Annotated in this window: 57 protein-coding genes, 1 tRNA gene, 1 pseudogene and 1 riboswitch (2 of these 60 running past the window's edge); of the genes and pseudogenes, 23 read left to right on the forward strand and 36 right to left on the reverse strand. The window is 71.6% G+C overall.

Going from position 1 to position 54,818, the window contains the following annotated elements; genetic code table 11:
* Positions 1-212, reverse strand: partial view of a hypothetical protein gene (locus AB0L74_RS04050; RefSeq protein ID WP_365645320.1) — the 5' end (the start) only. The gene continues 478 nt to the left of window position 1, outside the view; only the first 212 of its 690 coding nucleotides appear in the window; the start codon lies at positions 210-212; its stop codon lies beyond the left edge, outside the window.
* Positions 213-479: 267 nt separating this feature from the next.
* On the opposite strand from AB0L74_RS04050, the gene AB0L74_RS04055 reads away from it, so the two are divergent.
* Positions 480-1,421, forward strand: coding sequence for a hypothetical protein (locus tag AB0L74_RS04055; RefSeq protein WP_365645322.1), 942 nt, complete (start codon positions 480-482; stop codon positions 1,419-1,421).
* Between the two features lie 25 nt (positions 1,422-1,446).
* Here AB0L74_RS04055 and AB0L74_RS04060 read toward each other — a convergent pair whose 3' ends face one another.
* Positions 1,447-2,073 carry an ATP-binding protein gene (locus tag AB0L74_RS04060; protein ID WP_365645324.1) on the reverse strand — a complete coding sequence of 209 codons (627 nt, stop codon included), beginning with the start codon at positions 2,071-2,073 and terminating at the stop codon, positions 1,447-1,449.
* A 216-nt stretch (positions 2,074-2,289) separates the two neighbouring features.
* Here AB0L74_RS04060 and AB0L74_RS04065 point away from each other — a divergent pair, with 216 nt between their 5' ends.
* The 5 genes from AB0L74_RS04065 (at position 2,290) to AB0L74_RS04085 (ending at position 6,292) form a co-directional block, all read left to right on the forward strand.
* A complete protein-coding gene (locus AB0L74_RS04065) occupies positions 2,290-3,135 on the forward strand; it encodes a helix-turn-helix transcriptional regulator (RefSeq protein ID WP_365645326.1) in 846 nt (281 codons plus the stop codon).
* Positions 3,136-3,333 carry a DUF397 domain-containing protein gene (locus AB0L74_RS04070; protein WP_365645328.1) on the forward strand — a complete coding sequence of 66 codons (198 nt, stop codon included), beginning with the start codon at positions 3,136-3,138 and terminating at the stop codon, positions 3,331-3,333.
* Positions 3,334-3,521: 188 nt separating this feature from the next.
* On the forward strand, positions 3,522-5,198 hold the full coding sequence (locus AB0L74_RS04075) for a hypothetical protein (RefSeq protein WP_365645330.1): 1,677 nt from the start codon (positions 3,522-3,524) through the stop codon (positions 5,196-5,198).
* A 17-nt stretch (positions 5,199-5,215) separates the two neighbouring features.
* Positions 5,216-5,740, forward strand: a complete 525-nt coding sequence (locus AB0L74_RS04080) for a hypothetical protein (protein ID WP_365645332.1) — start codon at positions 5,216-5,218, stop codon at positions 5,738-5,740.
* 39 nt (positions 5,741-5,779) lie between these two features.
* Positions 5,780-6,292, forward strand: coding sequence for a nucleoside deaminase (locus AB0L74_RS04085; protein ID WP_365645334.1), 513 nt, complete (start codon positions 5,780-5,782; stop codon positions 6,290-6,292).
* A 126-nt stretch (positions 6,293-6,418) separates the two neighbouring features.
* Here the strand turns inward: AB0L74_RS04085 and AB0L74_RS04090 are convergent, their stop codons facing one another.
* The 3 genes from AB0L74_RS04090 to AB0L74_RS04100 form a co-directional block, all read right to left on the reverse strand.
* On the reverse strand, positions 6,419-7,219 hold the full coding sequence (locus tag AB0L74_RS04090; protein WP_365645336.1) for an alpha/beta hydrolase: 801 nt from the start codon (positions 7,217-7,219) through the stop codon (positions 6,419-6,421).
* Positions 7,220-7,370: 151 nt separating this feature from the next.
* On the reverse strand, positions 7,371-7,802 hold the full coding sequence (locus AB0L74_RS04095) for a DUF2267 domain-containing protein (RefSeq protein ID WP_365645548.1): 432 nt from the start codon (positions 7,800-7,802) through the stop codon (positions 7,371-7,373).
* Positions 7,803-8,168: 366 nt separating this feature from the next.
* The gene (locus AB0L74_RS04100; RefSeq protein ID WP_365645338.1) at positions 8,169-8,588 is read right to left on the reverse strand and encodes an Hsp20/alpha crystallin family protein; all 420 of its coding nucleotides are present in this window, start codon (positions 8,586-8,588) and stop codon (positions 8,169-8,171) included.
* 167 nt (positions 8,589-8,755) lie between these two features.
* On the opposite strand from AB0L74_RS04100, the gene AB0L74_RS04105 reads away from it, so the two are divergent.
* Complete coding sequence (locus AB0L74_RS04105) at positions 8,756-9,058, forward strand: hypothetical protein (protein ID WP_365645340.1); 303 nt, start codon at positions 8,756-8,758, stop codon at positions 9,056-9,058.
* 158 nt (positions 9,059-9,216) lie between these two features.
* On the opposite strand, the gene AB0L74_RS04110 is transcribed toward AB0L74_RS04105, so the two are convergent.
* On the reverse strand, positions 9,217-10,773 hold the full coding sequence (locus AB0L74_RS04110; RefSeq protein WP_365645342.1) for an MFS transporter: 1,557 nt from the start codon (positions 10,771-10,773) through the stop codon (positions 9,217-9,219).
* Positions 10,774-10,844: 71 nt separating this feature from the next.
* Entirely contained in the window at positions 10,845-12,209 is a 1,365-nt protein-coding gene (locus tag AB0L74_RS04115; RefSeq protein WP_365645344.1) for a DUF445 domain-containing protein, read from the reverse strand.
* Between the two features lie 196 nt (positions 12,210-12,405).
* On the opposite strand from AB0L74_RS04115, the gene AB0L74_RS04120 reads away from it, so the two are divergent.
* Positions 12,406-13,740, forward strand: coding sequence for an SGNH/GDSL hydrolase family protein (locus tag AB0L74_RS04120; protein WP_365645346.1), 1,335 nt, complete (start codon positions 12,406-12,408; stop codon positions 13,738-13,740).
* Between the two features lie 64 nt (positions 13,741-13,804).
* Here the strand turns inward: AB0L74_RS04120 and AB0L74_RS04125 are convergent.
* The 4 genes and pseudogenes from AB0L74_RS04125 to AB0L74_RS04140 form a co-directional block, all read right to left on the reverse strand.
* A pseudogene (locus tag AB0L74_RS04125) lies at positions 13,805-14,642 on the reverse strand (DUF1707 domain-containing protein).
* A gap of 32 nt (positions 14,643-14,674) precedes the next feature.
* Entirely contained in the window at positions 14,675-15,643 is a 969-nt protein-coding gene (locus AB0L74_RS04130) for an ATP-binding cassette domain-containing protein (RefSeq protein WP_365645348.1), read from the reverse strand.
* Between the two features lie 5 nt (positions 15,644-15,648).
* Complete coding sequence (locus AB0L74_RS04135; RefSeq protein WP_365645550.1) at positions 15,649-16,512, reverse strand: ABC transporter permease; 864 nt, start codon at positions 16,510-16,512, stop codon at positions 15,649-15,651.
* A 7-nt stretch (positions 16,513-16,519) separates the two neighbouring features.
* On the reverse strand, positions 16,520-17,320 hold the full coding sequence (locus AB0L74_RS04140) for an ABC-2 family transporter protein (protein ID WP_365645552.1): 801 nt from the start codon (positions 17,318-17,320) through the stop codon (positions 16,520-16,522).
* Between the two features lie 198 nt (positions 17,321-17,518).
* Between AB0L74_RS04140 and AB0L74_RS04145 the strand changes: the two genes are divergently transcribed.
* The gene (locus tag AB0L74_RS04145) at positions 17,519-19,882 is read left to right on the forward strand and encodes a transglycosylase domain-containing protein (RefSeq protein WP_365645350.1); all 2,364 of its coding nucleotides are present in this window, start codon (positions 17,519-17,521) and stop codon (positions 19,880-19,882) included.
* Between the two features lie 10 nt (positions 19,883-19,892).
* Here AB0L74_RS04145 and AB0L74_RS04150 read toward each other — a convergent pair whose 3' ends face one another.
* The 3 genes from AB0L74_RS04150 to AB0L74_RS04160 all read right to left on the reverse strand — a co-directional run bounded on the left by AB0L74_RS04150 (position 19,893) and on the right by AB0L74_RS04160 (position 21,185).
* Positions 19,893-20,213, reverse strand: a complete 321-nt coding sequence (locus tag AB0L74_RS04150) for a multidrug efflux SMR transporter (protein ID WP_029381646.1) — start codon at positions 20,211-20,213, stop codon at positions 19,893-19,895.
* 40 nt (positions 20,214-20,253) lie between these two features.
* Positions 20,254-20,327: riboswitch (guanidine-III (ykkC-III) riboswitch) on the reverse strand.
* Between the two features lie 107 nt (positions 20,328-20,434).
* A complete protein-coding gene (locus AB0L74_RS04155; protein WP_029381647.1) occupies positions 20,435-20,791 on the reverse strand; it encodes a co-chaperone GroES in 357 nt (118 codons plus the stop codon).
* A 64-nt stretch (positions 20,792-20,855) separates the two neighbouring features.
* The gene (locus tag AB0L74_RS04160; RefSeq protein ID WP_365645353.1) at positions 20,856-21,185 is read right to left on the reverse strand and encodes a DUF3618 domain-containing protein; all 330 of its coding nucleotides are present in this window, start codon (positions 21,183-21,185) and stop codon (positions 20,856-20,858) included.
* 94 nt (positions 21,186-21,279) lie between these two features.
* Between AB0L74_RS04160 and bcp the strand changes: the two genes are divergently transcribed.
* The gene (gene bcp / locus AB0L74_RS04165) at positions 21,280-21,747 is read left to right on the forward strand and encodes a thioredoxin-dependent thiol peroxidase (RefSeq protein WP_365645355.1); all 468 of its coding nucleotides are present in this window, start codon (positions 21,280-21,282) and stop codon (positions 21,745-21,747) included.
* A gap of 60 nt (positions 21,748-21,807) precedes the next feature.
* Positions 21,808-21,882, forward strand: a tRNA-Leu gene (locus tag AB0L74_RS04170).
* Positions 21,883-21,957: 75 nt separating this feature from the next.
* Here the strand turns inward: AB0L74_RS04170 and rdgB are convergent.
* From rdgB to AB0L74_RS04190, 4 genes are all read right to left on the reverse strand, one after another.
* Entirely contained in the window at positions 21,958-22,560 is a 603-nt protein-coding gene (rdgB, locus tag AB0L74_RS04175) for an RdgB/HAM1 family non-canonical purine NTP pyrophosphatase (RefSeq protein WP_164394392.1), read from the reverse strand.
* A 34-nt stretch (positions 22,561-22,594) separates the two neighbouring features.
* A complete protein-coding gene (locus AB0L74_RS04180) occupies positions 22,595-22,996 on the reverse strand; it encodes a hypothetical protein (protein WP_365645357.1) in 402 nt (133 codons plus the stop codon).
* A gap of 122 nt (positions 22,997-23,118) precedes the next feature.
* Positions 23,119-23,856 carry a ribonuclease PH gene (rph, locus tag AB0L74_RS04185; protein WP_365645359.1) on the reverse strand — a complete coding sequence of 246 codons (738 nt, stop codon included), beginning with the start codon at positions 23,854-23,856 and terminating at the stop codon, positions 23,119-23,121.
* A 98-nt stretch (positions 23,857-23,954) separates the two neighbouring features.
* Entirely contained in the window at positions 23,955-24,188 is a 234-nt protein-coding gene (locus AB0L74_RS04190; protein WP_029381653.1) for a glucose PTS transporter subunit EIIB, read from the reverse strand.
* Between the two features lie 186 nt (positions 24,189-24,374).
* On the opposite strand from AB0L74_RS04190, the gene AB0L74_RS04195 reads away from it, so the two are divergent.
* A complete protein-coding gene (locus AB0L74_RS04195) occupies positions 24,375-25,664 on the forward strand; it encodes a PTS transporter subunit EIIC (RefSeq protein ID WP_365645361.1) in 1,290 nt (429 codons plus the stop codon).
* 273 nt (positions 25,665-25,937) lie between these two features.
* Positions 25,938-27,200, forward strand: coding sequence for a PTS transporter subunit EIIC (locus tag AB0L74_RS04200; RefSeq protein ID WP_365645363.1), 1,263 nt, complete (start codon positions 25,938-25,940; stop codon positions 27,198-27,200).
* Between the two features lie 100 nt (positions 27,201-27,300).
* On the opposite strand, the gene AB0L74_RS04205 is transcribed toward AB0L74_RS04200, so the two are convergent.
* Positions 27,301-28,053, reverse strand: coding sequence for an MBL fold metallo-hydrolase (locus AB0L74_RS04205; RefSeq protein WP_365645365.1), 753 nt, complete (start codon positions 28,051-28,053; stop codon positions 27,301-27,303).
* A 204-nt stretch (positions 28,054-28,257) separates the two neighbouring features.
* On the opposite strand from AB0L74_RS04205, the gene AB0L74_RS04210 reads away from it, so the two are divergent.
* The gene (locus tag AB0L74_RS04210) at positions 28,258-28,725 is read left to right on the forward strand and encodes a type II toxin-antitoxin system PemK/MazF family toxin (RefSeq protein ID WP_365645367.1); all 468 of its coding nucleotides are present in this window, start codon (positions 28,258-28,260) and stop codon (positions 28,723-28,725) included.
* A gap of 7 nt (positions 28,726-28,732) precedes the next feature.
* On the opposite strand, the gene AB0L74_RS04215 is transcribed toward AB0L74_RS04210, so the two are convergent.
* The 7 genes from AB0L74_RS04215 to clpS all read right to left on the reverse strand — a co-directional run bounded on the left by AB0L74_RS04215 (position 28,733) and on the right by clpS (position 33,664).
* Positions 28,733-29,683: a cysteine synthase gene (locus tag AB0L74_RS04215; RefSeq protein ID WP_365645369.1), complete on the reverse strand. Its 951-nt coding sequence runs from the start codon at positions 29,681-29,683 to the stop codon at positions 28,733-28,735.
* A gap of 6 nt (positions 29,684-29,689) precedes the next feature.
* Entirely contained in the window at positions 29,690-29,968 is a 279-nt protein-coding gene (locus AB0L74_RS04220) for a MoaD/ThiS family protein (protein WP_029381659.1), read from the reverse strand.
* A 101-nt stretch (positions 29,969-30,069) separates the two neighbouring features.
* The gene (locus AB0L74_RS04225) at positions 30,070-30,165 is read right to left on the reverse strand and encodes a putative leader peptide (protein ID WP_310873142.1); all 96 of its coding nucleotides are present in this window, start codon (positions 30,163-30,165) and stop codon (positions 30,070-30,072) included.
* A 104-nt stretch (positions 30,166-30,269) separates the two neighbouring features.
* Positions 30,270-30,692, reverse strand: coding sequence for a M67 family metallopeptidase (locus AB0L74_RS04230; protein ID WP_365645372.1), 423 nt, complete (start codon positions 30,690-30,692; stop codon positions 30,270-30,272).
* A gap of 136 nt (positions 30,693-30,828) precedes the next feature.
* Positions 30,829-32,265 carry an amino acid permease gene (locus tag AB0L74_RS04235; RefSeq protein WP_365645374.1) on the reverse strand — a complete coding sequence of 479 codons (1,437 nt, stop codon included), beginning with the start codon at positions 32,263-32,265 and terminating at the stop codon, positions 30,829-30,831.
* Positions 32,266-32,749: 484 nt separating this feature from the next.
* Positions 32,750-33,361, reverse strand: coding sequence for a DUF2017 domain-containing protein (locus AB0L74_RS04240; RefSeq protein WP_365645376.1), 612 nt, complete (start codon positions 33,359-33,361; stop codon positions 32,750-32,752).
* Between the two features lie 12 nt (positions 33,362-33,373).
* A complete protein-coding gene (gene clpS, locus AB0L74_RS04245) occupies positions 33,374-33,664 on the reverse strand; it encodes an ATP-dependent Clp protease adapter ClpS (protein ID WP_365645554.1) in 291 nt (96 codons plus the stop codon).
* 105 nt (positions 33,665-33,769) lie between these two features.
* Here clpS and AB0L74_RS04250 point away from each other — a divergent pair, with 105 nt between their 5' ends.
* Together AB0L74_RS04250 and AB0L74_RS04255 are read left to right on the forward strand one after the other, a co-directional pair.
* Positions 33,770-35,116: a nicotinate phosphoribosyltransferase gene (locus AB0L74_RS04250; RefSeq protein ID WP_365645378.1), complete on the forward strand. Its 1,347-nt coding sequence runs from the start codon at positions 33,770-33,772 to the stop codon at positions 35,114-35,116.
* Between the two features lie 196 nt (positions 35,117-35,312).
* Positions 35,313-35,900: a nicotinamidase gene (locus tag AB0L74_RS04255; RefSeq protein ID WP_365645380.1), complete on the forward strand. Its 588-nt coding sequence runs from the start codon at positions 35,313-35,315 to the stop codon at positions 35,898-35,900.
* Positions 35,901-35,935: 35 nt separating this feature from the next.
* Here the strand turns inward: AB0L74_RS04255 and AB0L74_RS04260 are convergent, their stop codons facing one another.
* Complete coding sequence (locus tag AB0L74_RS04260) at positions 35,936-36,280, reverse strand: hypothetical protein (protein ID WP_365645382.1); 345 nt, start codon at positions 36,278-36,280, stop codon at positions 35,936-35,938.
* A gap of 122 nt (positions 36,281-36,402) precedes the next feature.
* Positions 36,403-38,754 (reverse strand): immune inhibitor A domain-containing protein, encoded by a 2,352-nt coding sequence (locus AB0L74_RS04265; protein WP_365645384.1) that lies wholly within the window; start codon positions 38,752-38,754, stop codon positions 36,403-36,405.
* A 359-nt stretch (positions 38,755-39,113) separates the two neighbouring features.
* On the opposite strand from AB0L74_RS04265, the gene AB0L74_RS04270 reads away from it, so the two are divergent.
* Positions 39,114-39,416 carry a hypothetical protein gene (locus tag AB0L74_RS04270; protein WP_365645386.1) on the forward strand — a complete coding sequence of 101 codons (303 nt, stop codon included), beginning with the start codon at positions 39,114-39,116 and terminating at the stop codon, positions 39,414-39,416.
* Between the two features lie 3 nt (positions 39,417-39,419).
* Here AB0L74_RS04270 and AB0L74_RS04275 read toward each other — a convergent pair whose 3' ends face one another.
* The 3 genes from AB0L74_RS04275 to AB0L74_RS04285 form a co-directional block, all read right to left on the reverse strand.
* Complete coding sequence (locus AB0L74_RS04275) at positions 39,420-40,124, reverse strand: RDD family protein (RefSeq protein WP_365645388.1); 705 nt, start codon at positions 40,122-40,124, stop codon at positions 39,420-39,422.
* 114 nt (positions 40,125-40,238) lie between these two features.
* Positions 40,239-41,741, reverse strand: coding sequence for an RDD family protein (locus tag AB0L74_RS04280; RefSeq protein WP_365645390.1), 1,503 nt, complete (start codon positions 41,739-41,741; stop codon positions 40,239-40,241).
* 260 nt (positions 41,742-42,001) lie between these two features.
* A complete protein-coding gene (locus tag AB0L74_RS04285; protein WP_365645392.1) occupies positions 42,002-43,423 on the reverse strand; it encodes an FAD-linked oxidase C-terminal domain-containing protein in 1,422 nt (473 codons plus the stop codon).
* Between the two features lie 98 nt (positions 43,424-43,521).
* On the opposite strand from AB0L74_RS04285, the gene AB0L74_RS04290 reads away from it, so the two are divergent.
* Entirely contained in the window at positions 43,522-44,931 is a 1,410-nt protein-coding gene (locus tag AB0L74_RS04290) for a tetratricopeptide repeat protein (protein ID WP_365645394.1), read from the forward strand.
* Between the two features lie 12 nt (positions 44,932-44,943).
* Here the strand turns inward: AB0L74_RS04290 and hppD are convergent, their stop codons facing one another.
* Positions 44,944-46,089: a 4-hydroxyphenylpyruvate dioxygenase gene (gene hppD / locus AB0L74_RS04295; RefSeq protein ID WP_365645396.1), complete on the reverse strand. Its 1,146-nt coding sequence runs from the start codon at positions 46,087-46,089 to the stop codon at positions 44,944-44,946.
* Between the two features lie 118 nt (positions 46,090-46,207).
* On the opposite strand from hppD, the gene AB0L74_RS04300 reads away from it, so the two are divergent.
* The 5 genes from AB0L74_RS04300 to AB0L74_RS04320 are packed head-to-tail and all read left to right on the forward strand — an operon-like array spanning position 46,208 to position 50,474.
* Complete coding sequence (locus AB0L74_RS04300) at positions 46,208-46,729, forward strand: Lrp/AsnC family transcriptional regulator (RefSeq protein ID WP_365645398.1); 522 nt, start codon at positions 46,208-46,210, stop codon at positions 46,727-46,729.
* Between the two features lie 26 nt (positions 46,730-46,755).
* On the forward strand, positions 46,756-47,403 hold the full coding sequence (locus AB0L74_RS04305) for an ABC transporter permease (protein WP_365645400.1): 648 nt from the start codon (positions 46,756-46,758) through the stop codon (positions 47,401-47,403).
* Positions 47,396-48,646 (forward strand): betaine/proline/choline family ABC transporter ATP-binding protein, encoded by a 1,251-nt coding sequence (locus AB0L74_RS04310; protein ID WP_365645402.1) that lies wholly within the window; start codon positions 47,396-47,398, stop codon positions 48,644-48,646. Before AB0L74_RS04305 ends, AB0L74_RS04310 begins: the two co-directional genes overlap by 8 nt.
* Complete coding sequence (locus AB0L74_RS04315; RefSeq protein WP_365645404.1) at positions 48,643-49,509, forward strand: ABC transporter permease; 867 nt, start codon at positions 48,643-48,645, stop codon at positions 49,507-49,509. The genes AB0L74_RS04310 and AB0L74_RS04315 overlap by 4 nt, the downstream gene beginning before the upstream one ends.
* Positions 49,506-50,474: a glycine betaine ABC transporter substrate-binding protein gene (locus AB0L74_RS04320; RefSeq protein WP_365645406.1), complete on the forward strand. Its 969-nt coding sequence runs from the start codon at positions 49,506-49,508 to the stop codon at positions 50,472-50,474. The genes AB0L74_RS04315 and AB0L74_RS04320 overlap by 4 nt, the downstream gene beginning before the upstream one ends.
* Positions 50,475-50,584: 110 nt before the next feature.
* Here the strand turns inward: AB0L74_RS04320 and AB0L74_RS04325 are convergent, their stop codons facing one another.
* The 4 genes from AB0L74_RS04325 to AB0L74_RS04340 all read right to left on the reverse strand — a co-directional run.
* Positions 50,585-51,376, reverse strand: coding sequence for a hypothetical protein (locus AB0L74_RS04325; RefSeq protein ID WP_365645408.1), 792 nt, complete (start codon positions 51,374-51,376; stop codon positions 50,585-50,587).
* A gap of 124 nt (positions 51,377-51,500) precedes the next feature.
* The gene (locus AB0L74_RS04330) at positions 51,501-52,142 is read right to left on the reverse strand and encodes a helix-turn-helix domain-containing protein (RefSeq protein WP_365645410.1); all 642 of its coding nucleotides are present in this window, start codon (positions 52,140-52,142) and stop codon (positions 51,501-51,503) included.
* A 309-nt stretch (positions 52,143-52,451) separates the two neighbouring features.
* Positions 52,452-54,248: a DEAD/DEAH box helicase gene (locus AB0L74_RS04335; protein ID WP_365645412.1), complete on the reverse strand. Its 1,797-nt coding sequence runs from the start codon at positions 54,246-54,248 to the stop codon at positions 52,452-52,454.
* A 174-nt stretch (positions 54,249-54,422) separates the two neighbouring features.
* A protein-coding gene (locus AB0L74_RS04340) for an MFS transporter (RefSeq protein WP_365645414.1) crosses the window boundary here: on the reverse strand, positions 54,423-54,818 show its final stretch. Its footprint extends 1,083 nt past the window's final position; 396 of the gene's 1,479 nt are visible here — the last part of the coding sequence; the start codon falls outside the window, past its right edge — the gene reads right to left on this strand; its stop codon occupies positions 54,423-54,425.

Below are 54,818 nucleotides of genomic sequence, written 5' to 3' on the forward strand. Positions count from 1 at the left end.
TGCTTCAACGTGGGGTCGTCACGGCTCGTGTCGATCTTCCATTCGTGGTCCCGGAGGTCCCGAAGCCGCCTGTCGATCTGCGCGACGTCAGGAAACGCCGCACGCAAGTCGGCCTTGGTGAAGATTTCCCCCTCCCCTACCTCCTGGAGCAGCCACAGCGCGGCACGCGCCATGCTTCCCAGCTTCTTGTCCTGCCAAGAAGGCAGCGTCATCTGGTCCTCCGGTCTGCTTGAAACGCGACTTTAAGCACCTAGTCACACAAGTTAGGTAAAACACCGCATGTATGACCGACCCCCCACTTCGCGAGTGGCGACTCCAAGTTTTCCACCACACACCGAACGAAAGTCCAGCCCAGGAACCCTTGCTCCGGAAATAGCAAGCTCAACAGCAGCCTCCTGCGGCAGAATTGGCACTCTGACCGGCCGCAGCGCAGGGCCGGACGCGAGGAAGCGACGCGAGGAAGCCAGGGGGGCCAGTACATGGCGCGAGGCAAGGGCAGCAGAGTTAGCTACGGCTGGACAGCCAAGCGATTCAGCAGTGACGTTCCTCCCGGGAAACGCCAGCTAGCCAAGGCTCTTCAGGAGGTGTGCCGCCACCTCTCGCCCGGTGACCGGGCAGGTACTGGGCCAACGCAGGCCGAGGCAGCCTTGCACGTCAACGTCAGCGAGACCTCGTTGTCGAGGTTCCTGAGCGGGCGGTCGGTCCCCCGCCTGGAGACTCTCAAGCACATCTACAAGACGGCCTCCGCCGACGCTGGCGGCGAGGACCGCATAACTATCAGCAAGGCCAGGCTCATGGAACTCCATGAGCGGGCGAACGCTGACCACTGCCATAGCTGCGTCACTCTGCGAGCAGAAACCGAGGCCCTCCGAGAACAGCTCCGGGACGCGGCGGATGAAATCGCGCGGGCGGAAGAGACCGCCCAGGCAGCCAGCCGCGATGCCGACAGACTGCGACGAGAGGTCGCCGCTCTCCAGCAGGCCGTGAGGCGCCTGAAAGAAACCGTCGCCAGCTTGACGGCGAATCCGGCCGGCCTGGAAGTACGTCGCGCGGTCCGCCCGGTGGCTACCAGTCCGCTGCCGGTCCCCCGGCGAGGGGGGGACCGGCAGCGGAGTGCGAGGGATAAGGCGGCGGCACAGAATGTGGCACGGCGAGCCGACGAGTTGCGTTCAGGCAGCCGGCAAGAGAATGCCGTGCCCTTGCTCCGTCACACCACGGAAGCGTTGAGTCATGCAGAGATCGCAGCACTCCTGTGCCTGCTGAGGCAGCAGAGACAAGCGGAGTTGGCGGACAACCTCATCCACATGTACGGCCGGGACAGAAGTCACCAGGACGTGGTCCACGTGGCCATGGAGCTGCACAGGCACGGAGCCCAGGAGGACGCAGGGGCTCTGCTCCGCGTCAGGGCCACACTGGAATGACCCTTGCCGGCCAGCAGGTCCGTCCTTACGCCGCTTCAGCCTCGTAGTGCATCTGGGCACGGTCCAGGATGCCGTCTGGGTCGTGCCCGCGAGCGGCAGTCCAGTGGAGCAGATCGGCGATCAGCTCGACGGCTGACTGCTCAAGCCCCAGCGTCCGCCCTCTCCTCTCCAGAGAAGCGCCGCCCCTTGCCGTCTGATACTGCTCCAGCGCTTCCACAGCGCGCTCGATCCGCCGGCAAGGGTGACCTGCGCTGACGGGGATCTCACACCACACCGCTTTGCCCGCGACGGTCAGGGCCGTGCCCCAGTCTGCCGACAACGCCGCAAGCAGATGGAGACCCCTGCCGCACTCCTCATCGCAGCCGGCTGTTTTGACCGACGGCAGGATCTGGCTCTTGTCGCGGACTTCGAGCCGGAGACGCTGCTCCTTCCATTCGAGGATCAGAGTCGACGACATTCCCTCACCGACGTGCTTGATGACATTGGTCGCCAGTTCCGTGACGAGCAGTTCCGCCTCGTCGGCGGCCGCGGGCATCCCCCAGCGGCTCAGTTGTCCGGCGACTGCCCGGCGAAGCAGGCGGACTTCCGCCGGCGCCGCCGCGAAAGGCAGGACACAACGGAACCGGGGTTCGGTGAGCTCGTGAACAGACATGGACCACTCCTCCCTCCCAGGCCACGCAAGCGCGTCACTGTGTCGGTGCGACTGCGCTGCGTAGCGGTACGCAAGCGAGCATGGCACAGAGAAGTCTCACCATGTAACTTCTCACGAACATCTATCGGGTGAATCGGTTGGTGGGCCGGCTCCCCCGTTGCCTAGCCTGATGAGGTTCTCCGGGGCCGCCGCCCGGGGTCACGGCAAAGGAGTCCCATGTCCGAGCGGACCACAACCCGTCGCCGTCAACTGGGCGCGATGATGCGCAAGTTGCGCGCCCGCAAGGGACTGACCCTTGAGGAAGCGGGGCGCCTTGTCGGTGTGTCCAAGGCAACGGTCAGCAGGTACGAAACTCAGGCCGGCCCGGTCAAGTGGATCGTCGTCGACGCGCTGTGCCGTGAGTACGGGGCAACTGAGGTCGAGCGCGAGGCCGTCGTCCGGCTGGCCAAGGACGCCAAGCGGCAAGGCTGGTGGAGCTCTTTCGCCGACCGCATCCCAGAGAGTATGAACCTGCTGCTCACGCTGGAGGACGAAGCCGTTCGCGAGAGCCACTTTTCATGTGTCTACGTCCCTGGGCTGCTGCAGACACGCGCCTACAGCACCGCGCTGCAGAAGGCGAACGAAGTGCCCCTCACCCCGGCACAGATCGAGCAACTGGTCGACATCCGGATGAAGCGGCAGGAGATCCTCACCCGCAGCAAGCCGCCGCACCTCTGGGCGATCCTCGACGAGTCCGTGATCCGCCGTGTCGTCGGGTCACCGCAGACCATGGGGGAGCAGCTCGACCGGCTGCTCGAAGCGAACGAGTCTCCTCACATAACGCTGCAGGTACTGCCCTTCTCCAAGGGAGCGCACGCGGCGGCGCTCGGGAGTTTCGTCATCATCGGCGGCACCGAGCCGACCCTCGACGTGGTGTACGTCGACTTCCACACGGGCTCTCTGTTCCTGGAGAAGGAAGAGGAACTGGAGCGGTACAGACTTGCGTTCGAGTATCTTCGCGCACAAGCGTTGGACATGGAGGCTTCCTCCGCCATGATCCATCGCGTCCGCAAGGAGCTGTAGATGCCCGACGGTTGCCAGCACCCTTCTGAGCCCGCCTGGTTCAAGTCCTCCTACAGCGGCGGCAACACAACCGAATGTGTCGAAGCCGCGTTCGTGCCGTCCGGTGTGCTCCTGCGTGACTCCAAGCAGCCGGAAGGGCCCTGGATCAGGGTGTCTGCCCGGGCATGGGACCGGTTCGTGACCGCGCGAAGGGCATGAAGCAGCTACGGGGCCCTTCCATACGCCTGCCGACGAGCGGGCCGCCTCTGAAGTGCTGGTCTCTGGCGGGAGATGCACTGTCGTACCCTTCCGCTTCCCTGTAAGAGTGGAACAGCACTGACGGGAAGCGGGCGGCGAACGGGGCGGCGGTGCAGAGGTGGAGACAGGTTGCGCTTCTTCTGTGTGCGTTGGTGCTTGGCGTCCTCGCCTTCGCCTGTCCCCGTGAACACGACGACGTCATAGGCGCGACCCAGTTCAGCATCGCGTTCTTCGCCACGCTGCTGACCGGTGAGGCGGTCATTTTCGCGCTGACCTTCTCCGCAGCCAGCTCCTGGCCGTCGCTCCGGGCGATCGACAGCCACATCGCCTTCCGTGAGTGGGTACTGGTCGGCTGGTTCGCCGCCCTGTTCACCGCCTGCGGTCTGCTGGGCGGCAGCGCCATCAGCGCCACCTACGGCGCGCTGCTCTTCCTGCTGGCCAACGTTTTCGGGATCTTCTCCTTCGTCCGCCTCTTCGGACTGGCGAGCATGGGAGGGCGCAACCGGCTCCTGCGCCGCACCCTGGCGGGAGCTCTGGCCCGGCAGGGCCCAGACGACGGCCGTCGTTCCCCTGGTGACCTCGAAACTGACGCCGTCGTCAACGCATACCTCGGCGCGGTCAGCCAGGCCGCTACCAGCAACGACCCCACCCCGATTCGGCACCTCACCAACCAGTTGGCCGAGGCAGAGGTTCCGGCGAAATCGGCGCAGCAGGCCATCACCGTCCATCTGGACGTCCTGCACCGTCTCTCGCGCGCCACCCTGGTCAGCAACGCCGATCCGATTCAGGTGGTCGCCTGCTCCAGAATCCTGATCGATTCCGTGATCGGGCACGCCCGCCGTCTCACGAACCCGGCTCCGGCACTGGGTGCGCTCAGCCGCTACCTGGCCTGGCTCGCCAACACGGCGTGGCTCATGTCCGTACGCGGTGTTGCGTCGAACAGACCTGCTCGTGAGCTGGTCGCCCTCACCACCGACGCCCGTCTGAAGATTCTGCGCTGTGTCGACCCCGACCCAAAGTCCGCCACCACGCGTGACGAGCTGGGCACCATCTTCACTACCCCGGCCCAAGTGCTGATGTGGTGCGGCGACTTCACCGAGTTCCACGGCGCTCATCAGGCGAGCGCCCTGTACGGTGTGCACGAGATCCTCACCGGTACCAAGTTCATGGGCAATTACTGGGACGGTGCCTCCATCCTCACCCAGTTACGCAGGGCCCTGTACGGACCCGGCACTGTCGCCACCCCCGAGGCCGACCGCACGCGGCAGGCATTCGGTTCGGAAGAGGGGTACGACCACTTCTGGGCGCTGGTATCGGTGACCGCGTTCGCCACGCTGCGTGATGCCCGCCTGCTCCACCCGCCGGAACTGATCCGTCCCGAGTTCACCCCGGACCCCCAGCTGCTGGGCGCTTACCTGCGCACCTTCGCGACCCACCGCTACTTCACCACCGCCGAGCAGGCCCGGGCGGCGCTCCTGAACCTCATGAGCCAGGCCGACACCCCCGGTTCGCTCACCGCGGAGATCAACGAGGCGCGGCGCTCCTACCCCTACCGCGTACCGGCGCCTGTCGTCGAGCCGCACCAGCGACCGGCCGCGATGGTCCTCGCCATCGCTTGCCGCCTTGCTCCGCTCGCTCCCGGCGGGACGACCGCAGAACTGCGCGCGTTTCTCAGCAGCCTCTCTCTGCGCGCGGTCCGGGCAGCCGCGCGGCTCGCCGCTCGCGTGCTGCCGGGAGCGGCGGACGAGTCCGATCCCGTGGAGGCCATCGCCGTGGGACTCGACGTCCTCCAACTGATCGGAGCGCACACCCGGGAGGGAGCCTGACCGGCACAGTCATAGACGTGGCTGCATGGCGTGAGCGCCTGGCCGCGCTGAACACCGAGGATGTGACCGCCGCCTTGGTGGTGCAGTGCGACCAGACGTGGCTTCAGTCCGATTTCACGGCCTTCCGCAACGAGGTCGATCAGGCCCTCATGACCGCTCACCTACGCCGGGGCCCGATCCTCACCATCACACGGATCATCCTGCACAACCTTCCCATCGGTCCTGGGGCCTTCGGCCGGGCCGCCGCTGTCGACCGTGCCTTCGACGAATGGCATCACCGGTTGGCCGCCTCCAGCGTTCTGCTCTCCTCCGCCGGCTCCGCCACTCACCGGATCCACCGTCTGATCCTCCGGGGGAACGAGGCAGCCGCCTCCGTCCCGGATATGGTCGAGTTGCTCGACGGTGGTGAATGGACCGACAACCACCGAGCTGAATCAGCGCTTCGCATGATCAACTCCATCGGCGCCACCACCCCCCTGACAGGTTATGACGTGAATCTGGACGGTCCCTTCGGTGACGCCGACCCCTCTGTTTACATGTGAGTGCACCCGAAACCAGCTCACCGGATACTTGGAGACAAGGTGCCCTACGCCCCGGAGACCACCCAGGACCATGCGTTCCTCGCCCAGGCCATCGAACTGTCCCGGCACGCCCTGGAAGACGAGGGTAAAACCCCGTTCGGGGCACTCGTCGTCATAGACGGTGAAGTCGTCGCCACCGGCACGAGCTCGGTCGTCGAGCTCCACGACCCCACCGCTCACGCCGAAGTCATGGCCTTGCGTGCCGCCGGTGCGAAACTCGGGCGCCACCTCATGGAAGACGCCGTGATGTACTCCAGCAGCGAGCCATGCCCCATGTGCTTGGTCGCCTGCTACTGGGCCCAGGTCCCGCGCCTGGTGTACGCCGCCACGAGCCATGACGTCGCCGTCAACGGATTCGAGGACCTTCAGTTCTACCGTCAGCTGGCCCTGCCCAACGCCGAACGGTCCCTCCTCACGGAAACCGCCGTGGGTGGCGAGTCCCATGAAGTCGCGGTCAAGGCGCTGGCGAGCTGGGCGGACAAGCTGCCGTTCCCCGTGGAACCCAAGCTCTGAGACGCCCGGTGACGCGGCAACCCTCAAGGGGTTATGGCTCATGTGCCGTCTCCCCGCTTACGGGTCCGCCGGTGGTCCCGCCGGACGGCAGTCAGCGTAAAAACTCGACTCCAGGCGGTGACGATGTCACTGTGCCCGCAGAAACATCGTCACCGCCTCGTGAAGTCGCGTCGGCTGGTCCAGGTGGACGTCGTGGCCCGCGTTCGGGATCAGGGTGTGGTGGGTCTGGGGGCGGTGGGTCAGCATCGTGGTCGTCTCCTCGTCGGTCACGGTTCCCCGGTCGCCGCGGATGAGGAGGGTGGGGTGGGGGACGCGGGACCACTGCGGCCAGTACGAGGTCGTCGCCAGTTCCGCCACGCAGGAGACGATCTCGTCGCGGTCGAAGCGGGGGTGCCAGCCGTCCGCTCGCCGCTCCAGGCCCCGCGCCCATGCCTCGTGGCCCAGGAATTCCCGCGCGGCGTCCAGGGACGGGAACGGGATCGGCCAGCTGTCCAGCCAGTTCTCGATGCGGGCCGGGAGCCCGGGGCTGGGACCGCCCGGGCCCGCCTCGACGAGGACGAGGGACGCCACCAGGCCGGGGTGTGCCGCGGCCAGCAACAGGGCCGTGTGGCCGCCCAGGGACTGGCCGATCAGAGTGGCCGGGGCCAGACAGAGGTGGTCGATCAGGGCCGCGGCGTCCTGGACGTGGGCCGCGCGGGTCGTCGCCCGCGGGCGGCGGGTGCTGTCGCCGTGGGCGCGGGCGTCGTACGTGACCACGCGGTAGCCGTCGTCCAGGAGGCGGCCGGTGAGGTCGTCCCATTCGCCCTGGTGTCCTGCCAGGCCGTGGAGGAGCAGGACCGGCGGCGGGGCCGGGGTGGCGGGCCTCGGGGGGTGGTGGTCCCGGTAGGCGATGCGGGTGCCGTCCGGGGTGGTCAGGTGGGTGGGCAACTGCTCAGGCCTTTCCGTCGGCGGCCGCCGTACGTTCCGGTCCCGGTCCGGCGGCCGGCGGCCGGCGCCGCCACCCCGTCGTGTACGAGGGCTGGTGGAGCCGGCCGCGGCCCTCACGGGATGGCCCCGCCGGCGGCCGGACGGCGGAGCGTCACGCTGCCGGGCTCAGGTCCGCCCGGCCGAAGAGGAGAGCGTATCCGGGCGGGAGCTGGGCGAGGATGCGGGTGATCAGGTCGTCGCCGACCAGGGGCGGCAGAACGCTGAGGACCGAGCTGACGTCCCAGCGTGCCGTCGCCGGGGTGGATCCCTCGATGCGGGCCGCGACCGAGTCGACGAACTCGGCGGCGGTCAGCGGGCGGGTCGCCGGGATCTGGGAGGCGATGATCCTGGCCGCCTCCTCGGGCAGGGCCGCCGCCAGGTCGACGCGTTCGTCGCCGATCACGTGCCCGCCGAGGGCCGAGAGGACGATCCGGGTGACGCGTTCCGCCTCCGCCGTCGTCGCGTACTGGCCGGCGTCCCGTACCTCCTCGACCAGATCGGTCCAGCGGGGGCGGGACACCGGCGACGGCGCGGGTACCGGCATGGCCGGCGCGGGTACGGGCATGGCCGGCGCGACCGTCACACTCGGCTCCATCGTCGTGCTCATCTACGGGCTCCTCCTCCAGGTCGGTCCCAGGTCGGGTTCCCGGTGGGAGCCGGAACGGGCCCCGGATCAGGTACCGGATCGGTCACGGATTGGGTGCCGTGGGTTCCATTTCCGATCCCGATCCCGATCCCGGCCCCGGTCCCGGTCGCGGGTCCGGGACGGCGGTCCCGGCCCCGGTCCCGGTCGGCCGATCCCGGTCCCGTCCGGCTCCGGTGGGTTCGTCGTTCCGCCGCTCGGGCGGACAGGTGGCCGCGTCCCGCAGGCGTCGTGCCGTGCCCGCGGGACGCTTCTCATGGGGTGCGGTCAGCTGTTGAGCTGCCTGCGGCCCTCGCCGCCGGTGATCTGGATGCGGCGCGGCTTGGCCTGCTCGGCGACCGGGATCCGCAGGGTCAGGACGCCGGCTTCGTACGAGGCGTCGATCCGGTCCGTGTCGAGGGTCTCGCCGAGGAACAGCTGGCGTGTGAAGGTGCCCGTGGGCCGCTCGGCGACCAGCACCTCGGCTCCCTCGGGGGCGGGGGAACGGCGCTCGGCGCGGACGTTCAGGACGTTGCGCTCGACGTCCAGTTCGATGGTCTCCGGGTCGATGCCCGGCAGGTCGAAGTGGACGAGGAAGTCGTCCCCGGACCGGTAGGCGTCCATCGGCATGGCGCCCGGACGGGCGGACCCGAAGACCTGCTGCGTGAGCCGGTCGAGTTCGCGGAACGGGTCCGTGCGCATGAGCATCACAGGTCACTCCCTTCCTTCAGGCCCTACGTGCGATGCCCTACTGCTGCTTCTTATATAGCTCGCGGAGAGGAAAGTTGACAAGGGCGGACTCAGGTACGGCTTCGGCGGCGGTCCGGGGATTAGCCTCGGTGCCGGTGATGAGCACGCAGGAGGAGGCAGCAGGCATGGCGAGGATTCCCAGCGCGGCGGTGGCCGCGAGCGGGCTGGTCGGCGGGTACGGCGTCGCCCGCTGGACGAAGAAGCGGCAGCTCGGCGGGGCCGTGCTGGCCCTCGCCGGGGCCGCGGCCGCGCGGCAGTGGCGGCAGCGGGCCGGCGGGACGGCCGCGGGGGCGCTCACCGCGGCGTACGTCGCCGCCTTCGCCGGGTCGCATCCGCTGGCCAAGAAGGTCGGCGCCTGGCCGGCGGTGTTCGGGGTCGCGGGGGCCGTGGCCCTTGCCTCCTGGGCGGTGGCCGACCGGCGCGGCTGAGGCACGGTAGCCGGGCGGGCCGGGGCGGGGCGGAACCCCGCCCCCCGGCTCACGCCGGCGCGAGGCCGGTCCCGGCCGGCGCCGTCCCCCTATGCCCCGGCGCCGTACCGCCCCGACCTCTCCCCGGCATCACGCCGGCGCCGCACCCGCCCCCGGCATCACGCCGACGCCGCATTCGCCCCCGGCGTCCCCTTGCCGCCCGCCGTCGGGACCTCGCTCGCCGCGGCCGACGCCGCCTCCGACAGCGGCCGGGCGATGTCCTCCAGCGAACGGCGTTCGGCCTTGACCGCGAGGAACGCGGCGACCAGACCGGCCGCGCACATCAGACCGGCGCCGATCTGGAAGGCGAGGACCGTGTCGCGGACGACGCCGGACTCGGTGAGGTCGGCGAAGATCAGCGGGCCGCTGATACCGCCGGCGGCGGTGCCGAGGGCGTAGAAGAAGGCGATGGCCATGGCGCGGGTCTCCATGGGGAACACCTCGGAGACCGTGAGGTAGGCGCTGGAGGCACCCGCGGAGGCGAAGAACAGCACCACGCACCAGCACGCCGTCAGGGTGGCCGCCGACAGCGAGCCGCGGTCGAAGAGCCAGGCGGTGCCGAACAGCAGCACGCCGGACAGCAGGTACGTGGACGAGATCATGATGCGCCGGCCGACCGTGTCGAACAGCTTGCCGAGCAGCAGCGGGCCGATGAAGTTGCCCGCGGCGATCACGGCGAAGTAGTAGCCGGTGCGGCCCGGCGGCACGTCGAAGAACGTGGTGAGGATGGCGCCGAAGCCGAAGGTGATGGCGTTGTAGAGGAACGCCTGGCCGATGAAGAGGGACAGGCCGAGGACCGCGCGGCGCGGGTAGCGGGCGAAGACGGTCTTGGCGATCAGGCCGAAGCCGATGCTCTTGCGCTGGTGGATGGTGATCTCACCGGCGGGCGGCGGCAGCTTCTCGCCCTTCTCCCGTTCGACCTCCCGCTCGACGTCCGTCAGGAGCCGTTCGGCGTCCTCGCCGCGGCCGTGGATGAACTGCCAGCGCGGACTCTCCGGGACGTGCCGCCGCACCAGCAGGATCACCAGGCCGAGGACGACGCCGAGGGCGAAACTGAGCCGCCAGCCGAGATCCTTGGGGAAGATCGCGGTGTCCAGCATGACGATGGACAGCAGGGCACCGCCGACCGCGCCCAGCCAGTAGCTGCCGTTGATGATCAGGTCGACCCGGCCCCGGTAGAGGGAGGGGATCAGCTCGTCGATGGCGGAGTTGATGGCCGCGTACTCGCCGCCGATGCCGAAGCCCGTCAGGAACCGGAAGAGGAAGAACCACCAGGACTCGAACGACAGCGCGGTCAGCGCGGTCGCGGCGAGATAGACGGCCAGAGTCGCCATGAACAGCTTCTTGCGGCCGTAGCGGTCGGTCAGCCAGCCGAAGAACAGGGCGCCGGAGCAGGCACCCGCCACATACAGGGCGGCGGCCAGACCGGTGACCTGGGCGGAGGTGATCTCCAGGCCGCTGCCTTCCTCGGCGAGGCGGCCGGCGACGTTGCCGACGATGGTGACTTCCAGGCCGTCCAGGATCCACACGGTGCCGAGCCCGATGACGATCATCCAGTGCCACCGCGACCAGGGCAGCCGGTCGAGGCGGGCGGGCACGGACGTGGTGACGGTTCCGGTGGCAGCGGGCACGGAGGCCGGTTCCGGCGACGACGCTGGCGACGATGCTGCTGTCATGGCTCCCTCTCCGTTGAGCGACCCCCTCCCAGGTGCCCGGGAGTTCGGGGATCACGCCCGCCGGACCCGGGCTACGCTCCCAGCATGCGGGAGACGGTGTAGATCAGCAGCCCGGCGAGAGAGCCGACCACCGTGCCGTTGATGCGGATGAACTGAAGGTCGCGGCCGATGTGCGCCTCGATCTTCTTCGTGGTGTGCTCGGCGTCCCAGCCCGCCACCGTGTCGGTGATCAGGGACGTGATCTCCCGCCGGTAGGTGGTGACGACGTACACGGCGGCGCCCTCGAGCCAGGAGTCGACCTTGCCCTGGATCTTCGCGTCGGAGGCCATCCGGGCGCCCAGGGAGAGCAGCGAGGCCCGCACCCGCAGCCGCAGTTCGCTGCGCTCGTCCTCCGCCGCGGAGACGATCATGGATCGTACGGCCGTCCAGGCGGACGCGATCAGGTCCTGCACCTCGCCGCGGCCCAGCACCTCCGACTTCAGCCGTTCCACCCGCGCGCGCGTGTCGGTGTCGGACTGGAGGTCGGAGGCGAAGTCGGCGAGGAAGCGGTCGAGGGCGCCGCGCGCCGGGTGGGCGGGCATGTCGCGCATCTCGGTGACGAACCGCAGCAGCTCCCGGTAGACGCGCTCGCCGACCTTGCGGTCCACGAACCGGGGCGTCCAGCCGGGCGCGCCGCCCTGCACGGCGTCCATCACGGAGTCGCCGTGCACCACCAGCCAGTCATGGGCGCGGGTCACGACGAGGTCGACGGCCCGCTTGTGGCCGCCGTCGGCGACGACCTTCTCCAGCATCTTGCCGATGCCGGGGGCGATCTCCTGGGCGCCCGCGCGGCGCGTGATCGCCTCCCCGACGACCGCCTGCACATCGGAGTCCCGCAGCACGGTCAGGGCGCCGCGCAGGGCGGCCGACAGCTCCGCCGTGACCCGGTCGGCGTGGTCGGGGACGGCGAGCCAGGCCCCGAGCCGGCTGCCTATGCCGACGGCGCGCAGCCGCTGCCGTACGACGTCCTCGGACAGGAAGTTCTCCCCGACGAACTCGCCGAGCGAGACGCCGAGCTGGTCCTTCTTGGTGGGGATGATCGCGGTGTGCGGGATGGGCAGGCCGAGGGGGCGGCGGAAGAGGGCGGTGACGGCGAACCAGTCGGCGAGCGCGCCGACCATGCCGGCCTCGGCGGCGGCGGAGACATAGCCCGCCCAGGCGCCCGCGCCCGCGTGGGAGGCCCACTCCGCCAGGGCGTACACCAGCGCGACGAACAGCAGCAGCCCGGTGGCGGTGAGCTTCATACGGCGCACCCCGCGCCGTTTCTCCTCGTCCGCAGGGCTGAACGTGGCCATCGCGCGGTTCGTCATGGCGCCGGGGCGGGCAGGCTGCCCACCGGCACCGCCCGCGGTGGCGCCCCCGACCTTGTCGGGAAGTTCCGTTTTCGACCGTTCCATCCGCTCCACCCGTCCGGTGATCCCGCACACATTGTCCCTTCCTGACCGACTCCTGGAACGGAACACAAGTTCCCGGCGTCTGTCCGGTCGGGGGAAACGCCGCGGGGTCCCCGCCGGCCGCCCCCGGCCCATGACGCATCATGGGCTCATCGGATCGGAGCCTCGGGCTCCCGTCACCCGAGGAGAACAGCACAGCATGACCCGGGGTCGTGGCTACGCCCTGCTCGCCGCGGTCGTCGCGACGATCGTGGCCCTGTCCGCCGCGCTCTACGCCGGGGTCGCGGCCGACGACGGCACGAGCACGAGCGGCGGCCCGGCCGGGGGCCGGCACCCGCACAACTCCGCCGCACCCGCCTCCACCGGCACCTGGGTCGGCACCTGGTCCACCGCTCCGGCCGCGGCCGAGCCGGGCACCGGGACGGCCGGCCTGGCGGGCCGCTCGGTACGCAACGTGGTGCACACGACCGTCGGCGGTACGAGTGCCCGCGTCACGCTGTCCAATCTCTACGGGCGCACCCCGCTGACCATCACCCACGCCTCCCTCGCCCTGGCGGCCGGCGACGGCTCCGCCGCCGCGGTCCCCGGCACCATGCGGCGGCTGACGTTCACCGGCGGCCCGCGGGTCGTCATCCCGGCCGGCGGCCAGGTGACCAGCGACGCCGCCCGCCTCGCCGTGCCGCACGACGCCGACCTCCTGGTCACCACCTACTCCCCCGTCCCCTCGGGCCCGGTCACCTACCACCCGCACGCGCGGCAGACCAGCTACCTCGCCGACGGCGACCGCACCGAGGACGTCACCCCCGCCGCGTACACCGAGCGGACCTCGTACTGGCGCTATCTGACCGCGCTGGACGTACTGAGCAACGAGGCGGAGGGCACCGTCGTCGTCATCGGCGACTCGATCACCGACGGCGTCTCCTCCACCATGGACGCCAACCGCCGCTGGACCGACGTCCTCGCCGCGCGGCTGCGCGCGGCGGTGGCGGCCGGCCGGGACGTGCCCCGCTACGGCGTCGTCAACGAGGGCATCAGCGGCAACCGGGTGCTGACCCCGGGGCGGGGCCGCCCGGCCGACAACCCCAGCGGCATCGAGCGGTTCCCCCGGGACGTGCTGGGCCGCACCAACGTCAAGGCCGTCGTCATCGCCCTCGGCGTCAACGACATCCTGCGCCACCGGGGCGCCGCCGACCCGGACCGGATCCTGGACGGGCTGCGCACCATGACCGGCCAGGCCCACGCGCGGGGGCTGAAGGTCGTCGGCGCGACCGTGACGCCGTTCGGCGGCCACCGCGGCTACACGGCCGCCCGGGAGGCGGTACGGCAGCGGATCAACGCGGAGATCCGGGCGGGCCGGGTGTTCGACGCCGTCGTCGACTTCGACCAGGCGCTGCGCGACCCGTACGACCCGCGCCGGCTGCGCTCCGACTACGACTGCGGCGACCATCTGCACCCCAGCGACCGGGGGTACGCGCGGATGGGGCAGGTGTTCGACCTGGAGGACCTGAAGGGGGCGGCCCCTGCGGAGCTGTGAGCAGCGCCGCGCACCGGGCCACCGCGGGACCGGCCGCGGGACGAGGGCCCGGCCCGGCCGTCCCTCAGCCCTCCTCGTCCCGGCGCCGCTCCCGCTCGCGCCGGTCGTCCGCGGCGCCCACGCCGTGCGGGCCGCGCGTCGGGTCGCGGTGCTCCTCCAGCATCCGGCGGTGGTCCTCCAGCATCCGGCGGTGGGCCTCCGCCACGTCCTGCCGGACCGAGTCCCGCAGCCGCTTCCTCTCGGCCTTGCGCTCCAGCCGCTCCCGGCGGCGCTCCTCCTTCAGCCGCCGCTCCTCCGCCCGGGCCGGCTTGCGCTCCACGCCCACGCCGCCCCAGAAGGCGAACCCGGTCACGATCACGCGCGGGGCGCCGGGATCGCCGGGCACGCCCTCCTCGCGGTGGTCGAACCCGCCCATGATCCCCAGGCCGCGCACCACCACCTCGACGCCGGGCGGCACGATCACCGTCATCCCGCCCATGACCGCGACGCAGTTGATCACGACCTCGCGGTCCGCGAAGACGGCCTCCCGCAGGTCGATCTCGCCCCCGCCCCAGAAGACGAAGCAGTCGAACCGCTTCGGCACCGTCCAGCGGCCCGTGCGCTGGAACCCGGACATGACGGCGGCGGCCCACGAGGACGTCCCCTCGCCGCCTGATCCGGTCCGCCCACCCCCTGTGCTCAGCGGGCTCCTTCGTCAGCGGCACCCGGTGCGCGGTGCCGGCCGGCAGATCCCGGGTGAGCGGCGCGAGCTCCCCGTACGTCCGGGCCCGGTAGGCGGCCTCCAGCCGCTCTTCGAACTCCGCCATGTCCAGCCGGCCCTCCGCGAGGGCGTCCCCCAGGACCTCGGCGACTCGTTGGCGGTCGGCGTCGGAGGCGCGCAGCTCCGGGGCGTCGTCGGTCATAACAGCAGCCTACGGGGCGGTCGCGCACGGCACTACGCGCTTGCCCGATCCTCGTACATCCGCGCGATCACGGTCTCGATGTCCGGCTCCCGCACCGACAGGTCGACCAGCGGGTACTCCGCCGCGATCCGCGCCACCAGAGCGGCCGCCGGCTGGGACGCCGGGAACGCCAGCCACTGCCGGGGCCCCTCCACCCGCACCACCCGCGCCGGTGCCGGGGCGTCGATCGGGGGCAGCTCCCGCGCCAGGTCCACCACCAGGGTCCGTTCGCTCTCCCCCGCCTCGTGCAGCCCGGCCACCGGGCCGTCGTACATCAGCCGCCCGTGGTCGATGACCATCACCCGCGAGCACAGCTGCTCGATGTCCTGGAGGTCGTGCGTGGTCAGCAGCACCGTGGTGCCGCGCTCGGCGTTCAGGTCCCGCAGGAACTCCCGCACTCTCCCCTTGGAGACCACGTCCAGGCCGATCGTCGGCTCGTCGAGGTAGAGCACCTCCGGATCGTGCAGCAGGGCCGCCGCGATGTCGCCGCGCATCCGCTGGCCCAGCGACAGCTGCCGCACCGGGACGTCCAGCAGACCGCCCAGTCCGAGCAGTTCCACGCACCGGTCGAGGTTCTCCCGGTAGCGGGCGTCCGGGATGCGGTACATGCGGTGCGCGAGCCGGTAGGAGTCGATCAGCGGCAGATCCCACCACAGGGTCGTACGCTGCCCGAACACCACCCCGATGCGGTGCGCCAGCCGGGTCCGCTCCCGGGAGGGGTCGATGCCGGCCACCCGCAGCCGGCCCCCGCTCGGGGTGAGGATGCCGGTGAGCATCTTGATCGTGGTGGACTTCCCGGCGCCGTTCGGCCCGATGTAGCCGACCATCTCCCCCCGCGCCACGGTGAACGACAGCCCGTCCACCGCCCGCACCCGCCGCCGCTCCCGTTTGAGGAAGCCCGTCCTGCGGCGCACGTCGAAGACCTTCTCGACCCCGTCGAGCACGATGAAACCGTCGTCCATGATCCCTAGCTCCCCGTACTCCGGTAGGAACGCAGCCCCGCCCGCCACGCCAGCCCGGCCAGCGCGCAGCACACCCCGGCGGCCACCGGCGAGGCGAACGCCGTCCACGACGGCAGATCCAGCGGATACGGCCGCCCCAGCACATACGACGCCGGCAGCCAGTTGACGAACGCCAGCGGCAGCACGAACGTCACCCCCCGCACCAGCTCCTGCGCGAACAGCACCGGCGGGTACTGGAGCAGCGTCGTCCCGCCGTAGGTGAACGCGTTCGACACCTCGGCCGCGTCCTGGGCCGCGAACTGGAACGCCGCCCCCGCCACGAACACCGCGCAGAAGATCGCCGCCCCGCTCACCACCATCACCGGCATCAGCAGCAGCCTGTCCGGCGTCCAGTCCGCCTCGACCGCCGCCAGCGCCCAGCCCAGCACCAGCGCGCCCTGCGCGAGCCGGCCCACGCGGCGCAGCGCGAACCGGTCCGCCGCCAGCTGCGCCAGCACCGGCGCCGGGCGCACCAGCAGCGTGTCCAGCGTGCCGTCCCGCACCCGGCGCCCCAGCCGCTCCACCGAGCCGATCGCGAGGTCGGCGAGTCCGAAGGCGAGATTGGACAGGCCGTACAGGAAGGCGATCTCCGGCAGCGACCAGCCGCCGAGCGCCTCCACCCGGGAGAACATCAGCAAAATCGCGACGAAGTCCAGCCCGGTCACCACGAAACTCGCCACCGTGGTCATCACGAAGGACGCCCGGTAGGCCATCGTGGAGCGGATCCACATCGCCGCGATCAGCAGGTAGGCCCGCAGCCCCTCGGCCACCCGGCCGCCACCCGGCCCCCGCGCCACACCGCCCGGGCCGCCGCCGTCGCGCGGCCGCACGCCCGCCTCACCCACCCTGCACCACCACCCTCCGGGTCGCCGCCGACTGCACCAGCCGCCCCGCCGCCAGCAGCGCCAGCGCCCACCCGGCCTGGAAGGCGTACGTGCCCAGCGGATCGGCCTCCCCCAGCAGCACATCCGCCGGTCCCTGGAGCAGCGACGACCACGGCAGGGCCCGTACGACCTCCCCGAGCGCCCCCGGGAACACGTTCAGCGGCAGCAGCATCCCCGAGCAGAAGAACGCCGCGATCCACGCCAGTTGCAGCACCCCCGTGCCGTCCAGCAGCCAGAACGCCGACAGCGCCACCAGGAACCGGATCGCGAAGCTCACCACCATCGCCAGCGCCACCGCGACCGCGAACGCCGCCCAGGCCGCCACGTCCCCGGGCAGCCGGGCCGGGAAGAACAGCGCCCCGACGGCGAACGGCACCACCCCGCGCCCCAGCAGCTGGAACAGCGCCCGGCCCAGATCGGCGGCCAGCCACCACAGCTGGAGATCGGCCGGCCGGTACAGGTCGACGGCGATATCACCCGTCCGGATGCGTTCCATCAGTTCGTCCTCGACGCCCCCGCCGCCGATCGCCAGCGTGGACAAGAACGCCTGGCCGAGCCACACATAGGTGACCGCCTGCGCCTGGTCGTACCCCCCGAGCTGCGGATTCCGCGCCCACAGGGCCAGATGGACCTGGACCAGGATCAGTCCGAAGACGGTGTTGGTGAACACCCCGGCCGCAGTGGCCGCCCGATAGGTCGCGTACCGTCGGAAGCCCCCCGCCGCCACGGCCGCGTACAACCGCCCCGCGCCCACACCCACCGCCCTCCTGACCCGCCGGGCACCGAAGCGCAGGAGCCTAGTGCGCCGGCCGTCGGCGAGCCACGGGATTTTTCGCGTGCGCGCCGGTCACCGGGAACGGAACGCGCGGTGCGGGAGTCTTCAGGGGGGACGCATTTGGCGTACGAGGCCGTACGGGAACGTACGACGCGACAACAGGAGTCCGTGCACGACATGAGCGACGAGCCGCAGCAGCCGAACAAGGGCTGGGCACCGGGCACGCCCCAGGCGGCCGACGAACCCGGAGGCGACAAGCCGACCACACGCAGGCGCACCGGCTGGCGCCGGCTGTTCCCCACCTGGCGGATGACGCTGGCCGTCTGCGTCGTCGGCCTGGTGCTGCTGGCCGGCGGCCTCTTCCTCGGCTACTCGCTGGTCAAGATCCCGCCCGCCAACGCGCTCGCCACCAAGCAGAGCAACGTCTTCCTGTACGCCGACGGCAGCCAGCTCGCGCGCGACGGCGAGGTCAACCGGGAGAGCGTCTCGCTCGCCCATATCTCCAAGGACGCCCAGCACGCCGTGCTGGCCGCCGAGGACCGCGACTTCTACACCGAGTCCGCCGTCGACCCCACCGCCATGATCCGCGCCGCCTGGAACACCGCCACCGGCAAGGGGAAGCAGTCCGGCTCGACCATCACCCAGCAGTACGTCAAGAACTACTACCTGGGCCAGGAGCAGACCGTCACCCGCAAGGTGAAGGAGTTCTTCATCGCGATCAAGCTGGACCGCGAGAAGAGCAAGAACGAGATCCTGGAGGGCTACCTCAACACCAGCTACTTCGGCCGCAACGCCTACGGCATCCAGGCCGCCGCCCAGGCGTACTACGGCGTGGACGCCACCGACCTGGACCCGGCCCGCGGCGCCTACCTCGCCGCCCTGCTCAACGCGCCCAGCGAGTACGACGTCATCGCCCACCCGGAGAACAAGGCCGCCGCCCAGAGCCGCTGGAACTACGTCCTGGACGGCATGGTCAAGAAGGGCTGGCTCACCCGGTCCGAGCGGGACGGCATGACGTTCCCCATGCCGAAGGAGACCACCGTCTCCACCGGCCTGTCCGGGCAGCGCGGCTACATCGTCCAGATCGTCACGGACTACCTGATCAAGAACAAGATCGTCGACGAGGAGTCCCTCGACGCGGGCGGCTACCGCATCACCACCACCCTGGAGAAGGACAAGCAGGACGCCTTCGTCAAGGCCGTCGACGACCAGCTGATGTCGAAGCTCGACCCCAACCGCGAGGTCGACACCTACGTCCGCGCGGGCGGTGCCTCCGTCGACCCGAAGACCGGCAAGGTCGTCGCGATGTACAACGGCATCGACTACGTGAAGCAGTACACCCCCAACGCCACCCGCCGCGACTTCCAGGTCGGCTCCACCTTCAAGCCGTTCGTGTTCACCTCGGCCGTCGAGAACGGATCCCGCACCCAGGACGGCCGCGCGATCACCCCGAACACCGTCTACGACGGCACCAACAAGCGGCCCGTGCAGGGCTGGGACGGCGGCTACTACGCCCCCGAGAACGAGGACCAGCACTCCTACGGCGGCATCACCGTCCGCGAGGCCACCGACAAGTCCGTGAACGCGGTCTACGCGCAGATGGCGGTCGACGTCGGCTCCGACAAGGTCAAGCAGACCGCGGTCGACCTCGGGCTGCCGGCCGACACCCCCAACATGTACCCGAGCCCGTCCATCGCCCTGGGCACGGCGACCGCCAGCGTGCTCGACATGGCCGAGGCCTACGCCACGCTCGCCAACCACGGCGAGCACGGCACGTACACGCTGGTCGAGAAGGTCACCAAGGACGGCAAGCAGGAGATCGAGCTGCCCGCCCGGCAGGAGCGGCAGGCCGTCAGCCGCCAGGCCGCCGACACCACCACCTCCGTGCTGCGCGGCGTCGTCCAGAACGGCACCGCCACCGCCGCCCAGAACGCCGGCCGCCCCGCGGCGGGCAAGACCGGCACCGCGGAGGAGGACACGGCGGCCTGGTTCGCGGGCTACACCCCCGACCTCGCCACCGTCGTCGCCGTCATGGGCCAGGACCCGGTGACCGCCCGGCACAAGTCGCTGTACGGCGTGATGGGCCTGCCGCGGATCAACGGCGGCGGCGCGCCCACCGACATCTGGGCCCAGTACACCCGGGACGCGCTGAAGGGCGAGCCGGTCCGCGACTTCGACCTCCGGCTCCAGGCCGGCGCCGACACCGTGCAGCCCCTGCCCGCGAGCCCCTCGGCCGGCGCGGGCTCGGGCGAGCCCACCGACGCCGCCACCCCGTCGGGCCGGCCGGAGGGCGCCAGCCCGTCGCCGGAGCCGAGCCAAAGCACCGGGGACGGCGCCGCGACCGAGGGCAGCGGCGCCGAGGACGGCGGCGCGGCCGCCGTCCCGACCGGCGGGACGGCGCCCGGCAGCGGCACGGGCGCCCCGCAGGACGGCACCGGCGAGGGCGGCGACACCGGCGGCGGCACGCCGGAGGGCGGCACCGGGGACGGCGGCGCCGGGCCGACGGCCGGGGCTCCGCAGCCCCAGTACCGCCGCGAGTGACGGTTCCCGGTCAGTGACCGGAGGTCGCCTTCAGCCCCACCACGGCGACCAGCAGCAGACAGATGAAGAAGATCCGGGCGGCGGTCGCCGGCTCACCCAGCACCACCATGCCGAGCACCGCCGCACCGGCCGCCCCGATGCCGACCCACACGCCGTAGGCGGTGCCGATGGGCAGGGTACGGGCGGCGTACGACAGCAGCACCATGCTGCCGACGATGCCGGCTCCGGTGAGCAGACTGGGGACGAGGCGGGTGAAGCCGTCGGTGTACTTCATCCCGATCGACCAGCCGACCTCGAGCAGACCCGCGACGATCAGCAGAACCCAGGCCATGACGGCACCTCCGAAAGCGAACGGCATAAGAACGGAACGGGGTGCGTCGTCTTTGCCTTCACCCGGTACGGCGCGTCTCGTCGGGGTCCTTCCAACGTAGCAAAGAAAGGCCGAAGGGGCCGGTGACGCTGGTCACCGGCCCCTTCGGGCGCCCACGGCCGACGAACCGCGGGACCACAGATCTGCTGATCTGCCGAGGCGCGCGGCCACGGCCCGGACGCCTACAGGTACAGCCCGGTCGAGTCCTCCGACCCCTCGAACCGGTCCGCGGCCACGGCGTGCAGATCGCGCTCGCGCATCAGCACGTACGCGACTCCCCGCACCTCCACCTCGGCGCGGTCCTCCGGGTCGAACAGGACCCGGTCGCCCGGCTCCACGGTCCGCACGTTCTGGCCCACGGCGACCACCTCGGCCCACGCCAGCCGGCGGCCGACCGCCGCCGTGGCGGGAATCAGGATTCCGCCCCCCGAACGCCGCTCGCCCTCGCTCGTGTCCTGCCGCACGAGTACGCGGTCGTGCAGCATCCGGATGGGCAGCTTGTCGTGCTGGGTGCTGTGCTCGTTTCTGTTGGCGCTCACGCCCCTGAACCTACCTGCCTTCGACGAGTCCGTGGACGGGTGGGTGGCCCGAAACCGGCCTTTGTCAGCTCTTGCGCCGCCGGCCGCCGAGGGCGAGCAGCCCCACCACGCCGACCACGACGAGGGCGACGGGCACGATCCGCTCCATCCGGGGCGCGCCCTCCTCGTCCACGAACCGCGCCCTCACATCGCTGACCGCGCGATTGACGCCGACGTAGGCCCGGCCGAGCGTGTGATCGACGTTGGCGACCACCTTGGCCTTCGCGTCCCCCATGATCGTCTTGGGGTGCACGCGCACCCCGATCTCGTCGAGCGTCTCGGCCAGCACCTCGCGACGGCGCCTGATGTCCGCCTCGATCTGCGCCGGGGTTCTCGTGTCCGACGTGTCCGCCACCGTACGGCCTCCGAAGTGAAGCTGATGCTGTTCTGGACAGTCTGTCAGCTTCCCGCCGCGCCGCACGGTCAGGACCCCCGGTTACGCTAGATCGATGAGCGAGCGACTCCAGCCCGGGGACGTGGCCCCCGCCTTCACCCTCCAGGACGCCGACGGCAACGAGGTGTCCCTCTCCGACTACCAGGGCCGCAAGGTCATCGTCTACTTCTACCCCGCCGCCCTCACCCCGGGCTGCACGAAGCAGGCCTGCGACTTCACGGACAACCTGGACCTCCTGGCCGGTGCCGGCTACGACGTCGTCGGCATCTCGCCCGACAAGCCGGAGAAGCTGGCCAGGTTCCGCGAGGCGGAATCGCTGAAGGTCACGCTCCTCGCCGACCCGGACAAGTCCGTGCTGGAGGCGTACGGCGCCTTCGGCGAGAAGAAGCTGTACGGCAAGACGGTCGTCGGCGTCATCCGCTCCACGGTGATCGTGGACGCGGAGGGCAAGGTCGAGCGGGCCCTGTACAACGTGAAGGCGACCGGGCACGTGGCCAAGGTCATCAAGGATCTGGGGATCTGAGGTCCCGTTCCCAGGCGGCGCAACGCCGCGGCCGCCGCCCAGTAGAGTAGGCGGCGCTGCGGGCCCGTACCCCAGCTGGCCAGAGGGCGCCGGTTTAGGTCCGGTGTGTCGTGGGTTCGAGTCCCACCGGGCCCATGCGGCGAAGGGGCCGTCCGAAACGGACGGCCCCTTCGTTCATCGTTCGGCGTTCGGCGTTCGGCGTTCGGCGTTTCAGCCCAGCAGCTCCCGCACCACCGGTACCAGCGCCCGGAACGCCTTCCCCCGGTGGCTGATGGCGTTCTTCTCCTGCGCCGTCAGCTCCGCGCAGGTGCGCGTCTCGCCCTCCGGCTGGAGGATCGGGTCGTAGCCGAAGCCGCCCGAGCCGGCGGGCTCGTGGCGCAGGACGCCCCGCAGCCGGCCCTCGACGACCCGTTCCGTGCCGTCGGGCAGGGCGAGGGCCGCGGCACAGGCGAAGTGGGCGGCACGGTGTTCGTCGGCGATGTCCGCGAGCTGGGCCAGGAGCAGGTCGAGATTGGCCTTGTCGTCGCCGTGGCGGCCGGCCCAGCGGGCGGAGAAGATGCCGGGGGCGCCGTTCATGACGTCGACGCACAGGCCGGAGTCGTCGGCGACGGCGGGCAGGCCGGTGGCCTGGGCGAGGGCGTGGGCCTTGAGCAGGGCGTTCTCGGCGAAGGTGACGCCCGTTTCCCTCACGTCGGGTACCTCGGGGTAGGCGTCGGCGCCCACCAGCTCGTGCGGCAGGCCGGCCTCGGCCAGGATGGCCTTCAGCTCGGTGATCTTTCCGGCGTTGCGGGTGGCGAGGATCAAGCGGGTCATGGGGTCCAGTATTCCGGTCCCCACGACCGCTCGCTCACGGCGTGCAGACCCGGGTCAGCTCGCCGGCCGCGTCGGTGACCGGGCCGATGTCGGGAGTGGCGTCGCCGTTCTCGACGGCCGTGCGGACGTTGCCGACGGCCTTGCCGAGGTCGTCGACGGCCTGGTTGACGTCGGCGTCGTCGGTCCTGTCGCCGATCTTGTTGAGGTTCTTCTCGATGGAGTCGAGGGACTCCCGGAGCCGGGCGGGGTCGTCGGCGGCGTTCTCCACGGCCTGCTGGAGCTCGGTGACGCTGTCGGCGATGGCGTCGGCGGTCTGGACGCAGTCGAGCGCCTTGTCGACGGCGTCGCAGCCGGTGGCCAGGGCGGCGGTGAGGGCGGTGGCGGCCAGGGCCGCGGCGGCGATGGCGGTGCGGCGGCGGCTGCGGGTCGCGGCCATGGGTGCGGTCCTCCCGTTCGGGCGGTGTGCTGGCGGGTGCGCCTGTGTGCGTAAGGACGCGGTGGCGGGCGGCCGAGTTGCGCGCCCGGCCGCCTCGCGTTCGCCCCCGCTTGGTGTGCTCTTTACCTTTCGAGGACCGTATCAAGCGCCTTGCGCTGGAGGGTGGCCAGTTCGGTGCAGCCGCCGACGGCGAGGTCGAGGAGGGCGTCGAGTTCCTCGCGGGCGAAGGGCTGGGCCTCGGCGGTGCCCTGGACCTCGACGAAGCGTCCGTCGCCGGTGCAGACGACGTTCATGTCGGTCTCGGCGCGCACGTCCTCTTCGTAGCAGAGGTCGAGCATGGGGACGCCGCCGACGATGCCGACGGAGACGGCGCCGACGGTGCCGGTGAGGGGACGGCGTCCGGCCCGGACGATCTTCTTGGCCTGGGCCCAGGCGACGGCGTCGGCGAGGGCGACGTAGGCGCCGGTGATGGCGGCGGTGCGGGTGCCGCCGTCGGCCTGGAGGACGTCGCAGTCGAGGACGATGGTGTTCTCGCCGAGGGCCTTGTAGTCGATGACGGCGCGCAGGGAGCGGCCGATGAGGCGGCTGATCTCGTGGGTGCGGCCGCCGATCTTGCCCTTGACGGACTCGCGGTCGCCGCGGGTGTTGGTGGCGCGGGGCAGCATGGAGTATTCGGCGGTGACCCAGCCTTCGCCGCTGCCCTTGCGCCAGCGGGGGACGCCTTCGGTGACGGAGGCGGTGCACAGGACCTTGGTGTCGCCGAAGGAGACGAGGACGGAGCCTTCGGCGTGCTTGCTCCAGCCGCGTTCGATGGTGACGGGGCGGAGCTGTTCGGGGGTGCGGCCGTCGATGCGTGACATGCGGCGAGCCTAGCCCGACACGCGCGAGGGCCCCGTCCCGCGGGGGGAGGGGGCCCGTACGGCGGTGAGGTCGCGGGCCGGTGCGGGCCCGCGGGCGCTCACATCATGTCTTCGATCTCCGCCGCGATCGGGTCGGCGTCGGTGCCGATGACGACCTGGATGGCGGTGCCCATCTTGACGACGCCGTGGGCGCCGGCGGCCTTGAGCGCGGCCTCGTCGACGAGCGAGGCGTCGGCGACCTCGGTGCGGAGCCGGGTGATGCAGCCCTCGACCTCTTCGATGTTGTCGATGCCGCCGAGCCCGGCAACGATCTTCTCAGCCTTGCTGGCCATGTTCTTTCTCCCTGATCCGAACCGCTTTGTCGCAGTAACCCACAGTTGGCCCATCTTCGCGAGCGGTCATGCGGTCTGTACCGAATGATGGCGTCACGACAGCGGAACCGTCGCCAACTGGTCTACACCACCGGTCGGACGGCCGCCAAACCGCCTCCCCGTTTCAGCGGACCGGATGGAGACCGGATGAGTTCCGACAGCGTGGACAGTCCCGCTCGCGCCCGCTGGAACAGTCTGTTCCAAGGGTTGCAGAAGATGGGCCGCAGCCTTCAGCTGCCGATCGCCGTGCTGCCCGCCGCGGGCATCCTGAACCGGCTCGGGCAGCCGGACGTGTTCGGGAAGGACGGGCTGGGCTGGACGTCGGTCTCCAAGGTGATGACGGGGGCCGGCGGGGCGCTGCTGGACGGCTCCCTGGGACTGCCGCTGCTGTTCTGCGTGGGCGTGGCGATCGGCATGGCGAAGAAGGCCGACGGTTCGACGGCGCTGGCGGCGGTGGCGGGGTTCCTGGTCTATTTCAATGTGCTGCGCCAGTTCCCCGAGGACTGCCCCGGGGGATCGGAGGCGGTACCGAATGTGGGCTGCCGGCTGGCGGACGGGTCGGTGACGGCTTTCACCTACCAGAATCCCGGGGTTTTCGGCGGGATCGTCATGGGGTTGATGGCGGCGTACTTCTGGCGGCGCTTCCACCGTACGAAACTGGTGGACTGGCTGGGATTCTTCAACGGCCGCCGGCTGGTGCCGATCATCATGGCGTTCGTGGCGATCCTCTTCGCGGCGCTGTGCCTGTGGGTGTGGCCGCCGATCGGGAACGCGCTGGAGAGTTTCAGCGACTGGCTGAGCGATCTGGGCGCGTGGGGCGCGGGCGTGTTCGGCCTCGCCAACCGGGCGTTGCTGGTGATCGGTCTGCACCAGTTCCTGAACGTGCCCATCTGGTTCCAGTTCGGCAGTTACACCAAGCCGGACGGGACGACCGTGCACGGCGACATCAACATGTTCCTGGCGGGCGATCCAGGCGCGGGCCAGTTCACCTCGGGCTTCTTCCCGATCATGATGTTCGCGCTGCCGGCGGCGGCGCTGGCGATCACCCACTGCGCCAAGCCGCACCGCCGCAAGGAGGTGGGCGGGCTGATGCTGTCGGTGGCGCTGACGTCGTTCGTCACCGGGATCACGGAGCCGCTGGAGTACTCGTTCCTGTTCATCGCGCCGGCGCTCTACGCGTTCCACGTGGTGCTGACCGGGGTGTCGATGGCGGTGACGTGGGGGCTCGGGGTCAAGGACGGGTTCAGTTTCTCGGCCGGGCTGATCGACTACGTGATCAACTGGAATCTGGCGACGCGGCCCTGGCTGATCATTCCGATCGGTCTGTGTTTCGCGGCCGTCTATTACGTCGTCTTCCGGTTCGCGATCACGAAGTTCGATCTCAAGACCCCGGGGCGGGAACCGGAGGAGGAGGTGGAGGACGTCACGAAGGCGTAGGACCCGCGTACGCTTTTCCCCCGGTCTTCCCAGGCCCCCGGACCCCCGGTCCGGGGGCCTTCGGCATACCGTCCCCGGGCACTGCGCGTGACGCTTTCGTCGCTGGAATCGCGGGTTCCTTATGTACCCTTCATCGTGCTACAACAGGTCTACACCACTACTGGTGTAGACCATGCGGCGCCATCCGGGACCGGGTGCCCCGCCGCTGGTTAGGAGACGCCGCCGTCCCCCCTTCCTTGTTCCCGGGCGGCGCCATGCCCACTGGAGGAAGTTGTGACCACCGCCAGCGCCGCCCCGGCGGCCGGTAAGAAGGGCGCCGGTGTGATGGCCGTGCTGCAGCGCATCGGCCGCAGCCTCATGCTGCCGGTGGCGGTACTGCCCGCCGCCGCCCTGCTGGTGCGCCTCGGCAACCCCGACATGCTGGGCCGCCCGGAGTTCCCCGCCTTCCTGACGAAGATCGCGGGCTTCATGGCGGCCGGCGGCAACGCCATCCTCGACAACATGGCGCTGCTGTTCGCCGTGGGCATCGCGATCGGTTTCGCGAAGAAGTCGGACGGTTCCACGGCGCTCGCCGCGGTCGTCGGTTACCTGGTCTTCAAGAACGTGCTGGCCACCTTCACCGACGAGAACCTGCCCCAGGTCGAGAAGGTCATCGACGGCAAGGTCGCCCTGGTGGACGCTCCGGTGGACGCCAAGGTCCTCGGCGGCGTGGTGATGGGCCTGGTCGTCGCCCTGCTCTACCAGCGCTTCCACCGCACCAAGCTGCCCGACTGGGCCGGCTTCTTCGGCGGCCGTCGTCTGGTGCCGATCCTGTCGGCCTTCGCGGGCCTGGTGCTCGGCATCGTCTTCGGGTACATCTGGCCGGTCCTCGGCACGGGGCTGCACAACTTCGGCGAGTGGCTGGTCGGCTCGGGCGCCGTCGGCGCGGGCATCTTCGGTGTCGCCAACCGTGCGCTGATCGCGATCGGCATGCACCACCTGCTCAACTCCTTCCCGTGGTTCCAGGCGGGCGAGTTCGAGGGCAAGAGCGGTGACATCGCCCGCTTCCTGGCGGGTGACCCGACCGCCGGCCAGTTCATGACCGGCTTCTTCCCGATCATGATGTTCGCCCTGCCGGCCGCCTGCCTGGCCATCGTGCACTGCGCCCGTCCCGAGCGCCGCAAGGTCGTCGGCGGCATGATGTTCTCCCTGGCGCTCACCTCGTTCGTCACGGGTGTCACCGAGCCGATCGAGTTCACGTTCATGTTCATCGCCCCGGTGCTGTACGCCGTCCACGCGGTCCTGACCGGTGTCTCGCTGGCGCTGACCTGGGCGCTGGGCATGAAGGACGGCTTCGGCTTCTCCGCCGGCGCGGTCGACTTCTTCCTGAACCTGGGCATCGCGACCAACCCGTGGGGCCTGGTCCTGGTCGGCCTGTGCTTCGCGGCGGTCTACTACGTCGTCTTCCGCTTCGCGATCACCAAGTTCAACCTGCCCACGCCGGGCCGTGAGTCCGACGAGGAGCTGGCGGAGCTGCGGAAGGCCGAGGCCAAGTAACCGCCTCCCCGCCGTACAGGCCAAGGCCCCGGAACCGGCATCGGTTCCGGGGCCTTCGCCGCATCCTCCGCGTCCGTCCGGTCCGTCTGGGTCCGGCCGGTCAGATCTCGTACGACGTTCCGGGCACCGCCAGCTCCACCGGCCCGCCGAAGACCGCGCGGGCGTCGGTCAGGTTGACCTCGGGGTCGGTCCACGGGGGGATGTGGGTGAGGACCAGGCGCCGGGCGCGGGCGCGGGTGGCGGTCTCGCCCGCCTCGCGGCCGTTGAGGTGCAGGTCCGGGATGTTCTCCTTGCCGTGCGTGAAGGCGGCCTCGCACAGGAACAGGTCGGCCTCCCGGGCGAGTTCGTCCAGGGCCGCGCTGACCCCGGTGTCGCCGGAGTACGTGAGCGACCGGCCGCCGTGTTCGACGCGGATGCCGTAGGCCTCCACGGGGTGGGCGACGCGTTCGGTGTGCACGGTGAACGGGCCGATCTCGAAGGTGCCCGGCTTGACCGTGTGGAAGTCGAAGACCTCGCTCATGGAGGAGGCGGTGGGGGTGTCGGCGTAGGCGGTGGTCAGCCGGTGCTCGGTGCCCTCGGGTCCGTAGACGGGCAGCGGGGCGCAGCGGCCTCCGTCGTGCCGGTAGTAGCGCGCCACGAAGTAGGCGCACATGTCGATGCAGTGGTCGGCGTGCAGGTGGCTGAGGAAGATCGCGTCGAGGTCGTAGAGACCGCAGTGGCGCTGCAGCTCGCCCAGGGCGCCGTTGCCCATGTCGAGGAGCAGCCGGAAGCCGTCGGCCTCGACGAGGTAGCTCGAGCAGGCCGATTCCGCGGACGGGAACGACCCCGAGCAGCCGACGACGGTGAGCTTCATGAAGCAGAAACCTCCGCTGGCGGTTGTGTGAAGAAACGGGGGTCGTGCGGTCCGTCGAGCGTAAGGCGCGGAACGTCGGGTCGCTCCTCCGCCAGGGGCCGTTGTGGGCGAACTCACCTGTGGTGTCACCGGTTCGGCTGGATGCGAGGCACCGGGGAAGGGCGCGGGGCGCGCGTCGGGGGCGCACGCCGGTACCGTCGTCGTATGGACACGTCCTGGTGGCCGGCGCTCGCGGCGGTGGTGGTGCTCGCGCTCGTCGTCGCGCTGGTGGACGGCTGGGGCCCGGGCCGGCGCGGGGCGCGCCGTTCGGGGCCGCCGGGGCATCCGCCGGGACGCCCGGCGGTACGCACGGTGCGCGGGGTCCGGCCGCGGCCGGCGGAGATCTGGTGGGCGGCCGTGCCCTACGAGGACCGGGCGGGCGCGAAGGACCGGCCGTGCCTGGTGATCTCGGTGCACGGGCGGCGGGCGCGGGTGGCCAAGATCACCAGCCGGTACCGGGACGAGCGCGCGGGGGTGATCCCGCTGCCGCCGGGCTCGGTCGGCGACGCGCGGGGCCGGACCAGCTTCCTGGAGACGGACGAGCTGCGGGAGGTCCCGGTACGGGACTTCCGCCGCCGGGTGGGGGTGGTGGACCCGGCCCTGTGGGACCAGGTCCGTCACCTGGCGACGTGAGCGGCCCTCAGGCCCAGAGCTGGCCCTGGAGGGTCTCGATGGCCTCCTCGGTGGTGGCCGCGGTGTAGACGCCGGTGGACAGGTACTTCCAGCCGCCGTCGGCGACGACGAAGACGATGTCCGCCCGCTCCCCCGCCTTGACCGCCTTGTTCCCGACGCCGAGGGCGGCGTGCAGGGCGGCGCCGGTGGAGACGCCCGCGAAGATTCCTTCCTGCTGGAGGAGTTCGCGGGCGCGGGTGACGGCGTCGGCGGAGCCGACCGAGAAGCGGGTGGTCAGGACGGAGGCGTCGTACAGCTCGGGGACGAAGCCCTCGTCGAGGTTGCGCAGGCCGTACACGAGGTCGTCGTAGCGCGGTTCGGCGGCGACGATCTTCACGTCCGGCTTGTGCTCGCGCAGATAGCGGCCGACGCCCATCAGGGTGCCGGTGGTGCCGAGCCCCGCGACGAAGTGGGTGACGGAGGGCAGGTCGGCGAGGATCTCCGGGCCGGTGGTCGCGTAGTGGGCACCGGCGTTGCCCGGGTTGCCGTACTGGTAGAGCATCACCCAGTCCGGGTGCTCGGCGGCCAGTTCCTTGGCGACCCGTACGGCGGTGTTGGAGCCGCCCGCGGCCGGCGAGGAGATGATCTCCGCGCCCCACATGCCGAGCAGGTCCCGGCGTTCCTGCGAGGTGTTCTCGGGCATCACGCACACGATGCGGTAGCCCTTGAGCTTGGCCGCCATGGCCAGCGAGATGCCGGTGTTGCCGCTGGTCGGCTCCAGGATGGTGCAGCCCGGGGTGAGGCGGCCGTCCTTCTCCGCCTGCTCGATCATGTGCAGGGCCGGGCGGTCCTTGATCGAGCCGGTGGGGTTGCGGTCCTCCAGCTTGGCCCAGACGCGGACGTCGTCGGACGGCGACAGCCGCGGCAGGCGCACCAGGGGGGTGTTGCCGACCGCGGCGAGCGGGGAGTCGTAACGCATCGCCGATCAGGCCATACCGCCGGCCACCGCCGGCAGGATCGTGACGTTGTCGCCGTCGGACAGCTTGGTGTCGATGCCGTCGAGGAAGCGGACGTCCTCGTCGTTCAGGTAGACGTTGACGAAGCGGCGCAGCTGACCGCCGTCCACGATGCGGTCCTGGATGCCCGCGTGACGGGTGTCGAGGTCGGCGAACAGCTCGGCGAGGGTGTTCCCGTTGCCCTCCACCGCCTTCTGGCCGTCGGTGTACTGGCGGAGGATGGTCGGGATGCGGACCTCGATGGCCATGGCTCAGGGCTCCTGTCGGGAGATGTCGGAGGTTCGAAGGGCGCGCGGCGGCGCGCGCGGTGGCACGCCGCGGCGGCTCACGGCCGTACGGCGGCGGAGGGTCAACAGATGGCGCTGTTCAGCCTGCACAGGTCGACGTGCAGCCGCGCCACGAGCAGCGTGCCCGGCGCCTTTTCGCTCACGTCGAGAAGAACCATGGGCTCATCGTATCGATTCCCGGTCCGTCCTCCGGAATGTGATCTCACCAGCCGGACGGCGGGCATCCGCAGGGCGAGACCGGGGGTGCGGGCCGCGGTGCGGGTCAGTACGACTCCACCACCTTGACCTCCTCCTCCGTGACCTCGCCCGCGACGATCCGGAACGAGCGGAACTGGAACTCGCCGACGCCGTCGGCGTCCGCGGTGGACACCAGGACGTAGTGGGCGCCGGGCTCGTTGGCGTAGGAGATGTCGGTGCGGGAGGGGTATGCCTCGGTGGCGGTGTGGGAGTGGTAGATGACGACCGGTTCCTCATCGCGGTCGTCCATCTCGCGGTAGAGCTTGAGCAGGTCCTGCGAGTCGAACTCGTAGAAGGTGGGCGAGCGGGCGGCGTTCAGCATCGGGATGAAGCGCTCGGGGCGGCCCGCGCCCACGGGGCCGGCGATCACGCCGCACGCCTCGTCGGGGTGGTCCTCGCGCGCGTGGGCGACGATCTGGTCGTACAGGGCCTGGGTGATGGTCAGCATGTCGGCCAGGATAAGCAAAGGGCCGTTCCGTACCGAGGGATGGTACGGAACGGCCCACATGCCGGACGTCCTGAGCGGCGGCCGGCGGGGACGCCCTGAGGCGTCCCCGCATGCCGGACGTCCCGGGAGAGGTCCGTCAGCGCCTGCGGAAGGCGGCGGCCTCGGGGTTGCGGCGCTTGAGCACCCAGTAGGCGACGCCGAGGATCAGACCCCACAGCGGCGCGCAGTACAGGGAGATGCGGGCGTCCTTGTCGATGCCCATCATCACGATCACCATGGCGATGAACGCGAGCGCGAACCAGCTGGTGTACGGGGCGCCCGGGGCGCGGAACTCCGAGCGGGGCAGCTCGCCGCGGTCGGCCTTGGCGCGGTAGCGGATCTGGCAGATGAGGATGACGATCCACGCCCACATGCCGGAGATGGTGGCGAAGGAGACGACGTAGTCGAACGCCTTGCCGGGCCACTGGTAGTTGATCCAGACGCCCACCATCATCAGCGCGGCGGAGAACGTCGTGCCGATGAGCGGGGTGCCGCTGGCCGTCAGCCTGGTGAAGAGCTTCGGCCCCTGGCTGTTGAGCGCCAGGTCGCGCAGCATGCGGCCGGTGGAGTACATGCCGGAGTTGCAGGACGACAGGGCGGCGGTGAGCACGACGAAGTTGACGATGCCCGCGCCGGCGGCCAGGCCCATCTTCTCGAAGGCGGCCACGAAGGGGCTGACGCCCGGCTGGAAGTGGGTCCACGGCACGACCGAGAGGATCATGATGAGCGCGCCGACGTAGAAGACGGCGATGCGCCACGGCACGGTGTTGATCGCCTTGGGCAGCACGGTCTTGGGGTCCTTGGACTCGCCCGCGGTGACACCGACCAGCTCGACGGCGAGGAAGGCGAACATGACCATCTGGAGGGTCATGAGGGTCTCGCCGATGCCGTTGGGGAAGAAGCCGCCGTGGCTCCACAGGTGGCTCACCGAGGCGGTGTCCCCGGCGTCGGAGAAGCCGAGGGTCAGGATGCCCGCGCAGATCAGGATCATGCCGATGATCGCGGTGACCTTGACCATGGAGAACCAGAACTCCAGCTCACCGAAGAGCTTCACGGAGATCAGGTTGGCGCCGTAGAGGATGACGGTGAAGATCAGGGCCGAGAGCCACTGCGGGATGTCCCACCAGTACGTCATGTAGGCGGCCGCGGCGGTGACCTCGGTGATGCCGGTGACCACCCAGAACAGCCAGTACGTCCAGCCGGTCACGAAGCCCGCGAAGGGACCGATGAACTCGCGGGCGTAGTCCGAGAACGAGCCGGACACCGGGCGGTACAGCAGCAGTTCGCCGAGCGCCCGCATGATGAGGAAGATGACGAAGCCCGCGATGGCGTACGCCAGGATCAGGCTGGGCCCCGCTTTGGAGATGCCCTTGCCCGCGCCGAGGAACAGGCCGGTGCCGATGGCGCCGCCGATGGCGATCATCTGGATCTGGCGGGCACCGAGCCCCCGCTGGTACCCCTCGCCACCGTCCGCCGTCGCGGCCGGCACGGCCCCATTGCCGTCGTGATGCTTGTCGACCTGCGCTGAGGTCATGAATGGTGCGCCTTTCTCCATGGCGATCCGAGCCGTCGCAGCGGCCTCGGATCGGGTCACGATCCCCCCGGATGTGGATGGAGCTGTGCCGAACCGGCGATCCGCCGGCGTGGTGGCGCCCCCCGCGCACAGGGGTGGCGCACGCGGGTGGTCGTGAAGATTTATCACGGCCGTCGCAATGATCGGACAGCGCGCCGTGAGACGCACCACATCAAAATTCGTCTGAAACGGGCAGAAGTGGGCGTAAAAGGCTTCCGCGGTAATCGGATCGTTATCCGGATCTGAGCGTCCTGTGAGCGAACACGAAACGAATCGAAAGCGGCAGCGGAGCGGAAGAAGGGCCCCCGGGGCAGGCCGGGCCGTTCGCGAGGAGCCCTGGACACCCCTGGCAAGGAGCCCCGGGCACCCCGCGTGAGGAAGCGCCGGGCACCGCGCGCACCCGCGGAACCCCTCGCAAGGGCCCCGCGAAGCGGGTGCGGACCCCTCAGGGCAGGAGCGTGGACACCAGCGTCTCCTGGAGGCCGCCCAGCCACAGGTAGGCCATCACCATCGGCTTGCGCGGGTCCTCGTCGGGCAGCCGGTAGAGCAGATCGGTGTCGTCCTCGTCGGTGATCTCCAGCCGGGCCCCGATCGCCAGGCGCAGGTCGTTGAGCGCGCCCAGCCACCGCCGGGACTCCTGCGCCGACAGCCTGAGCACGGCCCCGCCCTCGCCCGCCGCCTGAGCGGCCAGCGCGTCCAGCGACCGGACCACCGCGAGCGCGTTGTCGCGCTTTCCGGCGCGCAGGTCGTTCTCGGTGTAGCGGCGGAACTCGGCGGAGTACGCGCGGCGCTCCTCCGCGTCCCGCGCCGAGGCGGGCGCCTGCCCGGGGTCGGTGTAGGCGTCGGGGAACAGGCGCCGCAGCACCGGGTCGGAGGGCGGCTCGCTCGGGCCGTCGGCGAAGAGCTCGGCGAGCGGGTCGCCCGACGCCTCCTCGGCGGGGCCGGGGCCGATCAGCTCCAGGAGCTGCACGGCCAGCGACCGGATGATGGAGATCTCGACCTCGTCGAGGGCGACGGCCGCGCCGCCGCCGGGGAGCGGTTCGAAGTGTCCGGGCATGGAGGGGATTCGCTACTTCCGGTCCTGCTGGAGGGTGGCCCACAGACCGTAGCCGTGCATGGCCTGCACATCGCGTTCCATCTCCTCGCGGGTTCCGCTGGAGACGACCGCCCGGCCCTTGTGGTGGACGTCGAGCATGAGCTTGGTGGCCTTGTCCTTGGAGTAGCCGAAGTACGTCTGGAAGACGTACGTCACGTAGCTCATGAGATTGACGGGGTCGTTGTGGACGATCGTCACCCACGGCACGTCCGGCTCGGGTACGGCGAAGGCCTCCTCCGCCGACGCTGTCTTCTCGATCTCCATGGGTGCGGCTGCCGTCACAAGGCCATGCTGCCACCACAGGGGGGTACTCGCACAAACGGACCCGCAAATCGTCAGACTGACGAAATGGGAGTACGATCCTTCGCCATGAACACAGCGGACCTTGGGCTGCCGGTGGACGTCCCCTCGACGGCGCTCTTCACGGACCAGTACGAGCTGACCATGCTGCAGGGCGCGCTGAAGGCGGGCACGGCCGGGCGGCGCAGTGTGTTCGAGGTCTTCACGCGGCGGCTGCCCAACGGGCGCCGCTACGGCGTCGTGGCGGGCACCGGGCGGGTGCTGGACGCGGTGGAGAACTTCCGCTTCGACGCGGGCGTCCTCGACTTCCTGCGGCGGCGCGGGATCGTCGACCAGCAGACCCTCGACTGGCTCGCCGGCTACCGCTTCTCCGGGGACATCTGGGGCTACCCCGAGGGCGAGGTGTACTTCCCGGGCTCGCCGATCATGCGGGTGGAGGGCTCCTTCGCCGAGTGCGTGCTGCTGGAGACCGTGATCCTGTCGATCCTCAACCACGACTCCGCCATCGCCGCCGCCGCCTCCCGCATGGCCTCCGCGGCCGGGGACCGCCCGCTGATCGAGATGGGCGCCCGCCGCACCCACGAGCTGTCCGCGGTGGCCGCCGCCCGCGCGGCGTACGTCGGCGGCTTCGCCTCCACCTCCGACCTGGCCGCCGGCTTCCGCTACAACATCCCCACCGTCGGCACCTCCGCCCACGCCTTCACACTGCTGCACGACAACGAGCGGGACGCCTTCCGCGCCCAGGTGGACTCCCTCGGCCGGGGCACGACGCTGCTGGTGGACACCTACGACGTCGGCGAGGCCGTCCGCACGGCCGTGGAGGTGGCCGGGACCGAGCTGGGCGCGGTGCGCATAGACTCCGGCGACCTGCTGCTGGTGGCGCACCGGGTGCGGCAGCAGCTCGACGAGCTGGGCGCCCGGAACACGAAGATCATCGTGACCTCGGACCTGGACGAGTACGCCATCGCCTCGCTGGCGGCGGCGCCCGTGGACGCCTACGGCGTCGGCACCCAGCTGGTGACCGGCTCCGGGCACCCGACGGCCTCGATGGTCTACAAGCTGGTCGCCCGCGCCGAGTCCGACGATCCGCGGGCCGCGCTGGTGCCGGTGGCCAAGAAGTCCAGCGGCGGCAAGACCTCCCTGGGCGGCCGCAAGTGGGCGGCCCGGCGGCTGGACGCGTACGGGGTCGCCGAGGCCGAGGTGGTCGGCACCGGGGCGGTGCCCGGGGAGCTGGCCGACCGGCAGCTGCTGGTGGAACTGGTCAAGGGCGGTGAGGTGGTCGCACGGGAGCCGCTGGACGCGGCGCGGGAGCGGCACACGGCCGCCCGTGCCAATCTGCCGCTGTCCGCCACCCAGCTCTCGCGCGGGGAACCCGTGATTCCGACGGAGTACGTCCAGGGACGCTCGGGTAGCTAAAGCGGGTGCGCCGCCCTACGCCCGACCCCGCCGCCCGTCCGCCCCGCCGTACCCCCTCCCGGGGGCGCGGGGCGGGGCCATAGGCTCGGAGGTTCACCGGCCGGGCGCGCACCCGGCGCCGCCGCCTCGCTCCCGGCCGCCTCCCCGCCGCGACCCCGACCCATCTGTGACCCCCATGAGCCGAAGGACACCGACCATGCGCCGCGCCTTGATCGTCGTAGACGTGCAGAACGACTTCTGCGAGGGGGGCAGCCTCCCGGTGGCCGGTGGCGCCGACGTGGCCGCCGCCATCACCGAGCTGATCGGGCAGGCACCCGCCGGCTACCGGCACGTGGTGGCCACCCGGGACCACCACATCGCCCCCGGCGGCCACTTCGCGGACCACCCCGACTACGTCCACTCCTGGCCCGCGCACTGCGTCGCCGGCACGGAGGGCGTCGGCTTCCACCCGAACTTCGCCCCCGTCGTCGCCTCCGGCGCGATCGACGCCGTCTTCGACAAGGGGGCGTACTCGGCGGCCTACAGCGGCTTCGAGGGCAGGGACGAGAACGGGGTGTCGCTCGCCGACTGGCTCCGCTCCCGGGAGATCGACGAGGTCGACGTCGTCGGCATCGCCACCGACCACTGCGTACGGGCCACCGCCCTGGACGCCGTGCGCGAGGGGTTCCGTACGCAGGTGCTGCTGGACCTCACCGCCGGGGTGGGCGGCGAGAGCACGGAGCGGGCGCTGGAGGAGATGCGCGAGGCGGGCGTGGAGCTGACCGGCAAGCCGGTCGCCCCGTAGCGACGTACGCCCGTCCCCGCCGGGCCCCGGCCCGCTCAGGCCCGGGCCGCCGGGCGTCCGAGCAGCGCCCGGATGGGGCGCCACAGTTCCTGGACCAGGTCCGGGCCGGTCGCCGCCCCGTGGTCGGGGGCCGTGCGCCATATGAGCCCGTCCGGGTGGTGCAGGACCGCCGTGATCTCGTCCGGGGTCGGCGGGGCGGCGTTGCCGCGCAGGTAGACCGCCCGCAGTCCGAGGTTGCGCAGCCTGGTCAGGGCGCGCGCCCGGTTCGCGGCGTGCACCAGGACGCGCACCCGGCCGGGGCCGTCGGCGGCGGGGCCGGGCAGGTTGAGCGCCACGACCACCGAGCCGTCCGGCAGCTTGCAGAAACCTCCCGCGGCCATGTGGTCACACCCCCGTGTCAGCCGGTGTCAATAAGACAGTCACAGCACGCACCTAAACACGGATCGGCGGCGACCCGCCAGGGGGTCGCCGCCGATCGCGCTGTGACCTGCGTGAACGCGCGCTACTTCACCGCGGGCCCGACCTCGACGGAGATCGTGGAGCCGTTCCGGGCCTCCTTGACGATCTTGATCTTGGTGTTGGTGTCAGTGACCCGGACACCGCCGGTGGGGTTCGACTCGTCGTAGTAGTCGTCGCGGTGGTCGTCGAAGACCGGCACGCCCCGCGAGGACGGGACGCGGGTGGCGGCGTCCGCCTTGTGCAGGGTGATGCCGTCCGTGCGGTACAGGCTGAACGGCGAGTCGTACGCCTGGACGCGGTTGCGCATCAGCGTGCCGTCGGACCACCGCAGCGCGTCCGGGTGGGAGTCGACCGGCAGCAGCAGGCCGGTGCCCGGGTGGACGCTGGTGTTGTTGTCCGCCTGGGAGGTGTCCCACTTCCAGATCAGCAGGCCGTTCTGGTACGGGTAGTGCTCCACCCAGTCCGGGCGCGACGCGAAGCCGAAGTTGTACGGCCCGGTCTTCAGCGTCTTGTCGTACGACACGTACTGGCGGTTCTCGGCGATGTAGTACTGGGCGTAGTCCTTGGTGAAGGACGCGCCGACGCGGGAGAAGCCGCTCGCCGTCCAGGCCGGGTCCGCGCTCTCGGCGTCGTCGGCGAGGAGCGTCCCGCCGTCCGCCGTCACCGTGATCCGGTCCGCCGCGAAGCCCTTGAGGGCGACGCCGCCGTCGGTCTGGTAGCGGAAGCGGACGTCGATCTTCTGGCCGGCGTAGGCGTCGAGGGGGTACACCAGCTTCTGGTGGGCGTCGGCGCTGCCGGTCAGCGCCGGCTTGCCGCTGCCGTCGCGCGGGAGCGGCTGGCCGTCCGCCGTGCCGTCCAGGGGCGTCCAGGCGGCGCCGCCGTCGGTGGAGACCTCCGCGTACAGGTAGTCGTAGTTGGCCTCGATGTCGTACCAGCCGTCGAGGGTGAGGGCGGCCGACGCCTTGCCGGTGAGGTCGACGGAACGGGTCAGGGTGTTCTTGAGGTTGTCGCCGCTGCCGCTCCACCACTGGGTGCGCCCCTGGGCCGGGGCGACGATCTCGGTGGTGACCGCCTTGTCCGGGAGCTCGACGACGAGCGCCTGCTTGTCCTTGGTGTTGTACTCGGCGACACCCAGCGTGTGCCGCGAGGCCGTCGCGGCCTTGGCCGTGTCGTAGTTCAGCCAGCCGAGCTGGAGCTTGTCCCAGGCCGTCATGTCGCCCGGCAGGTCGCCGATCTCGCCCCGGCCGGTGCCGAGCCAGGAACCGGCGGACATCAGCGTCCAGAAGCCGGTGGAGTTGTCGCCGCCGGCGGTGTCGTAGTGGTCGGGCAGGCCGAGGTCGTGGCCGTACTCGTGGGCGAAGACGCCCAGCCCGCCGTTCTCCGGCTGGATGGTGTAGTCGCCGACCCAGACGCCGGTGTCGCCGATCTGCGTGCCGCCCAGCTTGTTCCGCGCGGGGCCGGTGGCGCCGGCGTCGGTGCCGAAGGCGTACCAGCGGTGGGCCCAGATGGCGTCCTCGCCCTGCGCCCCGCCGCCCGCGGACTCGTCCTCGCCGGCGTGCACGATCTGGAAGTGGTCGACGTAGCCGTCGGGCTCGTTGAAGTCGCCGTCGCCGTCGAAGTCGTAGCGGTCCCACTCGTCGAACTTCGCGACGTCGGCCTTGATGTCGGCGTCGGTGCGGCCGGCCGCCTTCTGCTGGGCGACCCACGCGGTCAGGCCGTCGCTGACGACGTTCCACACGCTGGGGCAGTTGGTGGAGCCGCAGGCGTTGTTGCCGTAGCGGGCCTCATTGTAGGGGACCTTGACCCAGTCGGAGACCTCGCCCTCGACCGAGTAGCGGCCCGAGGACTGCTTCTCGTAGTACTTCTTGACGGACTCGACGCCGTCGCCGGTCCCGAAGTACAGGTCCTCGTAGTGCTTCCGGTCGTAGTCCGCCTGCCAGGCCGTGGAGTTGTCCCCGGCGCGGTCCGGCGGGGCGATCTGGTTGTGCAGCGGGCCGGGGCCGCCGCCGTAGCGGCTGTCCGTCCGGTCGCCGAACTCGACCAGGATGGTGAAGATCCGGTCGGTCTTCTCCCGGCCGAGCTCGACGTACTTTCCGCCGCCCTTCCTGCCCTTGAGCCGGACGACCTTCGAACCCTCGCGTTCCGTGACCGCGGCCTGGCCGGATATGACCTGGTTCAGGGCCTCTTGGCGCTGGGCTTCCTGGGTCTTGCTGAGCGGGCCGTCGAGGTCGTGCGACTCCATCCCCTCGGCGGGGTGCGGGTCCTGCCGGTCCACGGCGGCCGGCCCGGTGGCCGGGCCGGCGTGCGCCACCGGCGCGGCGGAGAGCGTCGCGGCGGCCGCGGCGAGGACGACGGCGGTCGCCGCCGCCCGGAACGTCCGGGGTCTGCTGGTCACTTGAGATCCTCCCCCGCGTCCGCGTGCGCGGAAGGAGTGGCCCTGGACATGACGGGTCCGCGCACGCGTGATCAACGCGTGTAGTCAAGTGACGACATTTGACTAGACGTTCGCGGGAAAAGACAGACCTTGACTGGGGCAGATCAAGTGCACTATGCGGAGCCGCTGTTCGCTTTGCGGACGGATGACTCGGTGCGCCCCCCGCGCACCGGCACTGTTGGTCAGGTCACGCTTACCGTTCGTTCCCCTCGGGCAGGCAGCCCATTACAGTCGATTGGCAGAACGCCCGGAAGACACCGGAAAGCCAGGCCGACCGCCCGACCTTCCCCCCGATCCCCCCTTCCGAGGACACGATGGCCATGCCCCGTCCGACCTCCGCACAGCTCGCCTACGGTTCGTGCACCGTGATCTTGTCGGCGCTCGCCATGCTGCTGCTGTCAGGGACGAGTTCGGACGGGGGAAGCGCGTCGGTGGCGGCCATCGCCGTCATCGCCGTCGTCGCGCTCGGCCTCGGCGTGCTCGTGGCGCTGACGGTCCCGCTGCCCAAGGCGCGCGGGGCCGCGGCCGCTCGGCCCGCCGCCCCGGAGCCGGTGACGGCGGGCGGTGCCGCCGCCGCCTCCCGCGAGAGGGGCGAGCCGGTGCGGGAGCGGACGGCCTCCTGACCGTCAACGCGCGCTGACCACCACCGTCTTGGCCGCCTTGTCGTGCAGGCCCTGCTTGTAGGGCTTGTCGAAGAAGCTCCAACCGCCGGAGATGATCGTCCAGACGCAGGCGCAGCAGAACGCGAACGGGATCCACAGCACCGCCGCCCGCAGCAGCGAGGTCTGCACGGAGGGCGTGGCGCCGTTGTCCAGGTTGGCCACCCGCAGCCCCATCCACTTCTTGCCGAGGGTCTGCCCCGTCCGGGCGGTCATGAAGGTGTCGTAGGCGATGTAGAGCACGGCGGCGATCAGCGCCTGCCCGAACGACACCCCGGCCCCGACCTGCTCGTCGTTCATCCGGTACGCGTCGACGCCCAGCCCCCAGCTGAGCAGCCACACCACGGCGCCCACCAGGATCATGTCGATGACGCGCGCGAGCGTGCGCTTGGCGCTGTCGGCGAGCGGGGGCATGCCGGCGAGCGGATCGCCGGGAGGGCCGCCCCCGTACGGGTCACCGCCACCGCCGCCGTAGGGGCCACCGCCGCCGTAGGGACCGCCGCCGCCCTGGGGGCCGCCGGGGTGGGGCGGGGGCTGGTCTCCGCCGCCGTACGGGATGTCGTACGGCGAGCCGGAGCCAGGGCCGCCCGGGCCGGGCGGCGGGGGCTGCTTCCTGAACGGGTCGTCGTCCGGCGGCTGCTGACCGGAGCCGGGGGGCGGTTCGCTGCTCATGGCCCGAGTCGACCTCGAACGCCCCCGCCGCGCATCCGGCGAGCGGCCGTCCGGGGGTACGGAGCCGGACGGGCACCGTCCGGGGCGGCCCTTTCCCTCCGGCCCGGCGGGGAGTCAGCCCGCGACGAACGTACGCGCCGCCTTGTCGTGCCAGCACTGGCGCCAGGGCCGGTCGAACAGGCACCACAGGACGCCGATGACGCCGACGGCGAGCAGGCCGGGGACGCTGTAGACCAGCCAGCGGCGCAGGGCCGCCCCGAAGGACGGCGCCTCGTGCGCCTCGATGTCCCGCACCTCCAGGCCGAACAGCTTCTTGCCGAGGGTGCGGCCCCACTTGGCGGTGGGCAGCGCCTCGTAGACGACGCCGAAGAGGAGCAGGACGGCCAGGACGACGCCCAGGTAGACGGAGGTCGTGCCGTCCAGCAGCCAGACCGTGACCGTCTGGCCGGACAGCTTGGCCGCGTCGATCTTCTCGTCGACGTGGTCGAGCGCCTTCATCCCGAGCGGGACGGCGGCCACGGAGGTGACGGCCGCGAGGACCAGGGTGTCCACCAGCCGGGCGGCCAGCCGCTTGCCGAGCCCCGCGGGCCGCGCCGCCGACTGCCGCCGCGCCGCGGCCTGGAAGGGGTCCTCGACCGGCGGCTTCCACGGAGCGACGGGCTGCTCGTCACCGGCGGCCTCCGCGAGCCGGTGCACCTGCTGGGCCCAGGAGGACTGGCCGCCGGGGCCGGGCGTGAGGGGAGCGGCAGGGGCAGGGGCAGGCACGGGGGCGGGGGCGGGGCCCGCCGGGGCGGCGACGGGGGTGGGCACGGCGGGCGCGGGGGCGGCGGGCTGAGGGACGGCGCCCTGGCCGGGAACGCCTGCGGCGGGGGCGGCGGGCTGGGGGACGGCGCTCTGCCGGGGCATGGCCGCTCCCGCCCGCTGCGGACCGGACAGGGGGGCCGGCACGGCGGCCGGGGCGGGTGCCAGGGGACCCACGGCCGGGGCGGGACCGCCGGCCGGAGCACCGGCCGGGGCGCCGGTTCCGGGAGCGTTGTGCGTGGGAGCGCCCGGTGCGGCGGGGCTCGCGGGGGCGCCGGGGACGCCCGCCGCTGCGGGGGCCGCCGGTGCGGGGTTGGGCGTGGCGGCGGGTCCGGCGGTCGGGCGGCGGAAGACGAAGGTGTCGCCGACGCTCCGCTCGGACGGGGCGGAACCGTCGGCGGGACGGGGAACGGAGGGTGCGGCGGCGGCCCCGGCGGACTGCGGCTCCCCCGGGTCGGTGCCCCGCGCCGCCGGCCAGTCGACGCGCCCGTCCTGGCCGGGGGCGGCGCCGGGCTGGAGGGAGGGGGCGCCGTCCGGGGCGGGCGAGGCGTCACCGTCCCGCGCGGCCGGGACGGCGGAGGCGGGTTCGACCGGGTCCTCGTCGAAGAAGTGCGGGCCGGTCTCCTCCACGGAGGGCACCGCCGGGCGCACGCCGGGCGGCGGGGCGAGCGGCTCGCCGTCCTTGGGCGCCGGCCGGCTGGTGCCCGGCACCCAGGCGGCGCCGTTCCAGTACCGGACATATCCAGGAATGGACGGGTCCGGGTAATACCCTTCGCGGGGCGTGTCGTCGCCGGGGGCCGGGGTTGGGGCGCTCATGTCCGTCGTCCCGTATCTGCTCGGGGGTGGATAGGGGGGCCTCCACATCTATCAGACGGGCGCAACCCGCACCGCCCCTCCCGCAGGACCCGCCCCTTTCCGGGCAACCTCGCGCCCGGACTTCACACCCACGGCAGAGCCGGGGCAGAAAATCCGGTGAACCCGCGTGACGCCGGGGCCCGGGGAGCGAGGGCGGGCGGCCGGGCCTCGACGACGGACCGGCCGGGCCGCCGGACCGGTGAGCCGCACCGGCGCGCGGATCAGAACAGCTTGCCCGGGTTGAGGATGCCGAGCGGGTCGAACGCCTGCTTGATCGCGCGCTGCATCTCCAGTCCGACCGGGCCGATCTCGCGCGCCAGCCACTCCTTCTTCAGCACGCCCACGCCGTGCTCGCCGGTGATGGTGCCGCCCAGTTCCAGGCCGAGGGCCATGATCCGGTCGAAGGACTCGCGGGCGCGGCGGGACTCGTCGGGGTCGGCCGCGTCGAAGCAGACCGTCGGGTGGGTGTTGCCGTCGCCCGCGTGGGCGCAGACCCCGATGGTCAGGCCGTACTCGGCGGCGATGCGCTCGACGCCCTCCAGCATGTCGCCGAGCCGGGACCGGGGCACGCACACGTCGTCGATCATGGTCGTGCCCTTGACGGCCTCCAGCGCGGTGAGGGAGAGCCGTCGGGCCTGGAGCAGCATCTGGGACTCGGCGGCGTCGTCGGCCGGGACGACCTGGGTGGCGCCGGCGGCCTCGCACAGGGCGCCGACCGCGGCGAGGTCGGCGGCGGGGTCGGGGGTGTCGAAGGCGGCCAGCAGGAGGGCCTCGGTGGACTCCGGCAGGCCCATGTGGGCAAGGTCGTTGACCGCCTTGACGGTCGTACGGTCCATCAGTTCGAGGAGGGACGGGACGTGGCCGCCCGCCATGATCCGGCACACGGCGTCGCAGGCGGCGGCCGCAGAGGGGAACTCGGCGGCGAGCACGAGCTGCTCGGGCGGCTTCGGCCGCAGCGCCAGGACGGCCCGGACGACGATGCCGAGGGAGCCCTCGGAGCCGACGAACAGGCGGGTGAGGTCGTACCCGGCGACGCCCTTGGCGGTGCGGCGGCCGGTGGACATCAGGCGGCCGTCGGCGAGGACGACGTCGAGGCCGAGGACGTACTCGGCGGTCACCCCGTACTTGACGCAGCACAGGCCGCCGGAGGCGGTGCCGATGTTGCCGCCGATGGTGCACATCTCCCAGCTGGAGGGGTCCGGCGGGTAGCACAGGCCGTGTTCGTCCACCGCGCGGGAGAGCGCGGCGTTGACGACGCCGGGCTCGACGACGGCGATGCGGTCGACGGGGTTGATCTCCAGGATGCGGTCCATCCGGGTCAGGGACAGCACGACGCAGCCGTCGCTGGCGTTGGCGGCGCCGGACAGGCCGCTGCGGGCGCCCTGCGGCACGACCGGGACGCGCAGCTCGGTGGCGGTGCGCATCACGTGCTGGACCTGTTCGACGGTGCGCGGCAGGACGACCGCGGCGGGGGCGCCGGCCGGGCAGAAGCTCGCCATGTCGTTGGCGTAGGAGGCCGTGACGCCGGGGTCGGTGAGGACGGCCTCGGCGGGCAGGCCGGCGAGCAGCCGGTCGACGAGGATGCCCGGCGCCACGCCGTCTTCGGCGGGTCGCGCTGCGGTACGGCTCTCGATACGGCTCATGATCACAGGGTCGCACCGGGGGCCATCGGTGTGAACCCCGTCGACGGCGGCCTTGGGCTGCCCGGGTGTGATCGTCGCACTGGCGCACAGTGAGGGTCATGGACAACCTCCTCCTGAGTGGGCCGCCGCCGCGGCGGCGGGCGCGCCGGACGCGGCGGGCGCTGATCGTCTCGGTGGCCGGCGCGGCCGTGCTCTGCGGGACGCTGGTGCTGGCGCCGCGGGAGCGGGCGGCGCCGCCGCCGGCGGCGGGCCCGGCCGCCCAGGCGCTGGGCGCGGTGACCGCCGCGGTGCCGGCCGCGCTGCCCGATCTGGCGGTGCTGATCGGCGAGCGGGAGGCCCGGGTGCGGACGTACCCGGGGGACGCCCGGTCGTGGGCGGTGCTGGGGGCGGCGTACGCGGAGCAGGGGCGGCGGACGGCGAACGCCGCGTTCTTCCCGCGGGCGGAGCGGGCGCTGCGGAGGTCGCTGGAGGTGGCGCCGCGGCGCAACGCCGACGCGGCGGAGGGGCTGGCGGCGCTGGCGGTGGCGCGGCGGGACTTCTCGGCGGCGAAGTGGTGGGGGGAGGCGGCGCGGAAGCTGGAACCGCAGCGGTGGACGGCGCACGCGCTGCTGATCGACGCCTACACCGGGCTCGGCGACCACGAGGCCGCGGGGCGGTCCCTGGACCGGCTGACGAAGCTGCGTTCGGGGCCGGCCGTGATGGCCCGGGCCGCGGCCGTCTACCGGGACCGGGGCTGGCGGGAGGACGCGGCGGCCCAGATCGCCGACGCGGCGGCGCTGGCCGAGGCCCCGGCGGAGCGGGCGGCGTATCTGGAGCGGGCCGGGCGGCTGGCGTTCGAACGCGGGGACCGCCAGGCGGCGCTGCGGTATTTCGAGGAGGCGCTGCGCACCGACCCCGACCAGCGGGCCGCGCAGGCCGGACAGGGGCGGGCGCTGGCGGCGCTGGGCCGTACGACGCAGGCGCTGGCGGTGTACCAGGCGGCGCTGGCGCGGCAACCGTGCCCGGCCTTCGCGCTGGAGCTGGGCGAGCTGTACGAGTCGCTGGGGCTGGAGCGGGCGGCGCGGGTCCAGTACGACCTGCTGCGGGCGCGGGTGCGGGAGGCCGCCGCGGGCGGGGCGGACGAGGAGCTGGTGCTCGGGCTGTTCGAGGCCGACCACGGGGATCCGCGGGCGGCGGTGCGGCGGCTGCGCGTCGAGTGGCGCCGGCAGCCGGGGACGGCGGTGGCGGACGCGCTGGGCTGGGCGCTGCACCGGGCCGGGCAGGACGAGGAGGCGGTGGAGTTCGCGCGGCTGGCGACGGACGGCGAGCGCGGGGGCGGGGTGCGCAGCGCCCTGTACGCCTACCACCGGGGCATGATCGAGCGGGAGCTGGAGCGGTACGGCTCCGCCCGGCGGCATCTTCAGGAGGCGCTGCGGATCAACCCGTACTTCTCCCCGCTGCACGCGCCCGAGGCCCGGCGGGCGCTTCAGGCGCTGGGCGAGCCCTCCGTGGAGGGCCCGCCGGAGTGACGGGGGCGGGCCTCAGAGGTTGCCGCGCTTGGCCTGTTCCCGTTCGATCGCCTCGAACAGGGCCTTGAAGTTGCCCTTGCCGAAGCCCATCGAGCCATGCCGTTCGATCAGTTCGAAGAAGACGGTCGGGCGGTCCTGGACCGGCTTGGTGAAGATCTGGAGCAGGTAGCCGTCCTCGTCGCGGTCGGCGAGGATCTTCAGCTCGCGCAGGGTCTCGACGGGGACGCGGGTGTCGCCGACCCACTCGCCGAGGGTGTCGTAGTACGAGTCGGGCGTGTCCAGGAACTGGACGCCGGCCGCCCTCATGGTGCGGACGGTCTGCACGATGTCGTTGGTGTTGAGCGCGATGTGCTGTACGCCCGCGCCGCCGTAGAACTCCAGGTACTCGTCGATCTGCGACTTCTTCTTCGCGACGGCGGGCTCGTTGATCGGGAACTTGACCTTGAGGGTGCCGTCGGCGACCACCTTGGACATCAGCGCGCTGTACTCGGTGGCGATGTCGTCGCCCACGAACTCCTTCATGTTCGTGAAGCCCATGACCTTGTTGTAGAACCCGACCCACTCGTTCATCCGGCCGAGTTCGACGTTGCCGACGCAGTGGTCGATCGCCTGGAAGGTGCGGTGGGCGGGCGGCTCGACGAGGGGGGCGGCGGCGACGTAGCCGGGCAGGTAGGGGCCGTCGTAGCCGGTGCGCTCGACCAGGGTGTGGCGGGTCTCGCCGTAGGTGGCGATCGCGGCGAGGACGACCGTGCCGTGCTCGTCCTTGACCTCGTAGGGCTCGGCGACGGAGCGCGCGCCGTGTGCGACGGCGTAGGCGTGCGCGGCGCGGGCGTCGGGGACCTCCAGGGCGAGGTCGATGACGCCGTCGCCGTGCTCGGCGACGTGCCGGGCGAGGAAGCGGCCCCGGTCGGTGGCGGGTTTGACGACCGAGGTGAACACGAACCGGGCGGAGCCGTTCTCCAGCACGTAGGCGGCGGTCTCCCGGCTGCCGTTCTCCGGTCCGGAGTAGGCGACCAGTCGCATGCCGAAGGCGGTGGAGTAGTAGTGCGCCGCCTGCTTGGCGTTGCCCACGGCGAAGACGACCGCGTCCATTCCCTTGACCGGGAAGGGGTCTGCCTGCCGTGCGGTGTCGGGAGTGTGGTGTGTGGTCTGCGTCATAGCCGCAGGGTCCCGCGCGTCTGCAAGGTGCGCAATAGTTCCCGTATTCGCTGGGCAATCTGCCCAGTGGTATGCCCACCCGGGCGGACGATCTGTACAGGATGACCAGGGGGAGGGTGTGGTTGTGATCGATCATCTGGACGCGCGCGTCATCGTGCTGCTGGCGCGGGAGCCGCGGATCGGGGTGCTGGAGATGTCCCGGCGGCTGGGGGTGGCGCGCGGGACGGTGCAGGCGCGGCTGGACCGGCTTCAGTCGAACGGAGTCATCCGCGGTTTCGGCCCCGAGGTGGATCCGGCGGCGCTCGGCTACCCGGTGACGGCCTTCGCCACCTTGCAGATCCGGCAGGGCCAAGGGGCCGATGTGCGGGCCCACTTGGCGACCGTGCCGGAGGTACTGGAGCTGCACACCACCACCGGCAGCGGGGACATGCTGTGCCGGCTGGTGGCTCGCTCGAACGCCGATCTCCAGCGTGTGATCGACCGGGTTGTCGGTTTTGATGGCATCGTCCGGGCCTCGACGGCGATCGTCATGGAGAACCCCGTGCCGCTGCGGATCATCCCGCTCGTCGAGCAGGCGGCGCGGGAGCGGGACGGGCGTGCGGAGCGAGGCGCGGACAGCTGTACGGACCGACCCGAGTGAGCCGACCGGCCTGGGGGTGAGCGGACGTGAACTTCTGGGAGTACCTGGGCAGCCGCCACCAGCAGCTGCTGGCCGACGCCTACCAGCACGCGAGCGCCGTCTTCCAGTGCATGGTCGTGGCGACCGTCCTGGGCGTGCTGATCGGGGTCGCCGCCTACCGCAGCGAGTGGGCGGGCAATCTGGCGACCACGGCCACCTCGACCGTGCTGACCATTCCGGCGCTCGCCATGATCGGTCTGCTCGTCCCGGTGGTGGGGCTGGGCGTGGCGCCGACGGTGACCGCGCTGACCCTGTACGGGCTGCTGCCGGTGGTGCGCAACGCGATCGTCGGGCTGCGCGGGGTCGATCCGGCGCTGGTGGACGCCGCCCGGGGCATCGGGATGTCCGCCCCGGCCCGGCTGCTGCGGGTGGAGCTGCCGCTGGCCTGGCCGCCGATCCTGACCGGCATCCGGGTCGCCACGCAGATGCTGATGGGCATCGCCGCCATCGCCGCGTACGCCTCCGGTCCCGGGCTCGGCAACGAGATCTTCCGCGGGATCGCCTCGCTGGGCAGCAAGAACGCGCTCAACCAGGTCCTCGCGGGCACGCTCGGCATCATCGTGCTGGCACTGCTGTTCGACGCCGTGTACGTCCTGATCGGGCGGCTGACCATCCCCAGGGGGATCCGTGTCTGAGACGACCTCCGCGACCGGCGCGACGATCGAGCTGGAGAACCTGACCAAGCGCTATCACGGGAACCCGCAGCCGGCCGTGGACAACGTCAACATGGAGATCGCGGCGGGCGAGACGGTCGTCTTCGTCGGCCCCTCGGGGTGCGGGAAGTCCACCACCCTCAAGATGATCAACCGGCTGATCGAGCCCACCAGCGGGCGGATCCGGATCGACGGCGAGGACGTCACCGACATCGACCCGGTGGGGCTGCGCCGCAAGGTCGGGTACGCGATCCAGTCCTCCGGCCTCTTCCCGCACATGACGGTCGCCCAGAACATCGGGATCGTGCCGAAGATGACCGGCTGGCCCAAGTCGCGGATCCGGGCGCGGGTGGAGGAGATGCTCGACCTGGTCGGGCTGGACCCCGGCGAGTTCCACGGCCGCTATCCGCGCCAGCTCTCCGGCGGCCAGCAGCAGCGGGTGGGCGTGGCGCGGGCGCTGGCGGCCGATCCGCCGGTGCTGCTGATGGACGAGCCGTTCGGCGCGGTCGACCCGATCACCCGCGACCACCTCCAGGACGAGCTGATCCGGTTGCAGCGCGAGCTGCACAAGACGATCGTCTTCGTCACCCACGACTTCGACGAGGCGATCAAGCTGGGCGACCGGATCGCCGTCCTGCGCGAGCAGTCGCACATCGCGCAGTTCGACACCCCCGAGGCCATCCTCACCAATCCGGCGGACGACTTCGTCTCCGGGTTCGTGGGCGCGGGCGCGGCGCTGAAGCGGCTGAACCTGACCCGGGTGGGCGATGTCGAGATCACCGACTATCCGACGGCCACCGTCGACGACCCCCTCCAGGACATCTTCCAGCGGCTGCGTGCCGGCGGCACCAACGAGGTCCTGCTGCTCGACAAGCGCGGACGGCCCTACAAGTGGCTCCGGCGCGGCGACCTGATGCGCGCCAAGGGCTCCCTGGCCCGGGCCGGCACGCTGGTGCACGACACGGTGACCCGGGACGCGACCCTGCGGGACGCGCTGGAGGCGGTCCTCACCGACAACGCCGGGCGGGTCGCGGTCACCGGGCGGCGCGGCGCGTACGAGGGCGTCGTCGACATGGAGACGCTGATGAACTCCGTGCACGAGATGCTGGAGGCCGACCGGCTCGACGCGCTGGAGCACCAGCACGACCTGGAGGAGTCCCGCTCCGGGCAGGCCCGCGCCGAACAGGAAGGCGACGGCTTCGGCGAGCGGGGGGAGCAGGCGTGAGCACCACTCCCGGCCGGCGGCCCGAGGGCGAGCACGAGGTGCGAGGGCTCGCGTTCCGGGACGACGGCGAGGCCGAGACGGAACCGGAGCCCGAGCCCCGGCCGCCGTCCCCCGCCCGGGCTGGGCGGCGGATCAGCCGGCAGAAGCTGACCGCCCTGCCCGCGCTGCTCATCGCGGTACTGCTGGCGACCTGGCTGTGGTTCCGGCAGGCCGAGCTGGACTCCGTCAGCGAGAACGCCCTGTCGGACGGCCGGGTCAGCAAGGCGCTGTGGCAGCACGTCGAACTGACCGTGATCTCCACCTTCTTCGTGCTGATCATCGCCATCCCGCTGGGCGTCCTGCTCACCCGCCAGGCGTTCCGGAAGGCCACTCCCCTGGCCATGGCGCTCGCCAACATCGGCCAGGCGACCCCGGCGATCGGCCTGCTGGCGCTGCTGGTGATCTGGCTCGGTATCGGCCGCAGGGCGGCCCTGATCGGCATCATCGTCTACGCCGTCCTGCCGGTGCTGTCGAACACCATCGCGGGCCTGAAGGCCAACGACCCCACCCTGCTGGAGGCGGCCCGCGGCATCGGCATGTCCCCGCTGGGCGTGCTGACCCGGGTGGAACTGCCGCTGGCGGTGCCCCTGATCCTGGCGGGCATCCGCACGGCCCTGGTCCTCAACGTCGGTACGGCGACCCTGGCGACCTTCGGCGGAGGCGGCGGGCTCGGCGTGCTGATCACCACCGGCATCACCAACCAGCGGATGCCGGTGCTGATGCTCGGCTCGGTCCTCACCGTCGCCCTCGCCCTCCTCGTCGACTGGCTCGCCTCCCTGGCCGAGCTGCTGCTGCGCCCCCGCGGTCTGGAGGCGGGCGCATGAGACGCCGGGCGTGCCTGCTGCTGGCCGGGGTGCTGCTGTCGGCCGCGGCGGGCTGCGGTCTGACCAGCGGCTCCCCCATGAGCGATGACGTGGAACCCGGCACCGTCGGCCGGGGCCGGCCGCTGAAGGGCGCCGACCTGACCGTCACCTCCAAGGCGTTCACCGAGCAGCTGATCCTCGGCGCGATCATGGGCATCGCCTTCCAGGCGGCCGGCGCCGAGGTCCTGGACCGCACCGGCATCCAGGGCGCCATCGGCTCCCGCGAGGCGGTGCTGAACGGTGACGCCGACGCGCTGTACGAGTACACGGGCACCGGCTGGATCACGTTCCTGGGCCACAGCGAACCCATCGCCGATCCGCAGGAGCAGTGGCGGGCGGTGCGCGACGCCGACCGCCGCAACGGGGTCACCTGGCTGCGGCCCGCGTCGCTGAACAACACCTACGCGCTGGCCATGAACCGGGCCAACTTCGAGAAGTACGGCACCAAGACCCTGTCGGACGTGGCCCGGCTGGCGAAGTCCGATCCGGGCGCGGTGACCCTGTGCGTGGAGGGCGAGTTCGCCAACCGGGGGGACGGGCTGCCGGGCATGCAGCGCAGGTACGGGATGGACGTGCCGGCGCGCCGCATCACGCAGATGGACCCCGGGATCATCTACACCCAGGTCGCCAAGGGGGCGTGCACGTTCGGCGAGGTGTACACCACCGACGGCCGGATCCGGTCGATGGACCTGGTGGTGCTGGAGGACGACAAGAGGTTCTTCCCCAACTACAACGCCACGCCGGTGGTCAACACCAAGGTGCTGGAGAAGTGGCCGGAGATCACCGGCGTGCTCGCACCCGTCACCGAGAAGCTGACCGACTCGGTGGCGCGGGAGCTGAACGCGCGGGTGGACGTCGACGGGGAGGACCCCCACCACGTGGCGCTGGACTGGATGAAGAAGGAGGGGTTCGTCAAAGGCGGCTGACGGTGGCCGCCCCCGGGGGCCGGGGAGCGGACGAGGTGGCCGCCCTCGGAGACCGGGGCGGACGAGGGTGGCCGGCCCCCGGGGGAAGGCCGGCCCGCTCCCCCGCCGGCTCAGCAGCCGGGGACCGTGCCCTTGCCCGACGCCAGCGCCTTCAGCGCGCCGACCGCGCCCTTCAGGGTGGTCACCGGGATCAGCCGCAGCCCCTCGGGCCGCTCCGCCTCGGCCTGCGCGCACTCGTCCTTCGGGACCAGGAAGACGCTCGCCCCGTCCCGCCGGGCGGCCTGCGTCTTGAGCGGGACCCCGCCCACGGCGCCGACCTCGCCGTCGGCGTCGATCGTGCCCGTACCGGCGATCACCTCGCCGCCGGTCAGGTCGCCGCCGCTGCCGTCGCCCTCCAGCTTGTCGATGATCCCCAGGGAGAACAGCAGCCCGGCGCTGGGGCCGCCGACGTCGGCGAGCCGCAGGTCGACGTCGACGTCCGCCGCGTCCAGGCCCAGGTAGCCGAGGGCCGCCCGGGTCGCCGCGGTCTGGGACTGCTCCATCTGCTCGATGTTGTGCCGCTCGATCTCCTTCAGGTCGTCGCCGCTCGGGTAGACCGCGTCGCGCGGCATGACGGCCCGGTCGGCGGCGAACCAGTTGTCGAGCACGTCGCCGAGCCGGACGTCCGTGCCGGGGCCGGTCGCCACGATCGTCGTCATCCGCAGCTGGCCGCTCGTCTCGCGGACGGGCGCCCCGGAGATCCTGATCACCTCGGTGCCCTTGTACGCGCCGAGCACGTCCGCCGTCGAGCCGGGCTGGGCCACCGAGAAGGGCAGCGGCGCGAACGCCGCGGTGGCGAGCAGAGCGGCGACGGGCAGGGCACACACGGCGACGGCCTGGGGGCGCTTGAGGCGAGAGAGCACGGAGTCAATCTAACGCGGTGGCGCGATCCGGCCGGTCCCCGGTCCCGGCGCCCTCGCCGTAGGCCCGGCGTCCCGCCGGCCCGGCCCGGGCGTCACCGGCCGGGCCGCATGCCGGGGTACGGCGTCAGCGCAGCGCCTCGGCCACCTCGCGGGCGGCGTCGACCACCCGCGGGCCCACCCGCTCGGGCACCACGTCCGCCAGCATCACCACGCCCACGCTGCCCTCGACGCCGGTCACGCCGAGCAGCGGCGCCGCGGCCCCGCTGGCCCCGGCCTCCAGCTCTCCCCGGGTGAGGGTGTACCCGGGGTCGGTGGCCGGCCGCTGCCGTGCCGCGAGGATCGCCTTCCCCGCGGCCCCCCGGTCCAGGGGGTGGCGGAAACCGGCCCGGTAGGCCACGTGGTAGTCGGTCCAGGTCGGCTCGACGACGGCCACGGCCAGCGCCTCGGCCCCGTCCACCAGCGTCAGATGGGCGGTCGCTCCGATGTCCTCGGCCAGCGCCCGCAGCGCCGGCATCGCCGCCTCGCGCACCAGGGGATGCACCTGGCGGCCCAGCCCCAGCACGCCCAGCCCGACCCGGGCGCGTCCGCCCAGGTCGCGGCGGACGAGCGCGTGCTGCTCCAGGGTGGCGAGCAATCGGTACACCACCGTCCGGTTCACGCCCAGTCGGTGGGAAAGCTCGGTGACGGTCAGCCCGTGGTCCGTATCGGCCAGCAGCTTGAGGACCCGCAGTCCCCTGTCGAGCGTCTGAGAGGTCTCCGCGGTCACGACGCCCACTCCTTCAGTGGTGAGGTCGGCGGCCTCCTCACAAGGGGCGTGTCACCGGTCCCGTCGGTGACACGTGTCCGAGGCCGCCGATCGGCTGACGGCCCGGCGTCCTCGCGGGCCCAGTCGCTTCACGGCTGCGCTCCGCGGCGGCGCTGCCACGGGGCGTGTGCGTAGCGGGACAGTAGCGAGCGGGTCCGCTCAGCGGAAGGCTCCGTCCAGAATCCGGGCAGGGGCCGAGCGGAACCGCCGGTGTTTGCCCCGGTACGTACGGCAACGCGATGAGGCGAGGCCCCGCCCCTGGGCGCCGCGTCACTTCATGCGGGTCGCCCACTCCTGGACCTTGGCGATGCGCTGCCGCAGCTGCCCGGCCGTGGCCTCGGCGCTGGGCGGCCCGCCGCACACACGGCGCAGTTCGGTGTGGATGACGCCGTGCGGTTTGCCGCTCTGGTGAACGTAGGCGCCGACCATGGTGTTGAGCTGCCGGCGCAGCTCCATCAGCTCCTTGTGGGTGACCACCGGGCGCCGCTCGGCGGGCAGTTCCAGCAGGTCCGCCTCGGTGTCCGGCTTCTTGCGGCTGTGCGCGATCTGCCGCGCCTGCCGCTTCTGGAGCAGCAGCTGGACCTGCTCGGGCTCCAGCAGCCCCGGGATCCCGAGGTAGTCCTGCTCCTCCTCGCTGCCCGGGTGGGCCTGCATGCCGAACTCGGCGCCGTTGTACATCACCCGGTCGAAGACGGCGTCGGACTCCAGCGCCTCGAAGGGCAGCATGTCCTGCTCGCCGGTGTCCTCGTCCTTCTGCCGCTCCGCCTCCTTGAGGAGCTTGTCCTCCTCGGCGTACGGGTCCTCCTCGCCGCCCTTCTTCGGCTTGTCGAGGACGTGGTCGCGCTCGCGCTCCATCTCGTTGGCGAAGGAGAGCAGGTCGGGCACGGTCGGCAGGAACACCGAGGCGGTCTCGCCGCGCCGCCGGGACCGCACGAAGCGGCCGACGGCCTGGGCGAAGAACAGCGGCGTCGAGATGGTGGTGGCGTACACCCCGACCGCGAGCCGGGGCACGTCGACGCCCTCGGACACCATGCGGACGGCGACCATCCACCGGTCGTCGCTCGCGCTGAAGTCGTCGATCCTCTTCGAGGCCCCCGCGTCGTCGGAGAGCACGAGGGTGGCCTTGTGGCCGGTGATCTCACGGATGAGCTTGGCGTAGGCGCGCGCCGAGTCCTGGTCGGAGGCGATGACGAGGGCGCCCGCGTCGGGGATGGCCTTGCGCACCTCGGTCAGCCGCTGGTCGGCGGCGCGCAGCACGGCGGGCATCCAGTCGCCGCGCGGGTCCAGGGCGGTGCGCCAGGCCTGGCTGATCGCGTCCTTGGTCATCGGCTCGCCGAGGCGGGCCTCGATCTCGTCGCCGGCCTTGGTGCGCCAGCGCATGTTGCCGCTGTAGGAGAGGAAGATGACCGGGCGGACGACGCCGTCGGCGAGGGCGGAGCCGTACCCGTACGTGTAGTCGGCGGCCGACCGGCGGATGCCGTCCGTCCCCTCCTCGTAGGTCACGAAGGGGATGGGGTTGGTGTCGGAGCGGAACGGCGTACCGGTGAGCGCCAGCCGCCGGGTGGCCGGCTCGAACGCCTCCAGGCACGCCTCGCCCCAGGACTTCGAGTCACCGGCGTGGTGGATCTCGTCGAGGATGACGAGGGTCTTGCGCTGCTCGACGCGGTTGCGGTGCAGCATGGGCCGCACGCCCACACCCGCGTACGTGACGGCGACGCCGTCGTACTCCTTGCCGAGGGGCCCGGCGCTGTACTCGGGATCCAGCTTGATCCCTATCCGCGCGGCGGCCTCCGCCCACTGCTTCTTCAGGTGCTCGGTCGGCGCGACCACGGTCACCTGCTGCACGACGTGGTGGTGCAGCAGCCAGGAGGCCAGCGTCAGCGCGAAGGTCGTCTTGCCGGCGCCGGGCGTGGCGACCGCCAGGAAATCGCGCGGCTGCTCCTGGATGTACTTCTCCATCGCCCCCTGCTGCCAGGCCCGCAGCTTGCTGGCGGTGCCCCAGGGGGCACGGCCGGGGAAGGCCGGGGACAGGTGGTGCGACGAGCTGGAGCTGGCGGTGGTAGTCACGGTCTCCGGAGGGGGTAGAACGGCTCGGCTACGTATGACAACCGGGCCACCCTACCGGCGGCGCCGACCGTGCCACGCCCGGGCGACCCCACGTCGCCCGAGGGTGGGACGCAGCTCACAGTCAGCGCGCGAAGCGCGGCAACTGGGCCGCGATCTTGGGCACATCCAGGGGTGTCACCCGGTCTCCGACCGCAGCCGCGTCGTCACCCACGCCCCCACCAGCGCCACCGCCGCCATCGGCAGGAAGACCGCCGCGAACGCGGCCGGGTGGGAGCCGGTGGCCTCCGCGGCCGTGTGGGTGACGGTGCCGCCGCCCAGCGCGGCGAAGGCGGCGCCGCCCGCGGCGAGCAGGAGGACGTTGGACAGGCCGTCCGAGATCTGCAGGGCCGCGGAGTTGCCGCCCGCCTCCTCGGGGGCGGAGAGCTGGAGCAGCAGCACGCTGGTGGAGGAGATCACCAGGCCCATGCCGAAACAGCCGAACGCCCAGGCGACGGCCACCGTCCAGGCGGGCACCGCGTCGATCAGCACGCTCGGCGCGGTGGCGATGGCCGCCGCGACCAGCACCATCCC

The organism is Streptomyces sp. NPDC052020 (assembly GCF_040680575.1).
Taxonomy (GTDB): Bacteria; Actinomycetota; Actinomycetes; order Streptomycetales; family Streptomycetaceae; genus Streptomyces.

Excerpts from the sequence above, each read along its gene's own strand:
- AB0L74_RS04145 (WP_365645350.1), top strand. The coding sequence starts at position 17,519 with ATGAGCGACGAGCCGCAGCAGCCGAACAAGGGCTGGGCACCGGGCACG.
- AB0L74_RS04210 (WP_365645367.1), top strand. The coding sequence starts at position 28,258 with ATGGACACGTCCTGGTGGCCGGCGCTCGCGGCGGTGGTGGTGCTCGCG.
- AB0L74_RS04320 (WP_365645406.1), top strand. The coding sequence starts at position 49,506 with ATGAGACGCCGGGCGTGCCTGCTGCTGGCCGGGGTGCTGCTGTCGGCC.
- hppD (WP_365645396.1), bottom strand. The coding sequence starts at position 46,089 with ATGACGCAGACCACACACCACACTCCCGACACCGCACGGCAGGCAGAC.
- AB0L74_RS04070 (WP_365645328.1), top strand. The coding sequence starts at position 3,136 with ATGCCCGACGGTTGCCAGCACCCTTCTGAGCCCGCCTGGTTCAAGTCC.
- AB0L74_RS04250 (WP_365645378.1), top strand. The coding sequence starts at position 33,770 with ATGAACACAGCGGACCTTGGGCTGCCGGTGGACGTCCCCTCGACGGCG.
- AB0L74_RS04280 (WP_365645390.1), bottom strand. The coding sequence starts at position 41,741 with ATGAGCGCCCCAACCCCGGCCCCCGGCGACGACACGCCCCGCGAAGGG.
- AB0L74_RS04095 (WP_365645548.1), bottom strand. The coding sequence starts at position 7,802 with ATGCCGGTACCCGCGCCGTCGCCGGTGTCCCGCCCCCGCTGGACCGAT.
- rdgB (WP_164394392.1), bottom strand. The coding sequence starts at position 22,560 with ATGACCCGCTTGATCCTCGCCACCCGCAACGCCGGAAAGATCACCGAG.
- AB0L74_RS04055 (WP_365645322.1), top strand. The coding sequence starts at position 480 with ATGGCGCGAGGCAAGGGCAGCAGAGTTAGCTACGGCTGGACAGCCAAG.
- AB0L74_RS04130 (WP_365645348.1), bottom strand. The coding sequence starts at position 15,643 with ATGGACGACGGTTTCATCGTGCTCGACGGGGTCGAGAAGGTCTTCGAC.
- AB0L74_RS04060 (WP_365645324.1), bottom strand. The coding sequence starts at position 2,073 with ATGTCTGTTCACGAGCTCACCGAACCCCGGTTCCGTTGTGTCCTGCCT.
- AB0L74_RS04195 (WP_365645361.1), top strand. The coding sequence starts at position 24,375 with ATGAGTTCCGACAGCGTGGACAGTCCCGCTCGCGCCCGCTGGAACAGT.
- rph (WP_365645359.1), bottom strand. The coding sequence starts at position 23,856 with ATGTCACGCATCGACGGCCGCACCCCCGAACAGCTCCGCCCCGTCACC.
- AB0L74_RS04260 (WP_365645382.1), bottom strand. The coding sequence starts at position 36,280 with ATGGCCGCGGGAGGTTTCTGCAAGCTGCCGGACGGCTCGGTGGTCGTG.
- bcp (WP_365645355.1), top strand. The coding sequence starts at position 21,280 with ATGAGCGAGCGACTCCAGCCCGGGGACGTGGCCCCCGCCTTCACCCTC.
- AB0L74_RS04270 (WP_365645386.1), top strand. The coding sequence starts at position 39,114 with ATGCCCCGTCCGACCTCCGCACAGCTCGCCTACGGTTCGTGCACCGTG.
- AB0L74_RS04235 (WP_365645374.1), bottom strand. The coding sequence starts at position 32,265 with ATGACCTCAGCGCAGGTCGACAAGCATCACGACGGCAATGGGGCCGTG.
- AB0L74_RS04115 (WP_365645344.1), bottom strand. The coding sequence starts at position 12,209 with ATGGAACGGTCGAAAACGGAACTTCCCGACAAGGTCGGGGGCGCCACC.
- AB0L74_RS04215 (WP_365645369.1), bottom strand. The coding sequence starts at position 29,683 with ATGCGTTACGACTCCCCGCTCGCCGCGGTCGGCAACACCCCCCTGGTG.
- AB0L74_RS04105 (WP_365645340.1), top strand. The coding sequence starts at position 8,756 with ATGGCGAGGATTCCCAGCGCGGCGGTGGCCGCGAGCGGGCTGGTCGGC.
- AB0L74_RS04285 (WP_365645392.1), bottom strand. The coding sequence starts at position 43,423 with ATGAGCCGTATCGAGAGCCGTACCGCAGCGCGACCCGCCGAAGACGGC.
- AB0L74_RS04230 (WP_365645372.1), bottom strand. The coding sequence starts at position 30,692 with ATGCTGACCATCACCCAGGCCCTGTACGACCAGATCGTCGCCCACGCG.
- AB0L74_RS04180 (WP_365645357.1), bottom strand. The coding sequence starts at position 22,996 with ATGGCCGCGACCCGCAGCCGCCGCCGCACCGCCATCGCCGCCGCGGCC.
- AB0L74_RS04100 (WP_365645338.1), bottom strand. The coding sequence starts at position 8,588 with ATGCTCATGCGCACGGACCCGTTCCGCGAACTCGACCGGCTCACGCAG.
- AB0L74_RS04225 (WP_310873142.1), bottom strand. The coding sequence starts at position 30,165 with ATGGTTCTTCTCGACGTGAGCGAAAAGGCGCCGGGCACGCTGCTCGTG.
- AB0L74_RS04205 (WP_365645365.1), bottom strand. The coding sequence starts at position 28,053 with ATGAAGCTCACCGTCGTCGGCTGCTCGGGGTCGTTCCCGTCCGCGGAA.
- AB0L74_RS04290 (WP_365645394.1), top strand. The coding sequence starts at position 43,522 with ATGGACAACCTCCTCCTGAGTGGGCCGCCGCCGCGGCGGCGGGCGCGC.
- AB0L74_RS04065 (WP_365645326.1), top strand. The coding sequence starts at position 2,290 with ATGTCCGAGCGGACCACAACCCGTCGCCGTCAACTGGGCGCGATGATG.
- AB0L74_RS04120 (WP_365645346.1), top strand. The coding sequence starts at position 12,406 with ATGACCCGGGGTCGTGGCTACGCCCTGCTCGCCGCGGTCGTCGCGACG.
- AB0L74_RS04255 (WP_365645380.1), top strand. The coding sequence starts at position 35,313 with ATGCGCCGCGCCTTGATCGTCGTAGACGTGCAGAACGACTTCTGCGAG.
- AB0L74_RS04190 (WP_029381653.1), bottom strand. The coding sequence starts at position 24,188 with ATGGCCAGCAAGGCTGAGAAGATCGTTGCCGGGCTCGGCGGCATCGAC.
- AB0L74_RS04110 (WP_365645342.1), bottom strand. The coding sequence starts at position 10,773 with ATGACAGCAGCATCGTCGCCAGCGTCGTCGCCGGAACCGGCCTCCGTG.
- AB0L74_RS04275 (WP_365645388.1), bottom strand. The coding sequence starts at position 40,124 with ATGAGCAGCGAACCGCCCCCCGGCTCCGGTCAGCAGCCGCCGGACGAC.
- AB0L74_RS04150 (WP_029381646.1), bottom strand. The coding sequence starts at position 20,213 with ATGGCCTGGGTTCTGCTGATCGTCGCGGGTCTGCTCGAGGTCGGCTGG.
- AB0L74_RS04240 (WP_365645376.1), bottom strand. The coding sequence starts at position 33,361 with ATGCCCGGACACTTCGAACCGCTCCCCGGCGGCGGCGCGGCCGTCGCC.
- AB0L74_RS04220 (WP_029381659.1), bottom strand. The coding sequence starts at position 29,968 with ATGGCCATCGAGGTCCGCATCCCGACCATCCTCCGCCAGTACACCGAC.
- clpS (WP_365645554.1), bottom strand. The coding sequence starts at position 33,664 with ATGGAGATCGAGAAGACAGCGTCGGCGGAGGAGGCCTTCGCCGTACCC.